This window comes from Streptantibioticus rubrisoli (genome assembly GCF_024436055.1).
GTDB classification, from domain to species: Bacteria; Actinomycetota; Actinomycetes; order Streptomycetales; family Streptomycetaceae; genus Streptantibioticus_A; species Streptantibioticus_A rubrisoli.
The window spans coordinates 169642-226037 of sequence record NZ_JANFNH010000004.1 but is presented as its reverse complement, the minus strand read 5'-3'; the positions used below and the strand labels follow the sequence as shown (position 1 = coordinate 226037).

Annotated in this window: 57 protein-coding genes, 1 pseudogene and 1 riboswitch (2 of these 59 only partly in view); of the genes and pseudogenes, 23 read left to right on the top strand and 35 right to left on the bottom strand. The window is 69.7% G+C overall.

The features are described 5' to 3' along the window. On the top strand, positions 1–38 hold the final stretch of the coding sequence (locus NON19_RS07575) for a trans-sulfuration enzyme family protein (protein WP_255925879.1). It extends 1138 nt beyond the left edge of the window; 38 of the gene's 1176 nt are visible here — the last part of the coding sequence; its start codon lies beyond the left edge, outside the window; its stop codon occupies positions 36–38. 68 nt (positions 39–106) lie between these two features. On the opposite strand, the gene NON19_RS07570 is transcribed toward NON19_RS07575, so the two are convergent. The 4 genes from NON19_RS07570 to NON19_RS07555 form a co-directional block, all read right to left on the bottom strand. Beyond that, the gene (locus NON19_RS07570; RefSeq protein ID WP_255925878.1) at positions 107–1069 is read right to left on the bottom strand and encodes an electron transfer flavoprotein subunit alpha/FixB family protein; all 963 of its coding nucleotides are present in this window, start codon (positions 1067–1069) and stop codon (positions 107–109) included. Positions 1070–1124: 55 nt separating this feature from the next. Further along, on the bottom strand, positions 1125–1910 hold the full coding sequence (locus NON19_RS07565; protein WP_255925877.1) for an electron transfer flavoprotein subunit beta/FixA family protein: 786 nt from the start codon (positions 1908–1910) through the stop codon (positions 1125–1127). 248 nt (positions 1911–2158) lie between these two features. Next, complete coding sequence (locus NON19_RS07560; RefSeq protein ID WP_255925876.1) at positions 2159–2662, bottom strand: flavin reductase family protein; 504 nt, start codon at positions 2660–2662, stop codon at positions 2159–2161. 223 nt (positions 2663–2885) lie between these two features. After that, positions 2886–3218: a TlpA family protein disulfide reductase gene (locus tag NON19_RS07555; RefSeq protein WP_255925875.1), complete on the bottom strand. Its 333-nt coding sequence runs from the start codon at positions 3216–3218 to the stop codon at positions 2886–2888. Between the two features lie 305 nt (positions 3219–3523). Between NON19_RS07555 and NON19_RS07550 the strand changes: the two genes are divergently transcribed. Further along, the gene (locus NON19_RS07550; protein ID WP_255925874.1) at positions 3524–4258 is read left to right on the top strand and encodes a lysophospholipid acyltransferase family protein; all 735 of its coding nucleotides are present in this window, start codon (positions 3524–3526) and stop codon (positions 4256–4258) included. Between the two features lie 77 nt (positions 4259–4335). On the opposite strand, the gene NON19_RS07545 is transcribed toward NON19_RS07550, so the two are convergent. The 3 genes from NON19_RS07545 to NON19_RS07535 are packed head-to-tail and all read right to left on the bottom strand — an operon-like array spanning position 4336 to position 7588. Then, positions 4336–5436 (bottom strand): threonine aldolase family protein, encoded by a 1101-nt coding sequence (locus NON19_RS07545; RefSeq protein WP_255925873.1) that lies wholly within the window; start codon positions 5434–5436, stop codon positions 4336–4338. Continuing rightward, on the bottom strand, positions 5415–6173 hold the full coding sequence (locus tag NON19_RS07540) for an SDR family NAD(P)-dependent oxidoreductase (RefSeq protein ID WP_255925974.1): 759 nt from the start codon (positions 6171–6173) through the stop codon (positions 5415–5417). Before NON19_RS07540 ends, NON19_RS07545 begins: the two co-directional genes overlap by 22 nt. Positions 6174–6202: 29 nt before the next feature. Next, the gene (locus NON19_RS07535) at positions 6203–7588 is read right to left on the bottom strand and encodes a DUF6421 family protein (protein WP_255925872.1); all 1386 of its coding nucleotides are present in this window, start codon (positions 7586–7588) and stop codon (positions 6203–6205) included. Positions 7589–7868: 280 nt separating this feature from the next. Here NON19_RS07535 and NON19_RS07530 point away from each other — a divergent pair, with 280 nt between their 5' ends. Together NON19_RS07530 and NON19_RS07525 are read left to right on the top strand one after the other, a co-directional pair. Continuing rightward, positions 7869–8555, top strand: a complete 687-nt coding sequence (locus tag NON19_RS07530) for a glycerophosphodiester phosphodiesterase (RefSeq protein ID WP_255925871.1) — start codon at positions 7869–7871, stop codon at positions 8553–8555. A gap of 516 nt (positions 8556–9071) precedes the next feature. Beyond that, positions 9072–9548, top strand: coding sequence for a hypothetical protein (locus NON19_RS07525; protein ID WP_255925870.1), 477 nt, complete (start codon positions 9072–9074; stop codon positions 9546–9548). A 217-nt stretch (positions 9549–9765) separates the two neighbouring features. Here NON19_RS07525 and NON19_RS07520 read toward each other — a convergent pair whose 3' ends face one another. Then, on the bottom strand, positions 9766–10299 hold the full coding sequence (locus NON19_RS07520; RefSeq protein ID WP_255925869.1) for a GNAT family N-acetyltransferase: 534 nt from the start codon (positions 10297–10299) through the stop codon (positions 9766–9768). A 73-nt stretch (positions 10300–10372) separates the two neighbouring features. Between NON19_RS07520 and NON19_RS07515 the strand changes: the two genes are divergently transcribed. The 7 genes from NON19_RS07515 (at position 10373) to NON19_RS07485 (ending at position 15134) form a co-directional block, all read left to right on the top strand. Further along, positions 10373–10765 carry a VOC family protein gene (locus NON19_RS07515; protein WP_255925868.1) on the top strand — a complete coding sequence of 131 codons (393 nt, stop codon included), beginning with the start codon at positions 10373–10375 and terminating at the stop codon, positions 10763–10765. A 115-nt stretch (positions 10766–10880) separates the two neighbouring features. After that, positions 10881–11456, top strand: coding sequence for a DUF5134 domain-containing protein (locus tag NON19_RS07510; protein ID WP_255925867.1), 576 nt, complete (start codon positions 10881–10883; stop codon positions 11454–11456). Between the two features lie 205 nt (positions 11457–11661). Further along, positions 11662–12600, top strand: a complete 939-nt coding sequence (locus NON19_RS07505; RefSeq protein WP_255925866.1) for a M56 family metallopeptidase — start codon at positions 11662–11664, stop codon at positions 12598–12600. 38 nt (positions 12601–12638) lie between these two features. Continuing rightward, positions 12639–13295 carry a phosphatase PAP2 family protein gene (locus NON19_RS07500; protein WP_255925865.1) on the top strand — a complete coding sequence of 219 codons (657 nt, stop codon included), beginning with the start codon at positions 12639–12641 and terminating at the stop codon, positions 13293–13295. Between the two features lie 44 nt (positions 13296–13339). Continuing rightward, positions 13340–13789 carry a VOC family protein gene (locus NON19_RS07495; RefSeq protein WP_255925864.1) on the top strand — a complete coding sequence of 150 codons (450 nt, stop codon included), beginning with the start codon at positions 13340–13342 and terminating at the stop codon, positions 13787–13789. 56 nt (positions 13790–13845) lie between these two features. Beyond that, entirely contained in the window at positions 13846–14553 is a 708-nt protein-coding gene (locus NON19_RS07490; RefSeq protein ID WP_255925863.1) for an HAD family hydrolase, read from the top strand. Between the two features lie 158 nt (positions 14554–14711). Continuing rightward, the gene (locus NON19_RS07485) at positions 14712–15134 is read left to right on the top strand and encodes a secondary thiamine-phosphate synthase enzyme YjbQ (protein ID WP_255925862.1); all 423 of its coding nucleotides are present in this window, start codon (positions 14712–14714) and stop codon (positions 15132–15134) included. Between the two features lie 56 nt (positions 15135–15190). Here the strand turns inward: NON19_RS07485 and NON19_RS07480 are convergent, their stop codons facing one another. From NON19_RS07480 to NON19_RS07450, 8 genes are all read right to left on the bottom strand, one after another. Further along, positions 15191–16408 (bottom strand): acyl-CoA dehydrogenase family protein, encoded by a 1218-nt coding sequence (locus NON19_RS07480; RefSeq protein WP_255925861.1) that lies wholly within the window; start codon positions 16406–16408, stop codon positions 15191–15193. Positions 16409–16594: 186 nt separating this feature from the next. Further along, positions 16595–17053, bottom strand: coding sequence for an RrF2 family transcriptional regulator (locus tag NON19_RS07475; protein WP_255925860.1), 459 nt, complete (start codon positions 17051–17053; stop codon positions 16595–16597). 172 nt (positions 17054–17225) lie between these two features. Continuing rightward, positions 17226–18125: a TauD/TfdA dioxygenase family protein gene (locus NON19_RS07470; RefSeq protein WP_255925859.1), complete on the bottom strand. Its 900-nt coding sequence runs from the start codon at positions 18123–18125 to the stop codon at positions 17226–17228. A gap of 193 nt (positions 18126–18318) precedes the next feature. Then, positions 18319–19248, bottom strand: a complete 930-nt coding sequence (locus tag NON19_RS07465; protein WP_255925858.1) for an ABC transporter permease — start codon at positions 19246–19248, stop codon at positions 18319–18321. Next, entirely contained in the window at positions 19245–20099 is an 855-nt protein-coding gene (locus NON19_RS07460; protein ID WP_255925857.1) for an ABC transporter ATP-binding protein, read from the bottom strand. The genes NON19_RS07465 and NON19_RS07460 overlap by 4 nt, the downstream gene beginning before the upstream one ends. Before the next feature lie 6 nt (positions 20100–20105). Beyond that, positions 20106–21191: an ABC transporter substrate-binding protein gene (locus NON19_RS07455; protein ID WP_255925856.1), complete on the bottom strand. Its 1086-nt coding sequence runs from the start codon at positions 21189–21191 to the stop codon at positions 20106–20108. Between the two features lie 294 nt (positions 21192–21485). Beyond that, the gene (locus NON19_RS33605; RefSeq protein WP_372514032.1) at positions 21486–21641 is read right to left on the bottom strand and encodes a putative leader peptide; all 156 of its coding nucleotides are present in this window, start codon (positions 21639–21641) and stop codon (positions 21486–21488) included. Positions 21642–21774: 133 nt separating this feature from the next. Continuing rightward, the gene (locus NON19_RS07450; RefSeq protein WP_255925855.1) at positions 21775–24864 is read right to left on the bottom strand and encodes a non-ribosomal peptide synthetase; all 3090 of its coding nucleotides are present in this window, start codon (positions 24862–24864) and stop codon (positions 21775–21777) included. A 313-nt stretch (positions 24865–25177) separates the two neighbouring features. Here NON19_RS07450 and NON19_RS07445 point away from each other — a divergent pair, with 313 nt between their 5' ends. Continuing rightward, positions 25178–26374, top strand: a complete 1197-nt coding sequence (locus NON19_RS07445) for an MFS transporter (RefSeq protein WP_255925854.1) — start codon at positions 25178–25180, stop codon at positions 26372–26374. Positions 26375–26398: 24 nt separating this feature from the next. Here NON19_RS07445 and NON19_RS07440 read toward each other — a convergent pair whose 3' ends face one another. Genes NON19_RS07440 through NON19_RS07410 form a run of 7 tightly spaced genes read right to left on the bottom strand, consistent with a single transcriptional unit; the run spans position 26399 to position 31393 of the window. Continuing rightward, positions 26399–27331, bottom strand: a complete 933-nt coding sequence (locus tag NON19_RS07440) for an NAD(P)-dependent oxidoreductase (protein WP_255925853.1) — start codon at positions 27329–27331, stop codon at positions 26399–26401. Continuing rightward, complete coding sequence (locus tag NON19_RS07435) at positions 27331–28173, bottom strand: isocitrate lyase/phosphoenolpyruvate mutase family protein (RefSeq protein ID WP_255925852.1); 843 nt, start codon at positions 28171–28173, stop codon at positions 27331–27333. The genes NON19_RS07440 and NON19_RS07435 overlap by 1 nt, the downstream gene beginning before the upstream one ends. Continuing rightward, on the bottom strand, positions 28170–28703 hold the full coding sequence (locus NON19_RS07430; protein ID WP_255925851.1) for a hypothetical protein: 534 nt from the start codon (positions 28701–28703) through the stop codon (positions 28170–28172). The genes NON19_RS07435 and NON19_RS07430 overlap by 4 nt, the downstream gene beginning before the upstream one ends. Positions 28704–28762: 59 nt before the next feature. Continuing rightward, entirely contained in the window at positions 28763–29533 is a 771-nt protein-coding gene (locus NON19_RS07425) for a type 1 periplasmic-binding domain-containing protein (RefSeq protein WP_255925850.1), read from the bottom strand. Further along, positions 29526–29897 (bottom strand): hypothetical protein, encoded by a 372-nt coding sequence (locus NON19_RS07420; protein WP_255925849.1) that lies wholly within the window; start codon positions 29895–29897, stop codon positions 29526–29528. Before NON19_RS07420 ends, NON19_RS07425 begins: the two co-directional genes overlap by 8 nt. Further along, positions 29894–30736: an NAD(P)-dependent oxidoreductase gene (locus NON19_RS07415; RefSeq protein ID WP_255925848.1), complete on the bottom strand. Its 843-nt coding sequence runs from the start codon at positions 30734–30736 to the stop codon at positions 29894–29896. The genes NON19_RS07420 and NON19_RS07415 overlap by 4 nt, the downstream gene beginning before the upstream one ends. Before the next feature lie 3 nt (positions 30737–30739). Continuing rightward, positions 30740–31393 (bottom strand): hypothetical protein, encoded by a 654-nt coding sequence (locus tag NON19_RS07410; RefSeq protein ID WP_255925847.1) that lies wholly within the window; start codon positions 31391–31393, stop codon positions 30740–30742. 565 nt (positions 31394–31958) lie between these two features. Between NON19_RS07410 and NON19_RS07405 the strand changes: the two genes are divergently transcribed. Together NON19_RS07405 and NON19_RS07400 are read left to right on the top strand one after the other, a co-directional pair. Further along, positions 31959–33041: a thioesterase domain-containing protein gene (locus tag NON19_RS07405; RefSeq protein WP_255925846.1), complete on the top strand. Its 1083-nt coding sequence runs from the start codon at positions 31959–31961 to the stop codon at positions 33039–33041. Then, positions 33038–34570 carry an amino acid adenylation domain-containing protein gene (locus NON19_RS07400; RefSeq protein ID WP_255925845.1) on the top strand — a complete coding sequence of 511 codons (1533 nt, stop codon included), beginning with the start codon at positions 33038–33040 and terminating at the stop codon, positions 34568–34570. Before NON19_RS07405 ends, NON19_RS07400 begins: the two co-directional genes overlap by 4 nt. A 39-nt stretch (positions 34571–34609) precedes the next feature. On the opposite strand, the gene NON19_RS07395 is transcribed toward NON19_RS07400, so the two are convergent. From NON19_RS07395 to NON19_RS07380, 4 genes are all read right to left on the bottom strand, one after another. After that, complete coding sequence (locus tag NON19_RS07395; RefSeq protein ID WP_255925844.1) at positions 34610–35806, bottom strand: MFS transporter; 1197 nt, start codon at positions 35804–35806, stop codon at positions 34610–34612. Positions 35807–35908: 102 nt separating this feature from the next. Then, positions 35909–36388, bottom strand: a complete 480-nt coding sequence (gene ribC, locus NON19_RS07390; RefSeq protein ID WP_255925843.1) for a riboflavin synthase — start codon at positions 36386–36388, stop codon at positions 35909–35911. A gap of 40 nt (positions 36389–36428) precedes the next feature. Further along, positions 36429–38024 (bottom strand): gamma-glutamyltransferase, encoded by a 1596-nt coding sequence (locus NON19_RS07385; protein ID WP_255925842.1) that lies wholly within the window; start codon positions 38022–38024, stop codon positions 36429–36431. Between the two features lie 74 nt (positions 38025–38098). Further along, positions 38099–39394 carry an ATP-binding protein gene (locus tag NON19_RS07380; RefSeq protein WP_255925841.1) on the bottom strand — a complete coding sequence of 432 codons (1296 nt, stop codon included), beginning with the start codon at positions 39392–39394 and terminating at the stop codon, positions 38099–38101. Between the two features lie 409 nt (positions 39395–39803). Here NON19_RS07380 and ribA point away from each other — a divergent pair, with 409 nt between their 5' ends. The 4 genes from ribA to NON19_RS07360 all read left to right on the top strand — a co-directional run bounded on the left by ribA (position 39804) and on the right by NON19_RS07360 (position 42660). Further along, complete coding sequence (gene ribA, locus NON19_RS07375) at positions 39804–40433, top strand: GTP cyclohydrolase II RibA (protein ID WP_255925840.1); 630 nt, start codon at positions 39804–39806, stop codon at positions 40431–40433. Position 40434: 1 nt separating this feature from the next. Then, positions 40435–40905 (top strand): hypothetical protein, encoded by a 471-nt coding sequence (locus tag NON19_RS07370; RefSeq protein ID WP_255925839.1) that lies wholly within the window; start codon positions 40435–40437, stop codon positions 40903–40905. A gap of 62 nt (positions 40906–40967) precedes the next feature. Then, positions 40968–41822: a beta-keto acid cleavage family enzyme gene (locus tag NON19_RS07365; protein WP_255925838.1), complete on the top strand. Its 855-nt coding sequence runs from the start codon at positions 40968–40970 to the stop codon at positions 41820–41822. Between the two features lie 22 nt (positions 41823–41844). Beyond that, positions 41845–42660 carry a class I SAM-dependent methyltransferase gene (locus tag NON19_RS07360; protein ID WP_255925837.1) on the top strand — a complete coding sequence of 272 codons (816 nt, stop codon included), beginning with the start codon at positions 41845–41847 and terminating at the stop codon, positions 42658–42660. A gap of 32 nt (positions 42661–42692) precedes the next feature. On the opposite strand, the gene NON19_RS07355 is transcribed toward NON19_RS07360, so the two are convergent. Further along, a complete protein-coding gene (locus NON19_RS07355) occupies positions 42693–43913 on the bottom strand; it encodes an ATP-grasp domain-containing protein (RefSeq protein ID WP_255925836.1) in 1221 nt (406 codons plus the stop codon). A 5-nt stretch (positions 43914–43918) separates the two neighbouring features. Then, entirely contained in the window at positions 43919–45067 is a 1149-nt protein-coding gene (locus NON19_RS07350; RefSeq protein ID WP_255925835.1) for a GNAT family N-acetyltransferase, read from the bottom strand. 183 nt (positions 45068–45250) lie between these two features. Here NON19_RS07350 and NON19_RS07345 point away from each other — a divergent pair, with 183 nt between their 5' ends. The 5 genes from NON19_RS07345 to NON19_RS07325 all read left to right on the top strand — a co-directional run bounded on the left by NON19_RS07345 (position 45251) and on the right by NON19_RS07325 (position 50594). Continuing rightward, positions 45251–46546 carry an MFS transporter gene (locus NON19_RS07345; RefSeq protein ID WP_308213661.1) on the top strand — a complete coding sequence of 432 codons (1296 nt, stop codon included), beginning with the start codon at positions 45251–45253 and terminating at the stop codon, positions 46544–46546. A 261-nt stretch (positions 46547–46807) separates the two neighbouring features. After that, a complete protein-coding gene (locus NON19_RS07340; protein WP_255925833.1) occupies positions 46808–47827 on the top strand; it encodes a zinc-dependent alcohol dehydrogenase in 1020 nt (339 codons plus the stop codon). A gap of 60 nt (positions 47828–47887) precedes the next feature. Then, a complete protein-coding gene (locus tag NON19_RS07335) occupies positions 47888–48694 on the top strand; it encodes an LLM class F420-dependent oxidoreductase (protein WP_255925832.1) in 807 nt (268 codons plus the stop codon). A gap of 239 nt (positions 48695–48933) precedes the next feature. Continuing rightward, positions 48934–49494: an ABC transporter permease gene (locus NON19_RS07330; RefSeq protein WP_255925973.1), complete on the top strand. Its 561-nt coding sequence runs from the start codon at positions 48934–48936 to the stop codon at positions 49492–49494. A gap of 62 nt (positions 49495–49556) precedes the next feature. Next, complete coding sequence (locus tag NON19_RS07325) at positions 49557–50594, top strand: ABC transporter substrate-binding protein (protein ID WP_255925831.1); 1038 nt, start codon at positions 49557–49559, stop codon at positions 50592–50594. A 123-nt stretch (positions 50595–50717) separates the two neighbouring features. On the opposite strand, the pseudogene ribB reads toward NON19_RS07325, so the two are convergent. The 6 genes and pseudogenes from ribB to NON19_RS07295 all read right to left on the bottom strand — a co-directional run. Beyond that, positions 50718–51332, bottom strand: a pseudogene (ribB, locus tag NON19_RS07320) (3,4-dihydroxy-2-butanone-4-phosphate synthase); the annotation flags it as partial. Positions 51333–51641: 309 nt separating this feature from the next. Continuing rightward, positions 51642–51772: riboswitch (FMN riboswitch) on the bottom strand. 149 nt (positions 51773–51921) lie between these two features. Then, positions 51922–52755 carry an enoyl-CoA hydratase/isomerase family protein gene (locus NON19_RS07315; protein WP_255925830.1) on the bottom strand — a complete coding sequence of 278 codons (834 nt, stop codon included), beginning with the start codon at positions 52753–52755 and terminating at the stop codon, positions 51922–51924. Between the two features lie 102 nt (positions 52756–52857). After that, positions 52858–53301 carry a PaaI family thioesterase gene (locus NON19_RS07310; protein WP_255925829.1) on the bottom strand — a complete coding sequence of 148 codons (444 nt, stop codon included), beginning with the start codon at positions 53299–53301 and terminating at the stop codon, positions 52858–52860. Positions 53302–53332: 31 nt separating this feature from the next. Then, on the bottom strand, positions 53333–54586 hold the full coding sequence (locus NON19_RS07305; RefSeq protein WP_255925828.1) for a beta-ketoacyl-[acyl-carrier-protein] synthase family protein: 1254 nt from the start codon (positions 54584–54586) through the stop codon (positions 53333–53335). A gap of 28 nt (positions 54587–54614) precedes the next feature. Beyond that, positions 54615–54899, bottom strand: a complete 285-nt coding sequence (locus NON19_RS07300; RefSeq protein WP_255925827.1) for an acyl carrier protein — start codon at positions 54897–54899, stop codon at positions 54615–54617. 5 nt (positions 54900–54904) lie between these two features. Continuing rightward, positions 54905–56396: the 3' portion of an AMP-binding protein gene (locus NON19_RS07295; RefSeq protein ID WP_255925826.1), read on the bottom strand. 218 nt of this gene lie beyond the right edge of the window; 1492 of the gene's 1710 nt are visible here — the last part of the coding sequence; the start codon falls outside the window, past its right edge; the stop codon is at positions 54905–54907.

Genomic DNA, 56396 nt, shown 5'->3' with positions numbered 1-56396 from the left:
TCTACGAGGATCTGGACCAGGCCATGCGCCAGGCCTGAACAGCGCAAACCGGAACAGCACGAAGGGGCCACGCGGAGCGTTCCGCGTGGCCCCTCGGCACGGACGGTCAGCCCTTGCGGGCCTTGACCTCCTCGGTCAGCTGCGGGACGACCTCGAAGAGGTCGCCGACCACGCCGTAGTCGACCAACTCGAAGATCGGGGCCTCGGGGTCCTTGTTGATGGCCACGATGGTCTTCGAGGTCTGCATGCCCGCCCGGTGCTGGATCGCGCCGGAGATACCGGAGGCGATGTACAGCTGCGGCGAGACGGACTTGCCGGTCTGGCCGACCTGGTTGCTGTGCGGGTACCAACCGGCGTCCACCGCGGCACGGGAGGCACCGACGGCCGCGCCGAGCGAGTCGGCGAGGTCCTCGATGACCTTGAAGTTCTCGGCGCCGTTGACACCGCGACCGCCGGAGACCACGATCGCGGCCTCGGTCAGCTCGGGGCGGCCGGTGGACTCGCGCGGGGTGCGCGAGACGACCTTGGTGCCGGTGGACTTCTCGCCCACGGTCACCGCCAGCTGCTCCACGGTGCCCGCGGCCGGGGCGACCTCCGGGGCGGCCGAGTTGGGCTTGACGGTGATCACCGGAACGCCCTTGGTGACCCGGGACTTGGTGGTGAACGCCGCGGCGAACACCGACTGCGTGGCGACCGGACCGTCCTCGCCGGCCTCCAGGTCCACCGCGTCGGTGATGATGCCGGAGCCGAGGCGCACCGCGAGGCGGGCGGCGATCTCCTTGCCCTCGGCGGAGGACGGTACGAGGACGGCGATCGGCGAGACGGCGGCGACGGCCTGCTCCAGGGCGTCCACCTTGGGTACCACCAGGTACTCGGCGAACACCGGGAGGTCGGCGGCGAGCACCTTGGCGGCGCCGTGCTCGGCCAGGGTGGCCGCGGCGGTGTCGGCACCCGCGCCGAGGTGCACGGCGACGGGCTCGCCGATCCGGCGGGCCAGGGTCAGCAGTTCGAGGGTCGGCTTGCGGACGGCGCCGTCCACGTGGTCGACGTAGACGAGGACTTCACCCATGGGATTGCTCTCCTGCACGTGAAAGAAAGGGGCGTTGGGAAGGCGGCTCGGCGGCTCAGATGAACTTCTGCTCCGCGAGGAACGCGGCAAGCTGCTTGCCGCCCTCGCCCTCGTCCGTGATGATCGTGCCCTTGGTGCGGGCCGGGCGCTCGGCCGCGCTGTCGACCTTGGTCCAGGCACCGGCGAGGCCGACCTCGTCCTCCTCGATGCCGAGGTCCGACAGGTCGAGCGACTCGACCTTCTTCTTCTTAGCGGCCATGATGCCCTTGAATGACGGGTAGCGGGCCTCGCCCGACTGGTCGGTCACGGACACCACTGCGGGCAGCGACGCCTCGAGCTGCTCGCTGGCGGCGTCGCCGTCACGGCGGCCGGTGACCTTGCCGTCCTCGACCTTGACCTCGGACAGCAGCGTGACCTGCGGGACGCCGAGGCGCTCGGCGAGCATCGCGGGGACGACGCCCATGGTGCCGTCGGTGGAGGCCATGCCGCACACCACCAGGTCGTAGCCGACGTGCTCGATGGCCTTGGCCAGCACCAGCGAGGTGCCAAGCGCGTCGGTGCCGTGCAGGGCGTCGTCCTCCACGTGCACGGCCTGGTCGGCGCCCATGGACAGCGCCTTGCGCAGGGCGTCCTTGGCGTCCTCGGGGCCGACGGTCAGCACGGTGATCTCGGCGTCGTCGGCTTCCTCGGCGATCTGCAGCGCCTGCTCGACCGCGTACTCGTCCAGCTCCGACAGCAGGCCGTCCACGGCGTCGCGGTCGGTGGTCAGGTCCTCGGCGAAGTGACGGTCGCCCGTGGCGTCGGGCACGTACTTCACAGCGACTACGATCCTCAAGCTCACGCCTGCTCTCCTACTGCATCGGTTCGGCGGTCCGGGCCGCGACACCAGCACCGGCGTCGTGGGCCGTGGAACCCAGTAACTGCCCTGTGAAGGCAGCATAGGCGCCTTCGACGGCGTCTTTCGGCCGGGGACTGCTAGGCGCTCCAACCGAAATATTACTCGCCAGTACACTCGGCCGATTCCCACTCCGCAAGGCCGTTGAACTGTGACCTTGCCGACGCCCGGCAGTGGGTCGCAGCGGGGAGGTTTCAGTGCCGCAGGGCGTTGAAGCGCCCCTGGTGGTACAGCAGCGGGCGGCCGGGACCGTGCGGATCGCCGTGCACGGCCTCGGCCACCACTATCCGGTGGTCACCGGCTGGGACGCGGCCCACCACCCGGCACACCAGCCATGCGCAGACACCGTCCAGCAGCGGCACACCGTGCGGGCCGCCGCGCCAGACGGTGGGCGGCCCGAACCGGTCCGCGCCGCTGCGGGCGAACGTCGCGGCCAACTCCTCCTGGTGTTCACCGAGGACATGCACACCGACGTACTCGGCCGCGGACACCGTCGGCCAACTCGACGAGCCGACGCTGATGCCGAAGGAGAGCAGCGGGGGTTCCGCGGCGACGGAGGTGAGCGAGGTGGCGGTGAAGCCGACCGGCCGGGCACCGGCCGCCGTGATCACCGCGACCCCGGCGGCGTGCCGTCGGAAGACCGAGCGGAAGACATCGGTCGCGGAGGCGGCGGAACCGAGATCGGTCGAGGCAGTCATGGAGTTGTCCTTCTGACGCGGTCGAGCCGGAACTGAATGGCCGTCAGAGGTGCTCAACGGCCCGGACAACGCGCATCGGCGTGCCGACCGGAGTCGACGTCGGCTCGCTCATGGAGAAGGACACCCTTCGACATAACGTCAGGCTGTCGATTCAGGAGGCGCTGCGTCAAGGGCGGTTCCGTATATGGGATGTGGATCACGGCGGGCTCCGGCATCGGTCGGTTCACGCCTCCACCACCGCACCGAGCGCCGCGATCACATCCGCCTTGCGCGGCTGGCCGGTGGCGCGCCGCGTGATCACACCTCGGGCGTCGAGCACGAAGACGGTCGGCGTCCTCGCCACCGACAGTCTGCGTACCAGGTCGAGATGGGCTTCGGCGTCGATCTCCACATGCGCCACCCCGTCGACCATGGCGGCCACTTCGGTCAGCGTGCGACGGGTGGCCCGGCAGGGCGCGCAGAAGGCACTGGAGAACTGGACCAGCGTGGCCCGCGCGCCGAGCGGCTCACCGATCTCGGCCGCCGTCAGCCACCGCGCCCCGTCCTTCTCCCGCATCCGCGTCCCTTCCGTCCCGCCACCGGCACCATCTTCCCCTCTCGCACGAGTGCAGCGTTCACCGGACCCGCGATGATTCCCGGCCCCGGCAGCGGGCACACCGGGCCGCCGCGTTCCGCGACGCGACGTTCGGCCACCGCGATGGCCGCGAAGTGCGCGTACGGCCGCGTCGGGCCGCCACGTGAGAAGAATCTCCCCGGATTGCGGGCACTGCGGATGACAACGCACGCGTTGACGGGGCACCATCCTGCGACGGCCCTGATACCTACGGCCGCGTAACCGCCGACCCGAGAGGTGTCCCCGACGTGGCTGAACTCGTGTACCCGCCGGTCATCGGCTTCGCCCGCACCATGTTCCAGGTGCAGGGCCTGCGCTTCGACATAGCGGGTACCGAGCATGTGCCGCGGCGCGGCGGCGCGGTGCTGGTCAGCAACCACATCAGCTATCTGGACTTCGTCTTCTGCGGGTTGGCCGCCCGCCCCGCGAAGCGTCTGGTGCGTTTCATGGCCAAGGAGTCGGTCTTCCGGCACAAGGTCTCCGGGCCGCTGATGCGGGCGATGAAGCACATTCCGGTGGACCGGGAGCGCGGGGTGCACGCGTACGAGAACGCGCTGCGGGCGCTGCGGTCCGGCGAGATCATCGGGGTCTTCCCCGAGGCGACGATCTCCCGTTCGTTCACGCTCAAGAGCTTCAAGTCCGGTGCCGCACGGCTGGCTCAGGAGGCGGGCGTTCCGCTGCTGCCGATGGCGTTGTGGGGCACCCAGCGGATGTGGACGAAGGGCCGCCCGCGGCGGCTCGGCAGGCACCGCTTCCCGATCACGCTACGGGTCGGTGCGCCGCTGACCGCGGCGCCCGAGGAGAACGCCGAGTCGCTCACCGAGCGACTGCGCTGCCGCGTACAGGAGTTGCTGGAGTCGGCCCAACAGGCGTACCCGGTCCGCCCGAAGGACGCCCACGGCGCCTGGTGGCTCCCCGCCCACCTGGGCGGCACGGCGCCTACCGCCGAGGATGCGGCCGCTTCGACAGCGGGCCGGGCATAGGGCGTTGCCTGAGCCGCGACGGCGAGCGGCCACGCCAGAGCCCGGCCGCGCCGAACCGGCCACATCCCCGCGCCGGACTACGCCGCCGCCATCTCCTCGGCGACCGCCGCCGCGAAGGCGTCCACATCCGCCTCGGTGGTGTCGAACGAGCACATCCACCGCACTTCGCCGGTCGCCTGGTTCCAGGTGTAGAAGCGGAAGCGCTTCTGCAGCCGCTCGGTGACCTCTAGGGGCATGGTCGCGAAGACCGCGTTGGACTGCACCGGCCGCACCACCGTCACCCCGTCGATGCCGGAGACGGCCGCCGCGAGCCGGGTCGCCATGGCGTTGGCGTGCCGGGCGCTGCGCAGCCACAGGTCGCCGGCGAGCAGCGCCTCGAACTGTACCGAGACGAAGCGCATCTTGGACGCCAACTGCATGGACAGCTTGCGCAGGTACTTCATCGTCGCGGTCGGCACCCGGTCGTGGTTGAGCACGACGACGCACTCACCGAACAGCAGGCCGTTCTTGGTGCCGCCGAAGCTGAGGATGTCCACGCCCACGTCGCTGGTGAACTCCGCGAACGGAACGCCCAGTGTGGCCGCGGCGTTTGACAGCCGGGCGCCGTCGAGATGCACCAACATCCCACGTTCATGGGCCCGTTCGGCTATCGCCCGGATCTCCTGCGGGGTGTAGCAGGTGCCCAGCTCGGTGGTCTGGGCGATCGAGACGACCTGCGGCTGGGCGCGGTGCTCGTCGTCGAAGCCCCAGGCCTCGGTGTCGATCAGTTCGGGGGTGAGCTTGCCGTCCTCGGTGGCCACCGGCAGCAGTTTCAGCCCGCCGACGCGCTCCGGCGCGCCGCACTCGTCCACGTTGATGTGGGAGGTGGCGGCGCAGATCACCGCGCCCCAGCGGTTGGTGACCGCCTGTAGCGCGGTGACGTTGGCTCCGGTGCCGTTGAAGACCGGGAACGCTTCGGCGCGCGGGCCGAAGTGGCGGCGGAAGACCTCCTGCAGATGCGCGGTGTACTCGTCCTCGCCGTAGGCGATCTGATGGCCGCCGTTGGCGAGGGCGAGTGCGGCCAGCACCTCAGGGTGCGCGCCCGCGTAGTTGTCACTGGCGAAGGCGCGCGCGTGCGGGTCGTGCCGCCGGACGGCGTCGGTGGCGTGCTGTTCTGTCACGGTTGGGGCGTCAGCCACAGGCGGGTTCCGTTCACTTCTGCTGCGGGCCGGGTCCAGACGTCCGCGATGGCCTTGGCCAGCTCGTTGACATCGGTGAATCCGGCGAATTTGGCGTCGGGCTTCTGGGCTCGCATCTCATCGTGCACCAGCGCCTTGATCACGATGATCGAGGCCGCGGCGACCGGACCGCTGTCGCCGCCCGCCTTGCGGAAGGAGTCGGCGAGGGCGAGCGTCCACGCCTCGGCGGCGGCCTTGGCGGCGGCGTAGGCGGCGTTGCCCGCGGTGGGCTTGGCCGCGCCGGACTGGCTGATCAGCACATAGCGGCCGGTGGGGCTGCGCACCAGGGCGTCGTGGAAGGCGAGCGAGGTGTGCTGGACGGTACGGACCAGCAGGTCGTTCAGGACCGTCCAGTCCTCCAGCTTGGTCTCCGGGAAGGTCGCGGAGCCGCGCCAGCCGCCCACCAGGTGGACCAGGCCGTCGATGCGGCGGTACTGCTTCTCGGTGCGGTCCGCCCAGTCGCGGGCGGCGGCCGGGTCGAGCAGGTCGACCGTCTCGCCGGTGACGTAGGCGCCGCCCGCGGCGTAGCGGGCCGCGTCGACCGCCTCCGCCAGCCGTTCCGGGTCGGCGTCCGCGGCCACCACCTGCGCGCCCTGCTCCGCCAGGTGCCGCAGTGTCGCCTTGCCGGCGGGTCCGCCCGCCCCGGCCACCGCGATCACCGCACCGCTCAGCGGTCCGTTGTTGTTGCCCACTGCCATCGCCTCCGCCTCCTTGGCCGCCACCGGGGTCACGCGGCCACCCGAACCGCGCTGTCCGCCGTGATCCCCTTGGTCGAGGCGATCACATCACGCAGCTTCTTCGCCAGTGCCTCATAGAACATGCTGAGCGGGAATTCGTCCGGAAGCACGTCGTCCACGAGTTTGCGCGGCGGCTGAGTGAGGTCCAGGGCGTCCGCGCCCTTGGCCCAACGGGACGCCGGGTGCGGGGCCAGATGGCTGGATACCAGCTGGTAGGCGGCGAGCCAGTGGACCAGCTTGGGCCGGTCGATGCCGTCCCGGTAGAGCTTCTCGATCTCGGCGCACAGCCGCTTGGTGGCCTCGGTGGCCCGTGGCCAGTCGATGCGCAGGGTGTTGTCGGTCCAGCGGACCGCGTCGTGCTTGTGCAGGTACGCGAAGAGCAGCTGCCCGCCGAGACCGTCGTAGTTGCGCACCCGGTCACCGGTGACCGGGAACCGGAAGAGACGGTCGAAGAGGATCGCGTACTGCACGTAGCGGCCGTGCTCGTAGCCCTCGGCCTCCAGCTTCACGGCTTCCTTGAAGGCGGTCAGGTCGCAGCGCAGCTCTTCGAGCCCGTACATCCAGAACGGGGCGCGCTGCTTGATCATGAAGGGGTCGAAGGGCAGGTCGCCGTGGCTGTGCGTGCGGTCGTGGATCAGGTCCCACAGCACGAACGTCTGCTGGGCGAGCTCCTGGTCGGCGATGAGCCGGGCGGCGTCCTCGGGCAGTTCGAGGCCGAGCGTGCGCACCGCGGCGTCGGTGACCTTGCGGAATCGGGCGGCTTCGCGGTCGCAGAAGATGCCGCCCCAGGAGAACCGTTCCGGCACCTCGCGTACCGCGACCGTCTCCGGGAACAGCACGGCCGAGTTGGTGTCGTAGCCGCTGGTGAAGTCCTGGAAGGTGATGGGCACGAACATGGGGTTGTCGTAGCGGGTGCGCTCCAGCTCGCCGAGCCACTCGGGCCACACCACGCGCAGCGCGACCGCTTCGAGGTTGCGGTTCGGGTTGCCGTTCTGGGTGTACATCGCGAAGACGACCAGGTGCTCCAGGCCGTCCCGGCGGTCGGCGGCGGGCTGGAAGGCCAGCAGGGAGTCAAGGAAGTCCGGCACCCCGAAGCCGCTCTCGGCCCAGCGGCGCAGGTCCGCCACGAGCGCGGCGTGGTACGCGGCGTCGTGCGGCAGCAGTGGCGCGAGGTCCTCCACGGCGGCGATCACGCGCGCCACCTCGGCTTCCACCGCCGAGCGGTCCGGCGCGTCGTCGGCGGAGAGGTCGATGGAACCGTCCTTCTCCTGCCACGGCCGAATGGTCTCGACCGCCGTCTTCAGCACTGCCCACGACGGGTGCTGCACGACGCCGTCGGCACCACCCGTCGCGACAGACAGAAGATTTTCCCTCATGACCCCTCCTCCACAGGAGAACCTTGCGTTAAGACACCGTATCCGTCTGAAGTTCTTTCCCTCAAGAGGCTTCTCACACAATTATCCTGCGAGGCCGCCACCTGACCGATGTTTTTCCTGTGTTGCCGCAGGCTGACAGAAGTTTGTGAAGAAGTTCGTCCGGGTAGCGGCCGGTACACCCGTTGATCGCCGGGCATTCTCCCCACCGACACCGCTGCCCACTAGGCTCGCCACACGCAACCGCGCACCACGACAAGCCGGACCCAAGGGCAGTAGCACCGTGTCTTTCTTCACCATCGGCCACCGCGGCGTCATGGGCGTCGAGCCGGAGAACACCCTGCGCTCGTTCGTCCGCGCCCACCGCGAGGGCCTGGACGGCATCGAACTCGACCTGCACCTGAGCAAGGACGGCGCACTGGTTGTGATGCACGACGAGACGGTCGACCGGACCACCGACGGCAGCGGCGCCATCAAGGACTTCACCCTCGCCGAACTGCGCCAGCTCGACGCCGGTCAGGGCGAGCGGGTGCCCGTGTTCGAGGAGGTGCTGGACGCGGTGCCCCGGTTGCCCGTGCAGGCCGAGATCAAGGACGTGGCGGCGGCCCGGGTGCTCGCCGAGCTGCTGCGCGAACGGGCGCTGCTGGGGCGGGTCTCGGTGCTCTCCTTCCACGACGAGGCGCTGTGGGAGGTACGGCAGCTGCTGCCCGAGGCGCGCACCGTACTGGTCGCCGGACGCACCGGCCCGGACCTGGTCTCCCGGGCGCAGGCGGTGGGCGCCCGACTCGTCAGCCTTGAGCTGCGCAAGCTCAGCCTGGACGTGGTGGAGCGCTGCCACGCCGCGGACATCCAGGTGATGGCCTGGACCGTCAACACCCCGAACGATCTCGCCCTGGCCCGCGCGCTGGGCCTGGACGGCGCGGCGACCGACGTACCCGACATCAAGCGGGCGGTAGCCGCTGGCCGCTGAGGCCCTTCTCGCGGCAAGTCCCCCCGAGTCCCCCAAGCACGCCCAGCACCCCAAGCACGCCCAGCACCCCAAGCACGCCAAGCGCCCGGAAGCCGAAGCGCGGCGTTCACGAACGTCCGACATACGATCAACGACCGTGCTGACGTGGGCAGTTGACGCTTGCCGGTGCCAGCCTCCCGGAGACGCCCAGTCAACCCGTGCTGGAGGAGCCCCGCGGGTAGGGCGCACACGGCCATTACGCCCGGACGAGAACGCGCCCCGTCACGCCGCCTGGCTCGGCTCCCACCCGCTGATGTCCGGCGGCGTGTCCACCGGCCGCCCGTACAGCCGGGTCGGCCACATCCGCGGCGACACACCCCGCGCCCCGCCGTAAACCAGCGCGTTACACCCCGCCGCGGACCAACCCCTGGTTTACCCAGAGCTCCACCCGCGGCACGACGACGAGGCCACCAACCCGGTCCTAGGGTCAGCTCCACTGAAACGGTCACCAGGACCGAACCGGGAGGGAACGCAGCCATGAACCTCCGCAAGCGCATGACCGCGCTCGCAGCCACCACGACCCTCGCAGGCCTGGCCACCCTGGGCATGACAGCGCCCGCTCAGGCGACGGCCGCCGGTCCGGCAGCCGCGGCATCTGCGTCGGCACACAGCGCGGCGTCAACCCGCCCGGCCAGCGCTGCCGGCGCCAGCTGGCGGGAGAACAACTACCGGATCGCCTTCTACGACGCTCGGCACATCACGTCGCACGTCTGCATCGGCGGCGTCAACCAGCGTGAGACCTGGACTGGACACTGCTGGGACACGCCAGGGGCGAACACCTACTTCAACGGCTGGTATTGGCATGGCTGCATCCACCTCATCGGCTACAACGCGAACTGGTCCCAAAAGCGCTGGGACGCCTGGTTCGACGTTGACCGGTACGCGGGGGCCCAAAGCGCAGGCAACGGCGAGTTCGTCTGGTACACCAACGATGGCCAAGCCGACGGCTGCTGACCGCACGTGAGCCGCCGGACCCGGCGCCCGCGAGAGCGATCTTCACGCAGATGGCTGGCATCCCGCTCATTCCTGTGAAGACGGCCTGACGGCGGGGTGGTGCTGGAACGCGGCGCGCCGCAGCAGGTGTTCGGCGCGCCGCGCGAGGAGCGGACGCGGCACTTCCTGCGCCGGATCGTCGAGGTTGGGCGGCTGCAGGCCCGGCTGCCGCGGCGCGCTAGCCCAACTTCTTGACCAGCAGCTCGAATTGCAGGTCGTCGCGGCGCGGCACCCCGAACCGCTCGTCGCCGTAGGGGAACGGGGTCATCTCACCGGTGCGCCGGTAGCCACGCCGCTCGTACCAGGCGATCAGGTCGTCCCGCACCGAGATCACCGTCATCCGCATCTCATCCACGCCCCACTCCTCCAGGGCGAAACGCTCCGCCTCGGCGATGATCAGCTTGCCGAGGCCGTCGCCCTGCCGGGACGGCCGGACCGCGAACATCCCGAAGTAGGCGTGCCCGTCGCGGCGTTCGAGCTGGCAGCAGGCGATCGGCTCGCCGTCGTCCTCGACCACCACCATCCGGCTGTCGGCGCCGTTGACCACCTGGGCGACACCTTCCGGATCGGTGCGCTGCCCGTCCAGCAGGTCAGCCTCCGTCGTCCATCCGGCACGGCTGGAGTCACCGCGGTACGCGGATTCGATGAGCTCCACCAGAGCCGGTACGTCGGTCGGCGTCGCGGTACGGAAGACGGGGGCAGGCATGGTCATGGTGGCGCGAATCCTCTCCGACGCGCGGGTGGCGAACGGTTCCGAGGGTAACCCGGCGCGTATCGTCCGCCCCATGGTCAACGTACTGAGCAGCCGCGTCCTGCTGCGGCCCACCGATCTGGAGCGGTCCCGCGCGTTCTACCGCGATGACCTGGGTCTGGCCATCTACCGCGAGTTCGGCGAGGGCCCGCAACGCGGCACGGTGTTCTTCCTGGGCGGCGGTTATCTGGAGGTCTCCGGCCACGCCGACGCGCCCCCTGCCCCGGGGGTGGAGCTGTGGCTTCAGGTGCCGGACGCCGAGGCGGCCCGCGAGCGCCTGGCGGGGCGCGGTGTGCGGGTGCTGCGCGAGCCGAAGCGTGAGCCGTGGGGGCTGATCGAGATGTGGATCGCCGATCCGGACGGTGTGCGGATCTGTGTGGTGGAGGTGCCGGAGGACCATCCGATCCGGTACCGGCCGGGCACGTAGCGGCGCGCGGTGCGCGCCCCTTCCACGCGCCTGCCGTACCACCGTGCGCCAGGGTGTGCGCCCACCCTCGCGGGCAGCCTCTTTGAGGGGGCGGCGCGAACCGGGGAGGGGCACCATGCACGGACCGCCGTTGGTGGGCTGGCTGCTGGTGGTGATCGGTTCGGCCACGGGGGTCTCGTGCCTGCTGCGTACGAGAGCGGGGTGCGCCGCCGCGCCGGGCGAGCGGCGCACCGCGCGGGACGAGGGCGTCATGGGCCTCGGCATGGCCGTGATGGCCGTCCCCAGTGCCGCCCTGCGCGAACCGGCCTGGGGGCCACCGCTGTTCGCCGCGGCCTTCGGCCTGATCGCCATACGCTCCGTCATACTCGTCCGCCGTGAACCCCATCGCGCGCACCACGCCCTGGAGGCGGCGGCCATGGTCTACACGGCCCTGCTCATGGCCGTGCCGTCGCACGCCTCCGACGGCATGGCGGACATGTCCCACGGCACGCCGGGCATCCCCGCGCTGACCGCGCTGCTCCTGTGCTACTTCGCGGCCTACGCCCTGTGGACGGCGGCCCGCATGCTCCCCGCAGCGGCTCCCGAGACGCAGGCAGCACCGACTACCGCGCTGCTGGCCGCTCCCGGGTTGGCCACGGCCTGCCGGATCTCACTGAGCATCGGCATGCTCGCCATGCTCCTGACGATGTGAGGCGCCGACGGCGAAGCCGAGGGTGGGATCCGTCGCCCCGGGACCCCCACCCCCCTAAGACATGGGGCGAAGGCCCCGGAAACCACCCAACCCGGTCCCTGCCCGGCGGGACCTCCGAAGATGCCGGACCACCCGCCGTGAGGCGTAGCTCACCTTCCCGCCATGACCGTACCCATCGGTAGCTCGGCGCCTTAGTGTGTGCGCCATGACGGTCCCGTTCGTGCTGCTGGTTCTCGGCGCACTTGCGGCGGCAGTGGCACCACGCCTGCTGTGCAGGGCCGACTGGCCGGACCGGGAACCAGTGCTGGCCCTGTGGGTGTGGCAGTGCGTGGTCGCCTCCGTGCTGCTGTGCTGCGTCCTGGCCATGGCGTTGTGCGCTTCCGCGGCGTCACCCACGGTGCGCTGGCACCTGTTCGCGCTCGCGCCGCACGGCGTGGTGGACGCCTACGAGCTCTCCGCGTACGGCCCGTGGGCGGGAACCCTCGCGGCGCTGCTGGCCTGCGGCGGGGCGTGGTCGGCGGCCATGCTCACCCGCGAGGTGCGCGGCGCCCGCGCACGGCGCCGCCAGCGGCGCGGAGAACTCCTCGTACGCTCCCCGAGGCTGCCCGGCGAACTCCCCTCCGACGGCGAACGCCTGGTGGTGCTGGAGGGCGGCCGACCCGACGCCTGGTGGCTGTCCGGTCCGCAGCCGCAGTTGGTGATCACCACCGCGGCTCTGCGGCGCCTCAAGGGGCGGCAGTTGGACGCCGTACTCGCACATGAACAGGGGCACGCGCGGGCCCGGCACGACTGGCTGCTGCACTGCGCGTACGCGCTCGCCGCGGGCTTCCCGCAGGTGCCGGTGTTCGAAGGTTTCTGCCAGCAGGTGCACCGACTGGTCGAGTTGGCCGCGGACGATGTCGCCTCGCGCCGCTTCGGGCGGCTGACCACCGCCCTGGCGCTGGTCGAACTCAACGAGCACCGCGGGGTATTCGGCCCCTGCCCGACGCCGCTGGCCCAACTCCCGGGCCGGGTACACCGGTTGCTGGACCCGGCCCCACGGCTGCCCCTCAGCCGCCGGATGCGGATGTCGGCGCTGGCGCTGCTGCTACCGGCCGTACCGCTGTTGGTGACCTTCGGCCCGGGGCTCGGCGCCCTGTCGTAGCGTCCGCCTCCACAGCACGGTCTCGTACGATCCTGGCCGTGCCGACCACCCCCCGCTCCCCCAGCACCCGCTGCCTGGCCTGGACCGCCGCGCTGACCGCGGGCTTCACCGTACCGCTGGCGTTCGTCCTGGTCAGCGGCGCGCTGCCGCTCGATCGACGCATCGATTCCGCACTGCACGGCATCGCCCTGGCCCACCCGGGATGGACCCGGCTCGCGCTCGACCTCACCAACTGGGTGTGGGGGCCGACCACGATGCGGCTGCTCACCGCCGCGGCGGCGGCCGTGCTGCTGTGGCTGCGCGAACGCCGCCAGGCGCTGTGGGCGCTGGCCGCCTGCGGCCTCGGCTGGGCGCTGGAGGTGACGGTGAAGGCCGCCGTCGGCCGCGGCCGCCCGCACTGGCCGCACCCGCTGGACACCGCGACGGACGGGTCGTTCCCCTCCGGCCACGCGATGGCGGCGACGGTCGCCTGTGTGACGCTGGTGTGGCTGCTGCGACTGCACGGGGTGCGCGGCGGCTGGTGGACCTCTGTCGTGGCCCTGGGAGCGGTGTCGGTACTCGGCGTAGGCTTCACCCGGTTGTACCTGGGGGTGCACTGGCCGTCCGACGTGCTCGCCGGATGGCTGCTGGGCGCCGCCGTCGTCACCGCGACCGCTGCCGCCCTCGCCCCGTGGCGGGCGTCCCGCGCCGCGTGACGCGCGGTGGCCACCGCCGGACGGGGCCGACGCAGGAGGAGACGATGACACCGTTCCAACTCACCTTCGACTGCGCGGACCCGGCCGTCATGGTCCGCTTCTGGGCCGAAGCGCTGGGCTACGAGGCGGAACCCGCACCGGTCGGCTTCGCCGACTGGAACGCGTACTGGCGCAGCGCGGGCGTGCCGGAGGGGGAGTTGGACCCGGCGGGCGGCGGCTGCGGATCCATCGTGGACCCGCGCGGCAGTGGGCCGCGGATCTGGTTCCAGCCGGTGCCCGAGGGCAAGACCGTCAAGAACCGCCTCCACCTGGACATCCGCGCCAGCGGCGGCCGCGAGGTGCCGCTGGAGATCCGCAGGGAGCGCATCGAGGCCGAGGCGGCACGGCTGGAGAAGGCCGGGGCGACCAGGCTGCGCGTACTGGAGTCGGACGGTCACGACAACTACGCGGTGGTGATGCAGGATCCGGAGGGCAACGAGTTCTGTCTGGCCTGAACAGGTGTCCCGTTCGCGGCAACCCGCGGTTCAGTCCGGCACACTAACCTGGCGCCATGACGATCAAGGGCTGTCTCTTCGACTTCTCCGGCACCCTGTTCAGGATCGAGTCGACCGAGCGCTGGCTGCGCGGGGCGCTGGCGCAGGTGGGCATCGCGGCGGCGGACCAGGACATCGCGTACCACGCCGAGCGGTTGGAGCACGTCGGCGCACTGCCCGGTGGCGCCCCGCCGCACACCGTTCCCGAGCGTCTGCGGCGGCTGTGGGACGAACGTGATCTGGACCCGGAACGGCACCGGGCGGCGTACACGGGTCTCGCCCGGCAAGCCGCGCTCCCCTGGCCCGAGTTGTATGACGTGCTCTACGAGCGCCATATGTCGCCGGACGCCTGGACGCCCTACCCGGACGCGGTTGACGTGCTGGCCGAACTGCGTGAGCGCGGCATCCGTGTCGCGCTGCTGAGCAACATCGGCTGGGACCTGCGCCCGGTACTGCGCCGGTACGGCATCGACCGCTACCTGGACGGGCAGGTGCTCAGCTTCGAGCACGGCGTTCAGAAGCCGGACCCACGGATCTTCCGCATCGCCTGTGACGGGATCGCACTGGCGCCGGAGGATGTCCTGATGATCGGCGACAGCGAGGAGGCCGACGGCGGCGCGACGGCTCTGGGCTGCGCGTTCCTCCACGTACCACCACTGCCGGTGGAACAGCGCCCGCACGGTCTGCGACCGGTGCTGGAGCTCGTCCGCCACTCCACCGGTTGACTGGTGAGGCCCTGCGGACGGGGGGAGACCGCAGGGCCTCGACCTGTCCAACGCACGGCTTTCGCCATGGGTTCCGCGGCGTCGCGGAATATCCTCCGCGCCCTCACACATCCCCCATGATCCGGCGGATCGCCTCCGCGGTCGGGAATCATGGAGCCATGTCCGACGACTTCACCAGCGAGATCTTCGACCTGACCACCGGTTCCCAGGAGGCCGCGATCGACATCACCGACCGCTGCGCGGCGTTCCTGACCAGGGCGGCACGCGGCCGGGACGGGCTGCTGAACGTGTTCGTCCCGCACGCCACCGCGGGCATCGCGGTGATCGAGACCGGCGCGGGCAGCGACACCGACCTCCTCGCACAGCTACGGGAGTTGCTCCCCGCTGACGACCGCTGGCACCACCGCCACGGCACCCCCGGCCACGGCCGCGACCACGTCCTCCCCGCCTTCGTCGCCCCCCACGCGACCCTCCCGGTGCTCGGCGGCCAACTGGCCCTCGGCACGTGGCAGTCGGTGGTGTTCGTCGACACCAACGTCGACAACCCGCAGCGGCAGGTGCGGTTGAGCTTCCTGGGCTAGCGACAGTGGCTGGCGCCGCGATCCAACCGCCCACTCGTCGCCCCGTGGGGCATACGTCAACTCCACGGTGCCGAGAGGCTGCCCGCGGCGTGCAGGAAGTGGTCGCCGATGGAGCGCAGTGTGGGAGCGGATGGACTGGAGCCCACCAGGGTCCGGATGTTGCGCCAGTATCGGTCGAGCCCTTCCGCATCGGTGAGTTCCAGGACTCGCTCGCCTGTGAGCAGAGCCGCCTCGACCGTGACGGCTTCGGCGGCCGCCACATGTGCGGCCGTGTCCGTGAACTGCCGGTGATCCAGCCCCCGACCCGCGCCGAGCGCTCCGGCCATGGCTGCCGTCGCGCGGTCGATGACCGCCGATGCGGTGGTGGTGGTAAGGGCGAGTCGGCCGAAGGACAGCAGGAGATCGCCCATGGCGGTTTCCGAACCGCTGACGATCGGCCGGGTACGGAACGCGACATGGCTGAGGTCCCTTGCCTCCGCCAGCGCGCCTTCCGCGATGCCAAGCGCGACGTGGGCGAGCATGAGCCGCATCGCCATGGGCGCGAGCGCGGCGAAGGGTGGTACCACGTCCTCGTCGCGGACGGCCGCTCCGACCACCTCGTCCAAGCCGACGACGACGTCGTCGAAGTGGACGGTGCCCGCACCCGCGAGCCGCTGGCCGAACCGGTCGTGCCGAAGACTCCGGCTGACGCCCGGTCGGTGCGGATCGACGAGCACGACTAACGTCGCGTCCGTGGCGGTACAGGTGGCGTGCAGAACGAGCCGGTCGGCGACGGTGATCGCCGTGGCCAGGGCTCGGTGCCCGCTGAGCAGGTAGCCGCCGGTGGCGGGGACGAGGGTGAGGGAAGCGCCTTCGTCGTTGTGGCATGGGTCGCCGTACGGGTCCGGCGAGCCGATCTCGCCCGCCCACAGCCACTGTTCTCGTACGGCGAGGGCTTCCAGCGCGGCAGTGCGTTGTGCGGCGCCGAAGAACCGGGGGCTCCAGGACAACACGTAGTGCCGGCCGAGGAGTTCGGCCATCGAGCCGTCGGCGGCGGCGATCCGGCGAATGACGGCACAGGCGCCCTGCCAGGCCATGCCCCCACCCGCCGCGCCGGGCGGAACGAGCGCGGCTGGCAAGCCGGATTCGCGCAGCCGCGCCACCTCGTCGTCCGGCGGCTTGCCAGCCCTGTCCCGGTCGAGGGCGTCGACCGCCAGGTCGTCCCCGACTTCGTCGGCGACGCGCTGCCAGAAGTCCTCGCTCGCGACGACGGCATCGGTCGCGGTGCCGCTCATCGCCGCCCCCGGGGGTCGTACGGAACCAGCGCCCTCACGGCCAGCCTCCCCCTTGCCTACTTTCCCTATTGGTTTAGTAGGGATTAGCTTGCGTGTGCGAGGCGGTGTGAGCAAGGGGGGATCCATCAGGTGGACACGCCTGTATCGACAGGCGGGACAGTGGTCATGGATGCGGCCCGCTGGTCGCTAAGGGTTCGTCCAGGCGGCCGGGTCGTCTGCGAGTGCCATGACGTGGGAGGGCAACTGTCCGGAGACGACATCCGCGAGGGAGACGCCTTCCAAAATCTGGCGGACATTGGCCCGCAGGGCGATCCACAGCGGTAGCAGCGACGTGGCCGGGCCGGAGTACGTCAGGTCGGGCGGGCGCACCCCCTGCACCGACACCAACGGTCCGTCGACGACGCGGATGACGTCCGCGACGCTGATGGACTCGGGCGGCTTAGCGAGACGGTAGCCGCCGCGCAGACCTCGTTGGCTCGCCACGAGCCCACCTCGGCGCATGTCGTTGAGGATGCCCTCCAAGAACTTGTGCGGGATCTGCTGGGCCTCGGCGATCGCCTCCGCCTTGAGCGGGGCGGTCTGCGAAGCCGCAGCGAGTTGCACGGCAGCCCGCACCGCATAGTCCGCCCTGGCCGAGATCCGCATGACCGCATTATCCGGCACGGGCACGCCGCGTCCGCTCCCGCCGTCCACACCTCGCCCCCGAGGAAGACCCGTCCCCTCCCAGGAGCTGACGACGAGCCGCCCGCACCGTGCTCCTGGCCCCGAGGGGCGGGACCCGGTCTGACCGGTTCCCGCCCCTGTCCGCATCGGTTCGTCAGGCCGCAGCGGGTGTGTAGTGGGACGCCTCGTCGCCGTCGATGACACGGCTTTGGGTGCCGTCGACGCCTACCGGGGCGTCCCCCGCGACGGTCACCCGGTGCAGCAGGCGCGGCAGGTCGCCGTAGTCGTCGGGGGCGTAGTGCTGGGTGATGCGATTGTCGAACAGCACGAGGTCACCCGGTGTCCAGGCCACCCGGACGATGTTCTCCGGGCGCGTCACGTACGACTGGAAGATGCGCAGCAGATCGCGGGACTCGGAGGGGCCGAGGCCCACGATGGTCTGGGCGAAGCCGCCGATGAACAATCCGCGCTCCCCTGTCTCGGGGTGCACCCGCACCACCGGATGAGCGGTGCGGTACTTGCGGGAGACGAACTGCTTGCGGTGCTCGGCGGCCCTCTCGCTCTTCGGCGCGGCGTAGTCGTAGTCGTTGGTGTGCACCGCCCACAGCTTGTCCGCCAGCTCGCGCAGCGGCTCCGGCAGGTCGCGGTAGGCCGCGGCCGAGTTGGCGATCAGCGTGTTGCCGCCGTAGGGCGGCACGACGATGCCGCGCAGGGTCGACACCTTCGGGGGTGTGCGGACGAAGGTGACGTCCGTGTGCCAGTGGTTGGCGCGGATGCCTTCGTCCCCGTCGACGGGCAGGATGTTGGGCTGGCCGTCCACTGAGGGGACGGTGGGGTGGGCGGTGGTCAGTTCACCGAAGAGTGCGGCGAAGCGCAACTGCGCGGCGTCGTCCAGGCTCTGGCCACGGAAGACAAGTGCCTTGTGTTGCAGCAGAGCCGCGTTGATCTCGGTGACGAGCACCGGGTCGAGGTCGGCGGAGAGGTCAACGCCGAGGATCTCGGCGCCGATGCGTCCGCCGATCCGGCGGATGTCGAAGCCTGTACTGGTACTCATGGACGGGTTCCTTTCGGGAGTTCGATGTGTGTCAGGAGGTAAAGGGCATGGAAGTCGCCTTGGCGCCGAGCGGGAGTTGAGGCGCGGTCCCGAGCCTCACGCTCGACGTGGTCCACGAAGTCCTCCAGTGCCGCCAGGCGGCATCGTGGTGCCCGCCGTCCATAGGGGGCGGGGCGGCAAGGCCTTTCGGCCGTCAGCCGACGGGCACGCGCCAGGAGCTGAGGCGTCGTTCCACGGCCACCAGCAGTTGGTTGAAGGCCACGCCGATGGCGGAGATGGTGATGATCCCCGCGTACATCTGCGGGATCGCGAAGTTGTACTGCGAGGAGTTGATCAGGTAGCCGAGACCCGCCTTGGCGCCGATCATCTCGGCGGCGACCAGGACGAGGATGGAGACCGCCCCGGCGAGCCGGATCCCGGTGAAGATCGTCGGCACGGAGGACGGCAGGATCACCTTCTGGAACAGCCGCGGGGCGGACAGGTCCATGGACCTCGCCAGCCTCAGCAGCGTGGGATCGACGTTGCGCACCGCGCTGATCGTGTTGAGCAGGATCGGCCAGGTGCAGGCATACACCACGATGGAGATCTTCGACGTCTCACCGATGCCCAGCAGCAGCACGAACACCGGCAGCAGGGCCAGCGCCGCGGTGTTGCGGAAGACCTCCAGCAACGGGCCCAGCAGATCGGCCACCGGCCGGTACCAGCCGATCAGCAGGCCCAGCGGGACGGCAACGGCCACGGCGAGCCCGAAGCCGCTGAACGAACGCACCAGGCTGGCCTGCGCGTTGGTGGCGAGCTGACCGTCGGTGACCAGCCCCCACCAGGCGCGGGCGACCTCGCTGAACGGCGGCAGGAAGGTACGGTCCACCAGGCTGAGACGAGGTGCCAGCTCCCACAGAAGCAGGAGGGCGAGGATCGCAACGGACTTGGTGACGCCTGTCAGCACGGCACGCAGCAAACGCGGCGCGACAGTACCGCCGCGCCGCGAAGGCGTAGCGGACAGGTCGGCGGGTGGCCCTTCGGCGTCCGGTACGGGGGGCGGGGGCGCTTCGGCGTCCCGCGCCGGGGCTGCCACCGCCGTTGGCGGTGCGAGCCGCGCGGTCGAATCGCTTGCCGTGCTCATACCGCGACCTCTTCCTTCTCCAGTAGCTGGGCCTTGGTCACCTCGTCGTGCAGGAGCGTCCAGATCTCGTGCCGGTACCGTGCGAACTCCGGGCTGGAACGCAGGTCGTCCGTCGCCGTGCGGGAGCCGAACGCGATCGGCACAACCTGCTTGATGCGACCGGGCCTTGAGGTCATGACGGCCACCCGCTGGCCCAGGTAGACGGCTTCCTCGATGCCGTGGGTGATGAAGACGACGGTCTTGCCGGTGCGCTGCCAGATACGCAGCAACTCGTCCTGGAGGGACTCCCTGGTCTGGGCGTCCAGCGCGGCGAACGGCTCGTCCATCAGCAGGACGTCGGGGTCGTAGGCGAGCGAGCGGGCGATCGCGACCCGCTGGCGCATGCCCCCGGACAGCTCGTGCGGGTGGCGGCTCTCGAACCCGGCGAGCCCGACCAGATCCAGGTACTCCCGGGCGCGGGAGGCGCGCTCGCGCCGCGGCACCCCGGTCGCCTCCAACCCGAACTCGACGTTGCCCAGGGCGGTGCGCCAGGGCAGCAGGGCGTACTGCTGAAAGACGATGCCGCGGTCCAGGCCCGGCCGGGTCACCGGCTGACCGTCCAGAAGGATCCGTCCGCCCGTCGGCCGGGCGAGCCCGCCCAGCAGATCCAGCAATGTCGACTTGCCGCAACCGGAGGGACCGACCACGACGACGAACTCACCCGCGTTCATACGCAGGTTGACGCCATCGAGTGCGGTGAACTCGCCATCCGCGCCACGGTCCCGCGTGCGGCGCCCGGCCGAGCCGGTCCGGGCGGGGAACGTCTTGCGGACCTGCTCGAACTCGATCTTCGGCGTGGCAGTGTGTGTCATGGGGTATCAGCTCCCGCTCCGGCTGGCGGTGGTGGACGGGGAGGTCACGGAGGACGGCGAGGCTGGCGGTACGCGGTACGCGTTGAACACGTTCGTGTACAGGTCGGACGCCCTGACCTGGCCCTTGGGAATGTCACCGCGCCCGCTGAGCCAGTCGATCCACAACTGGAACTCCTTGTCGGTGATGCGGCCGCCGGTCTCGGCGACGCCGAAGGACTTCCAGTACCGCAGCGGTGCGGTGTCCTCGTTGCGGCCCCGCTTCTTGACGATCTCGGTCATCCGGGCGATGACCTGCTCGCGCGGGGTGTTGCGGGCCCATTCGATGGCACGGGCGACGCCCGTGACGAACGTGCGCGAGGTGTCGGGGTTCTGCTTCAGAAACCGGTCGGTCATCACGTACGTCCCGGCCGAGAAGGCACCCAGAAGTTGGTAGTCGGTGAACAGCGCCCGCACTCCCCCGGTCGCGAGGGCCTTGTCGCGCAGGATGCCGCCGAGGACGGCGACGTCGATGTTCTTCTGGCGCAGCGCCTGCTCGGTGTTGACCGGAGGCAGCACCAGAGGTTCGACCTTCTTGATGTCTTCCTGCGACAGACCATGGCGTTGCAGGTAGATGTCGAGCATCGCCTCGTCGTGTGCGCCGAGGGTGTTCATCCCGACCTTCTTGCCGATCAGGTCGCGCGCCGTGCGGATCGGGCTGTCCCGCAACGTGTAGAAGCCGTTGTACTCCAGCAGGTCGACGCCGTAGTAGCTGATGACGGCCTTGATGGGCGCCTGGTGCGAGGCGAGCTTGACGACGGCGCCGTTGAACGCGCCGCCGAAGTCCACCTGGCCGGTGGCGGCCGACTGGATGTCCTGCGGCCCACTGGTCGTGTTGCCGATCCACCGCAGCTTCACCTCTCCCAGGAAGCCAAGGTCCTCGGCCAGTTCCGGCGGGGTGACCTGACCGGCCCAGCCCTGGTAGCGCAGTGTCTTGGTCTGTCCGGTGCCCAAGGAGCCCTCCCCGGCCGACGTGCCGCAGCCGACCGCGACCGCCGAGAGGCCCAGCAGGGTGAGGAACTGCCGTCGGTTCGACGGGGACGTCAACTGACTCATGGAGAAGTCCTGTTCGAGTTGGGTTTGCAAAGGTGCTGTCGAGCGGGAAGCAGCCCGGGACGACATGGCGCGCGCGATGGCAAGAACAGATGTCACGGCTGACTCCAGGGCAGCAGGAAGCACCTTGGGTCGAACAAGCCACCTGAGGTGCGAAAACTGGAAAGGGAAACACGCGCGTGGCGGTGAAAGCAGCGCACGGGAACGCAACGTCAACTCGCCCTAAAACAGGGCGCGTACGTTCACCGTGATGTGATGTCGCTCAGGAACAGCGCGGCAGCCGCGCGAAAGGCAGCTCTAATGGCCGGTGGCACAGATGGCGCTCGCCTGGCGTCGCAGATCGACGTGCAGGCGTGCGGCGAAGTCATCCGAGGGGCTCACACCCGAAACGGTGACAGCGAAAATCAGCCACGTCAATGAGGCCAAGGCCCTTGTCTCACATTCTGGTGCCATCGCCATCTGCGCACAGTATTCCGTTCACAATCGGCACGGCCCGAGCGCGGGCGAGGGGTCCGATCGTCCGCCGACGCCGCGTGCCGGAGCATCCGGGTGCGGCACCGGCGGACTACCTCTGGCCTGATCGTCGTTATGGCCGTCCTTCCGCCAGCGTGATCAGTTCCTCGGTAAACGCCTCGCGCAGACTCAACGCCTGTTGTGGCGTCAGGAAGGCGGTGGAGTATTCCAGCGCTCCCTCGATGTGCTGGGCACCGTGGCGCAGCGAGAGCGAGGCGTCGAACTTGGCGCGCGGCCAGGAGACCGGAACCGCGGTCGCGGTGGGAGTGCCGAGGTCGAGTTCGTAGTCCTCGTCCAGGCTGAGGTAGAGCTGGGGGAACACCGTTGGCAGGCGTCGTCCGTCCTGGCGCAATTGGTGGACGACAGACGGAAGCGGGAGACCCTCTTGGGCAGTTGCCGCGCGCTCGAAGGCACGAGCCGCCGCACGCAGCCGGTCCTTGGCTGACGAACCGTCAATTCTTCGGCACGGCACGAGGACGGTGTCGACAAGGAACCCGGCCACCTTCTCTGACCCCGGCTCGGAGCGGCCGGAGACGGCACATCCAAGGATGAACCGTTCCACGCCCACCGCGCTGGCGAACGCGTGCTGGTACGCGGCGAGCACCATGGTGAACGGGGTGACGCGCAGGGACCGCGCTTTGGCGGTCAGCGGGCCGATGAGTCCCCGGTCCACATGGAAGGGAAGAGCGGCTGCCGGGTGCGGGACGGTGGCATCGGACTGCTGGCCGTGGGAGCTGGTTTCGATGTGGACAGGGGTGTCGGCGAGCATTTCGGAGACATCCCGCAACCGGGACCGGTGGGCGGCCGCCCGCAGCCGCTCGGCGCGTTCGTGGTTGAGGTCGACGATGGTGGTCGGGGAGGTGTCCAGAACCGCCGCCGGGTCCCGGTAGCAGCGCGCCACATCCGACAGGAAGAGCCGGGTGGACCAACCGTCCGTGACGAGGTGGTGCCAGACGAGGAGCAGGAGGTGGTGGTCGGGTCGCCTGCGTAGCAACAGACAGCGCAACAGGGGGCCCGACGACAGGTCCATGGGCTTTCGCGCTTCCGTGACGAGGAGGTCGGGTATCTCCTCGTCGTCCAAGCCGGGGGCGAGGTCCCGGACTTCCAGCCGGACCGGGTTGCGGCCCAGGACGAGGCGCCGGGTGCGACCGTCGCGTTCGACCACCGCGCCGAAGGCCGGATGGGCGTCCCCGGCAGCGGCGACGGCGTGCGCCAGACGGTCCTCGTCGAGTGCTCCCCGGAGTTCGAAACAGAGGGGTTCGAGGTAGGTCGCGTCGCCGGGACGGAGTTCGTCGTGCATCCACAGGCCCAACTGGCTGGGGCTGAGCGGTCCGGCCATCCGGCCGCGCGTCCCGTTCGCCGGTGGCCGGGCGTCTGCCGTTCCCTCGGCGGTCGCCAGCCGTACCGCCAGTTCATGGGCGGAGGCGGCACTGAGGACGTCGGCGGCGGAGGTCGCCGTGCCGGTGAGCGTTCTGAGTTCCGCGGCGGCCCGGGCCGCGGAGAGCGAGGTCCCGCCCAGTTCGACGAAGGCGGCACCATCAGTGGGCGGCTCGGGGAGCAGGGCTGCCCAGACCCTCAGCACGTCATCGAGACGGCTCGGCCTGACCGCGCTGTCCGCCTCGGCGGTTGACGGCTCGGGATCGGCGGCGGGAAGCGGCAGTTGGGCAAGGGCGGCGTGGTCGGTCTTCCCGTTGCTGGTCTGCGGGAGGGCTGACAGGAGCCAGATGACGGACGGGATCGCGTAGTCCGGGAGCACGGCGCGCAGATGGCGCCGGATCTCCCCGGTGTCCGCCCGTTCGCTCCGTTCGGGGACGAGGTAGGCGACGACCGCGGAACCGGAGCCGGGTATCTCTCGCTGGGCGACCACGGCCTCGCGCAACCGGGTCACCGACCGCAGTGCCGTCTCGACCTCACCCGGCTCGATGCGGTAGCCCCGGACCTTGAGTTGGCGATCGGCGCGGCCGAGGAACACCAGGTTGCCGTCCGGGCGGATGCGGACCAGGTCTCCGGTCCGATAGGCCCGCGTGCCGGGCGGGCCGTCAGGGGCCGGACGGAAGCCGTGCGCTCGGCTGCCAGCCGACTCCAGGTAGCCGCGGGCGACCCCGGCCCCGGCGACGAGCAGTTCGCCGGTGTCACCTGTGGCGAGGCGCCCCTCGCCGTCCAGGAGGTAGAGGCGGTTTCCCCTGACCGCCGTGCCGATCGGGGTGCGTTCCTCGGGTGAGCCACCGTGCCGGGGCACGGTGAACAGCGTGCAGCAGATGGTGGTTTCCGCGGGGCCGTATCCGTTGACGACGGTCAGGTTGGGGCGGGCTCGCGCGATGTCCTGCAGCAGACCGAGCGGGATCGGTTCCACCCCCACCAGCAGGCGTGTCAACAGCGTGCAGTGGCCTGGCTGGGAACGGAGGAACTCGCGCAGGTCCGGCAGGAACGCGGGCGGGACGTAAGCACTGTGCGCGCGGGAGGTGTGCAGGAACTCCAGGAATCGGGAGGCGTCGAGCCGGTCGTCCGCGGGCACGACTGTGACGCTGCCCCCGCGGCTGAGTGGTCCCCATGTCTCCCAGACCGAGACGTCGAAGCTGGGGCTCGTCCACCAGGTGCCGCGGTGGCCCTGGCACACCGGGGCTCTGCGGTCCACATCGGCGAGCAGGTTGAGCAGGCCGCGGTGTTCGACCTGAACGCCCTTCGGCGTGCCGGTGGTTCCCGAAGTGTGCATCACGTAGGCGACGTCGTCGGGGCGCGGTCGGTCATAGCGGAGATCCGCGGGCGGCTTCACGTCGCGCCAAGCCCGGTCCCCGGAAGCGACGTTGAGGGTCCGGCTGTCGTCGGGGAGCAGCCCCGGTGAGGTGATCCTGGCGGCGGGCGAACAGGCTTCCGCCATGGCCTGGATGCGTGAGGTGGGCTGGGCCGGATCGATCGGCACGTATGCGGCGCGCGACATGAAGCACGCCAGCGCGCCCGCGACGGCGTCCCGCCCCGGAGGTACGGCGAGGACCACCCGATCCCCCGGGCCGACACCGAGCGCTCGCAACTCATCGGCGAGGGCATGCGCACGGCCGACCAGCCGCCCGTACTCCACGCGTCCGTCACGGTCGATGACGGCGGGCAGGTCCGGACTCTCCGCCGCCGTGTCCACCACCGCCTCAAGGAGGTTGGAACACTCCACCAGTTCGGCCCCTTCTCCAATAGAACCGGGAAAACCAGCCAATGCCGCCGCGCGGTCGGCCGACCCGTGCCACATCCCCGCAACGCACCAAGAAAAGCACCGGGAAGATTTTCGCAAATTCCTCCGGCAGGCCCGACGATATCCCCTGTGACGTATTTCACATCACCGGGCCCGGTAATCTCCGGTTTTTTCTGAGCCGGACCGCCATGCTCCCGACATAGCGTACTGGCCGTCATTTTCCCAGGAGGATGCCATGCGGAACCGAAAACTCCGGAACTTGCTGCCCGAGACCAGAGTCGCACGCCTTCTGGCAGTGGGCACGCTGATCGACTCCGTCGGCTTCGGCCTGTATGTGACCGGAAGCGTGGTGTTCTTCACCCGGTCGGTGGGGCTGAGCGCCGGGCAGGTGGGCATCGGGCTTTCCGTCGCCGGTGTCACCGGGCTGTTGGCGGCCGTACCGCTGGGGCACCTGGCCGACCGAAAGGGCCCGCGCGAGGTGGCGATCGGGCTGGCCCTCGCGCAGACCGCGTTGATGGCTTGCTATGCGTTGGTCCACTCCTTTCCCGGGTTCCTGGTGGTCGCCAGTCTTTTCTCGGCCGCCGAGCGGGGCAGCCAGGCGGTGCGCGCCGCCCTACTCGCCGGCGTGGTCGACAGCGCGTCGCGGGTGAAGGTCCAGGCGTATCTGCGCAGCGTTTTCAACGTCGGGATATCCGCGGGAACACTGGCGGCGAGCACCGCCCTCCAGGCGGATAGCCGCAGCCTCTACCTGGCCCTTATATTCGGAAACTCACTGTCCTTTCTCCTGCTCGCGTCAACCACCGCCATGCTGCCCCGCACCACGACCGCTCCCAAGACCGCGGCAAAGCGTGGCCCCGGTGTACTGAGCGACTGGCCCTATCTCAGCCTCGGAATTCTGAACGGCCTTCTGGGCGTGAACTCCACCGTGCTCATGGTCGGGATCCCGGTATGGATATCCCTGCACACCGGCGCCCCCCGGGCACTTATCTCGCTGCTTTTCTTCGCGAACACCGTTCTGACGGTTCTCCTCCAGGTGCGGGTGAGCCGCGGTTCCGAGGACGTCGCCACAGCGGCCCGCGCCCTGGCGATCTCCGGCGTCGCCACCGGTGCCGCCTGTCTGCTGCTGGCTCCGGCCGCCTGGCTTACCCCGGTGTGGGCGACCGCCGTACTGATCGCGGCGACACTCGCCCTCACCTACGGTGAACTGCTCTCGTCCGCCGGGGGGTGGGGGATCTCCTTCGGTCTGGCGCGCGCCGATGCGCAGGGCAGCTATCAGGGTGGGTTCACCGTCGGATTCGCGGGTCGGGACATCATCGGGCCGTTCCTGGTCGTCTCTGTCGCGGTGGGCCATGGGACGCTCGGCTGGTCGGAGTTGTGCGTGCTCTTCCTGGCACTCGGCGCGACCGTCCCCGTCACCACCCGGTGGGCGCTGCGCCGCGCCGCCCAGGTACCGGCGGAGGCCTTGCCGGAAGGTCCCGCGACCAAGCTCTGAGTCCCCCGGTGATGTGCCGCCGCATCAGGTGTCCCGGGTGAGCGCCGCGTGTACCCGGGAGACCGCCCAGTGGTTCAGTTCGGCCCTGATGTCGGAGCGCTGGGCCCCTTGATGCTGCGAGACCAGTACGTTTCGGTCGCCGACTCGTTCGAGCAACCGCCGTACCTGTTCGGCGTGTTCAGCGTCCACGGGATCGAGGAAGAACCCCCGCAGTGCTCCGGCGCTCAGCGCCTCCTCCACCGCGCTCAGCACGCAGATACCGAAGCGGCTGACATCGACCAGGTAAGGGCGCCGGTCCGCTGCCTGCCGCAACCACGCGGCATCGACCACACCGACCGTGGAGTCGCGCAGCGGCAGCGCGATCACATGCGCATCGCACTCCCGAAGGGCTACCGCGCGCTCGGCCTGGGGCAGGTCGGCCGGAACCGAGGGGTGCGCCACGAACCTGGTCTCCAGGCCCATGGAGACGGCGCGCCTGGCCACCGCCCGTCCGACCGGTCCGGCCCCCCACACCGTCAGGTTCAGCGCGGTGACCGGCTCTCCCATCAGGCGGTGCTTGTCGTGGACACCGGACCGTAGCAGGGCGTGGCCGAGCGGCACTTGACGGCACAGCAACGTCAGTGCCGCGAGGGCGAGTTCGGCCACCGACCCCGCGCTGGCGTCCGGGTTGCAGTGCAGGCTGATCCCCCGGCGGCGAAGCTCCACCAGGTCGATGTTGTCCGTGCCACTACCGGGACGGACGACATCGGTCAGCCGCGGAAGCAGGTCCAGGGAGGGGAGCCGCAACGAGCACTCGGAACGCAGCACCACCACCCGGCACCGGTCCCGAGCGGCGGCCGGGGCAGCCTCCACGCTCGCCGCCAGCACGACATCGGCCACGGACCGCACCGGATCGAACAGCCGCGGATCCATCCTGGTCAGTACCAGCACGACCGGCCGAGTTGGGTCGGTGCCCATCAGGAGGCGTAGCTCGACGCGAGTTTGAACAAGTCCCCCATCGGCACGCACCCCTCCTCGATGCGGTCGGCGTCACGGACCCTTTGCAGCAGGTCCTGGATGGCCTTCACAGAGGCCCGCAGCACCTGGTTCGCGTAGATCACCAGCGAGAAGCCGTGCCGGTGCAGCTCGGCCGGGGTCAGTTCCGGGAAGGCCGTGGGAACGGTGACCAGCGGGACGTCCGACTGCCATGCCGCGGCCGCGGCCAGCGCCTGCTCGCCGCCTGCCTCCCGGCTGTGCAACAGGATCAGGTCCGCTCCGGCTTCCACATAGGCCTGCCCCCGGCGGATCGCCTCGTCGATGCCGCGACCACGGATCATCGCCTCGGTCCGTGCGATCACCAGGAAGTCCGGGTCGCGCTGCGCCGACTTGGCGGCTTCGATACGACGTTGGTGTTCCGCCACGTCCAGCAGGTCGCTGTCGCCGTCGCGGAAGCTGTTGACCTTCGGGAAGGTCGAGTCCTCCAGGCAGACGGCCGAGGCTCCCGCCGCCTCGAACTCGCGGACCGCGCGCCTGGTCGTCTCCACGGAGCCGTAGCCGTTGTCCGCGTCGACCACCAGCGGCAGCTCACCGGCCTGGCGCATGTAGTGGATGCTGTCGGCCACCTCGCGAACGCCGAGCAGGTTGCGATCCTCCACCCCGTGGACGAGCGACATCTCAAGGCTGCTGATCCATCCCCCGTCGAATCCCGCGGTCTCGATGAGGGAGGCGCTGACCGGGTTGTGCGCGCCGACGATGACGGCGGGGCGCTCTGCGGAGGCGATGGCGGCGCGCAGCCGCGCCGCGGGACTGAGCTGGTTCACTGAACATCCTTAACTGTGCCGAAGGCGCCGCACCCCGCGCCCGCATGGCCCTGGAGAAGTTCTCGGGTACGAGGAAGGAGGACGGCATCGAGGTCCTCGCCCGCGGCCATGCGGCGCCGTACCTCGGTACCGGAGACAACAGGCAGGCCCGCGACATCCACACGCAGTACCCGTTGCCCCAGCGAGCGCCAGGCGGCGGCCTTCGCGTCCTCGAAGTCGTCCCGGCTGGGGACGGCGAACACCCTGTCCGGCGGCAGGAGTTGGTCGTACAGCTCCCAGTCGAGGTCGAGCCGGTGCCCCGCCAGTACGGTCAGCGGCGCGTCCGGATAGGCGGCGGCCAAGGTCTCCACGACCATCAGCCGCCTGAGCCACAAGGGCCACGGGTTCTTCTCCCCCACGTGGTGCTGGTCGACCACGGCGGAGAAGTCGGGCACCGGGGACACCCCGGCGACCTCGGTGGATGTCTCGTTGGCCACCACCACGACCGTCAGGCTGTCGCAGCGGCCCAACAGCTCGCCGACGTAGGCCACATGACCCCGATGTATCGGCTGGAAGCGGCCTTCCCACACCAGGTGACGTCCCGGGGCGCTCATGCGTGGGCCAGCCCGGGCTCGCGGTCGGCGTCGAGAAAGCCGGTGTAGGAGCGCTGTTGGCCGATCCCGGGTCGCTTGCGCCGCCGATCAGCGGGGTGGCAGACGACAACGGGGATCCTCCTGCGGTGGCCGCGGGCGAACTCGGCGGCGACCGCGCAGCGCATGGCCTCGTAGAGGTTGAGCCCGGCGCTCGCGCCGATGGGCGTGGCACCGATGGTGAGCGTCCCGATGAGCGGGGTTCGGGTGTCCAGGCCGGTGTCCGTATCGGAGATCACGCAGTCCACCTCACGGCCGAGCCGCTCCCGCACCGCCGAGGCGAGTTCGGCGCAGCGCAGGTTGGGGTCGTCCGTGCCCAGCGTGCAGCGCTGCTCGGGGTACTCGTCCGCGAGGAGCAGGTGCTGCACACTGACCGGGAAGCCGAGCCGTGAAGTCCAGTGCTCGGCCACGCTGCCGAGTTCCGCGGCGGGCACGGTCTTCGGATCCGGCTCGGCCAGCACGGCACCGGGTCCGACGCGGCCCAGTGCCGCGGCCACCACCTTGTCCGCCACGACGAGAACGTCACCGTCCTGCAGGTACGGCGCGGCCAGGTCGACCATCCGCTCGACCGCGGCCGGCCAGCCCTCTTCGACCGGCACCTCACCCTGGGCGGCGTCGGTGCGGGCGCAGATGTGGCCGGATTCCCCCATGCTGCCCAGCAGCCCCTTGAAGGCGGCGTTGACCGCCACCGCCAACTCCCAGAACCACTCGGGGCGATCCGTGTCACCCATCGCGCAGACTCCTGCGCAGCGCGAGGAGGAACTCCTCCTCGTCGAGGATCTCCTGCTCCACGTCGTCGAAGCCGGGGTGGCGTGCGATGTCGTCGGGTTCCATCAGTTCGACCTTCGGCAGCGCGGCGCGGTCGCCGTCAAGGGCGTTCTCCAGGTGGTGCACGGCGGCCGCCAGGTCGAAGACGCGCCGTTCACCGCCGTCGTCGTCCAGCAGATGCTCCATTCCGTACCAGCGCAGGATCTCCCGTGCCGAGGAGTCGGCGGCGAGTTCGTCGAACCGGCTTTGCAGCCGTTCGCGTATGTCCAGTTCCGGAGCGGTGAGGGCCGCGGCCACAGCGCCGCGGTCGAGGTCGGATGTCGTCATGAAGGTCCTTGGTCTCCATCGGCGGACACAGCGGATGCCCGAGCCAGGTGTACGGCCAGGGCGGCGGTGTAGGGGCGGTCGTCTTCAGCGGAGAAGACTCGGTCGAACTGATCCATCACGGCCGCGCCCGCGTCCCGTACCACGGGGGCTGAGACGCGCAGTTCGCGCAGGTCCTTGGCGACCAGGCGGCTGAGATAGGTGGAGGCGGGCTGGTCGGCGTCCCAGTCCCGGACCGTCGACCACTCGGGTACGGGCCGTCCCGCCGTCCCGGACGCGAGGACGTCGACCAGGCCGGTGAGCCCCTGCGCGTCCGCTTCCGCGAGCGCGGTGGCAACGGCCCACTGCTGGACGATCAGCACCCAGTTGTGCAGCAGCTTGGCCAACGCGCCTTGCTCGGCTGAGCCGAACGTCAGCACGGTGCCGAGTACCTGACAGGTCGTCAGCACACCTTCGGTGGGCTCCGGCCCGACCAGCAGGACAGCGGTTCCCTCACCCACCTGACGGGCTCCGCCGGTGAGTCCGCCGCCGTGATAGCGGATGCCGCGGGCCTCGGCGGTCTGGCGGCACCGTGCCGCGCTGTGCGGGGAGTGAGTTGTGAGGTCCAGCATCTCGGCGCAGCGCACGCCGCCGCCTGCCAGGACGGCATGGGTCTGTGTGCCGTGGGTCAGGGCGGTGACTAACAGCCCGTCGGCGGCGTCCAGCACCCGGGATTCGTCTTCCTGGTCACCGGCCACCACGGGAAAGCCCGACGCGGTGAGTCTCGCCGCCACGGCACGGCCGACCGCCCCCATCCCCAGGACACCGACGGTCCGCCCTTTCGGCGGCTTGGTCTGCGACACGCGTCAGCTGCCCAAGTAGCCGCTGGCGAGCATGTGTTGGCTGTGCGCCCGAACCATCGCCACATGCGCCTCGCGGATCTCCGCGGCGGCACGGCGGGCCCGGTCCTGAGCCGCGGTCGTGCGCGCGAACACCTGCAGTCCCAGGTAGCCGAGGCGGGCGTGGAACCGCTCGTCAGGGTTGATGTGCTTGGCGAACATCGAGGCCGTCTCAGGGTCGAAGCGCGCCAGCGCCTTCTCGTTGCGCTTGATGCTCTGGGTCTCGACGGTGAGCTGCTGCGCCGAGAAGAACTCCTCCGGGTAGGCGTAGGAGTCGAGCAGGTCACCGAAGCGCAACTGCTCCTTGGACGGTTGGTAGTCCAGGACACTGCTCCCCAAGGCCTCGATGCGGCGGCGGCAGTGCCGCGCGTGCTTCGCCTCGTCGCCCACCTGGCGACCCACCAGCGCCTTGAGGCTGTTGTCCGGAACGCGCCCGATGAACCGTCCGATGATTTCCACACCGCGGATCTCGTTGAACCAACGGGGCTTGAGCGCCTCAGCCGCGGCAGCCGCGTCCATCTGCTCGGGCCAGTAGGTGGTGTCCGAGTCCGGGAGGTCGGTGAAGTAGGCCTCGTTCTCTTCCTCTAGTTCGTGGATGAAGTCCTCAACATCCATTGCCATAGCTGATCACTCCTTGGGACATGGGCGATGCCGCCAGGCCTTGTGGCTGGCCAGTGATGATGGGGCGATGGTCCGCTGCGGACAGAACCCGCAAGCCTCAGCCGCCTTCTCGGCCGGCCGCCTGGGCGCACGCCGCGACAGAAGGTATGGCATCGAGGCAAGACGACACCCGACTGTTGCGATGGTGTTGCTTGCGCTGCACTTTGAGTTTATATCCAGTCATCTGGCCGCACGCCAGGCCTATTTCGAGGGACCTTCATCGCCACCCCACTATGGGAGCAAAGTCCGTTTCCCTCGCGTCATCACAACTGAGTTATTGGCATTCCGCTTTTCCGGGGCTACGCTGACCGGGATTTTGACACGGGCAGCCGAGGGGGACCGCGCTGCCCTTGGGGCCGCGGCGCGGCGCCAACCCTGGGGACGGGTTCGCGTGGCCTTTGTCAGCGGCACGGAGCGCGGGCACACCGACCCCATGGGCCGGGCATCCAAGTCCGCTGACCTCTGAAGGATCCCTCGCTTTCCCCTCGGTGCGCTGTCACGCCTGTCGGAAGGAAACATCTCAGCCATGGCACCAGAGCTCCGCCCGGAACAACTCCCCGCTCCTCGTGCGTCCCGCATGCGCGACCCCGTCGAAGTCCAGGTGACAGCGGTGTTCCGGGAACTGCTGGGGCTGAAGGAGATACCGAACGACCGCTCCTTCATGGATCTCGGCGGCCACTCGCTCCTCGCGCTGCAACTTCAGGACGCGATTCGGGAAGAGTTGGGCCGAGAGGTTCCGCTGGCGGCGCTGTTCCCCGACGGAACCGTCGCGGGAATCACCGACGCACTGCACCGGATTCCGGCCGAAGGGCGTCCGCAACGGCTGGCCGAACTGACCACGGGTGGCAGCCCCACCGTGGTCTGCGTCCATTCCATCCTGGGTACGGCGATGCGCTACCAAACCCTTGCCCAGGCACTTTCCCCGGGGACAACGGTAAAAGCCTTCCAGGCGCCTGGCCTGTTGGCCGGAGAAGAGCCGTGCGATTCCATCGCACTTCTGACTGACCAGTACGCGGCCGAACTTCAAGCCCGTGCGGAGGAAATCGTTCTGGTCGGCTATTCCATGGGCGCCACGATCGCCTACGAGATGACCAGGCTGCTGGAAGCGCGGTCGGTGCCGGTGCGCTCCCTGGTCCTCGTGGACAGTCTGCTGCCCGTCCCCGAGCACCTGCGGCGCCTGGGCGGGGAGGAGCTGACGCCGCTGCAGATGCTGGCCGCCTCCCTCGGAGGCGGCTGGGACCTGCGGACGTTCCTGGGGTACGACCGTCAGCAGGGGCTGGAGCGGCTCTACCAGGAGTCGAAGGCGAGGGCCCTGCTGCCCGCGACGTTCCGGGTGACCGATCTGGAACGGCTGCTACGGGTGATCGAGGCCCACGTACGGGCGCTGGCGGCGTACGTCCCCGACCCCGGACCGATCGAGGCGGACGTCACCGTGTGCTCGATCGACCGCACGGGCGTACCCGACGATCTGTGGTGGCGCGAGGTGACCGGAAAGGCAGTGACACGGATATCGGTTCCCGGCCCGCATCGCGAACTCATGGACCCGCCGAATGTGGGCATCATCGCCGCTGCCATCCAGAAGGCCAGCACGATCGGGGCGGCCTCGTGAACAAGCTCAGCGGTACCACGACTCTCTTTCGGGAGTTTCTCGCGCGAGTTCAGGAGAATCCGGCCGCCGTCGCCGTGACGGATCGCGGGGAGGACATCACCTACGCGGCCCTGCTGGACCACTCCGACAGGATCGGCGAGCAACTCTCGGCCGCCGGGGTGAAACCGGGTGACCGGGTGGGAATCTGCCTGGAGAAGGGCTGGAGGGTCATTGCCTCGATAGTGGCGGTGCTCTCCCGGGGCTGCACGTACGTACCGCTCGACCCCGAATACCCGGCGGCCCGGCTTGAGTTCATGGTGTCGGACAGCGGCGTGAACACGGTCATCGGCGGCCAGGACGTGGCGGGGCTGCCGGAAACGGTGCACAGAGTGCTCCCGGACGACTGTCCGCCGCAGCGGCACCACGGGTCACGCGCCACACTCGCGGCGAAAACCGCCGCCTACATCATCTACACTTCCGGCTCCACCGGCACGCCGAAGGGTGTGTGCGTGGCGGAGAGCAGCGTCCTGGAACTGTTCCGGTCGGTCCAGGAACACATGGAGATCGGCAGTGATGACGTGTGGGCCTGGTCGCACAGTTACAGTTTTGACTTCTCCGTATGGGAGATCTGGGGCGCCCTGCTTTTCGGCGGACGTGTGGTCGTGGTGCCCAAGGACGCCACCCGGCGGCCGGCCGAGCTGCTGGAAACAGTCGCGGCACAGCGGGTCACCATCCTGAGCCAGGTGCCAAGCAGCTTCAAATACCTGGTGAAGGCCTATCCGCGCAGCCGCGTCGACCTGTCACTGCGTTACGTGGTCTTCGGCGGAGAGGCACTGGACCACGCGTCGGTACGCGACTGGTTCCGGTTGAGCGACGGCCGTGAGCGGCTGGTCAACATGTACGGCATCACGGAGACCACCGTCCACGTCACCTTCCATGAGGTGACCCCTGACGACGTCGCCGCCGACAGCGGTGGCACGAGGATCGGCGCCCCGCTGCGGCATCTGGCCATCGCTCTGCTGGACCCCGACGGGCAACCCGTTCCCCGCGGGGAGGTCGGCGAGATCCACGTCAGCGGTTCCAGTCTCGCCCTTGGATACCACAATCGGCCCGACCTCACCGCCGAGCGGTTCCCCATCCGCACGGTGGGCGGCGTCGCCCAACGGTGGTACCGCAGCGGTGACTTGGGGCGGCAACTGCCCGACGGCGGCTTCGAGTACCTCGGCCGGGTTGACCGGCAGGTGAACCTGCGCGGGTTCCGGATAGAACTCGGCGAGGTGGAAGCCGCGGTGCGCGGTCAGGCCGACGTGGTGGACGCCGTGGCCTGTGTCGAGGCGGTGGGGCGCGGGGAGCACCTGCTGGTCGTCTTCGTCGTTCTCAGCGACGGTTCCACCGGCGGTGCCGCGTCCGAGGTGTCCGCCCGGCTCCGGGACGCCTGCGCCCTGGTGCTTCCCGCGCACATGGTGCCCAACCGGTTCACCGTCGTGCCGGAGATCCCGCTCACTCCCTCCGGGAAGCTGGACCGCGGACGTCTCGCCAACGCCATGTGATCCCAACCCGCGTCGCAGTCAGGGGAGTTGGGCTGCGGCTCATTCGGCGGTGGATGAGAAATGCACGAGCGCGGGCGGCAGGCAGGCGAGTACGGACCCGGCGACGAGGAGCAGCCAACCCGCCACCGCGCCGTGGCCCCCGATGAGCGCCAGCCCCAGCGGAGGACCGGTCGCGGTGCCCGCGCTCCACCCCAAGGAGGCCAGCGCACCAGCTCTGCCCAGGGCCGACTCGCCCGCGAAGCGCACCAGCAGCGGAAAGAAGGCGGACGAGTAGCAGACCTCCCCCAAAGCGAAGGCCACCGCGAACCCTGCCAGCGCGACCTGCCGGTACGGGGTTTCGCACAGCGCCGCCACGGCACCGAACCCGAAGGCGAGGCACCACAGGGCAGGCGCGGCCACCAGGGCGACCGACTCCGGCAGCCGTTCGCACAACGCCCCCACCGGCCGTTGCAGCACCAGCAAGGCGAACGCGTTACAGGCGATGAGCGCGCTCACTCCGGGGAGCCCGATGGACATCCAGTGGTTCAACAACCACGGTACGGAGGACTCCAGTTGAGTGAATCCGGCACCGGCCAGCACCGCCTGGCTCAGCAGTAGGAAGACGAGCCGTCGGTCGCTCAGCAGACCTCGGTAGCTGACCGGGTCCGCACGCCGCCCGCGGCGTTCGCCGCTGGTCCGTCCGCGCCGCCGAAGCGCCCAGAAGGCGACGGCCAGCGGCACGGACGCGGCCGCACTGCCCTCGTACAGCAGCCGCAGCGTGCCACTGTCGCGCTCGCCGGTGAGTAGCAGCAGGCCGCCGAGCGCGCCGCCAAGTCCCATACCGACGTTGGTCATCACATGCCGGACGGTGAAGGCGCGGCGGTTCAGCGATTCGGGCACCAGGCCGTTGACCACCTCGGTGATGGCGGCGTACTGCAACCCGAAGCCGATACCGGCGAAGGCACCGGCGGCCGCCACCGCCACCGTCCCGTGGGCAGCGCCCAGCACCGCGTACCCCGTCACCAGCGACCCGCAGCCCACCGCGCCGACGGCCGCCCCCCGGCGGTCCGCGCGCGGGCCGCCGGAGATCGCGGCGGTGCAGCTCGCGACGGCCATGGCGATGAAGTACCGCCCGGCACCGGCCGGGCCCAACCCGAGAACGTCGCTGACGTAGATGCTGGTCAGCGGGAACACCATCCCGATTCCCAGGCTCGACAGGAACAGGCACGACATCAGTGCGTGAAACCGGCCGCTCATCCGTTCCACCGCCCGGGCGGTGTCAGGCGACGAAGTGCTGATGCCGCGGCGCCCAGGCGGGGTCCGCCGTTCCTTCCGGCCGCTGGTGTGCTCCGCCACGGCTCAGCGCACGGCCAACGGCCCCACATCCTCGCCGCCCTGCCGGATGCCCTGGCCCGCTCGCTTGCGCAGTTCCTCGGGGGCGTACAGCATCCGGTAGGCGTTGAGGGCGTGGTCCGCCACGCGGTTGTGGCACAACGTGGCGAACTTGTCCGGGTCCGACTCCTCGCGCATGTGGACGAACACCTCAAGGATGTGCGTGCCCGTCAGCACCTGCGCCATCATGATGCCCTGGGACGCCTCGTGGGCGCACATCTCGTCCAGGTCCGCGCCGCCCGGCATACCGCAGGCGACCACGATGGCACAGCCGTCGCGTTCGATCAGGCGGCGGGCGGCGACCGCCAGGTCCTTGAAGCCCGGTACGGTGCGCCGCACCACCTCGAAGCGTTCGCCGTAGCCCTCCAGCTCCGACAGCCTGCGTTCGGCGATCGACCCCATGTCGATGCAGGCGAACATGGTGTCGACGACACCGATCCGGTCCACTGCTCCTCCTCGTTTCCTAAGCCCGGCCTCGCAAGCCGGGTCAGCAGGCGGCGGTCAGGCCCTCCTGCCGTCCGTCGTCCAGTCCGTACAGGGCGCCGGAACCCGCTTCCAGCAGTCTGTTGGCGCCGCCGACGCTCGCCTTGCGCACCATCTCGTGTCCACGGCGCTCCAGTTCGGCGACCGTGGACTCCTCCAGCGTCTCATCGGCATGGAGCTGCTCCCGTCGTCCGGCCTCGATCTTGTCGCTGCCGGGGAAGTAGGTCCAGCGCGGCAGGGACAAGGCGCGCAGCGGCGTGGCGCGGTCGAAGAGCAGTCCGGCGGCCACCTGCGTGTTCCACTGGCACTGGCCGTCACCGCCGGGCGTTCCGCCCAGGCGGAGCGCCGTCCGCCCGTCACTGATCGTCCAGGGGAAGATCGTGTTGACCGGCCGGGCCCCGGGACGCACCCGGTTGGCGTGTCCGGCGCTGAGCGTGGCGCTGCGGCCGAGGCGGTTGCACAACAGCAGTCCCAGCTTGGGGACCCCGACGCCCGCGCCGAAGCCCAGCCCCAGGCTCTGCACCCAGGTGACGGCGTTGCCGAACCGGTCGGCGAGCACGAAATGGGTCGTGTCGCCGTGCGAGTAGTGACCGGCGTAGCGGCAGGGGCTGCGCTTGTCCGGATCGATGCCCCGGCTCAACTCGGCCAGCGTCTGCGGGGCGAGCGGGTCGGGAGCGGCGGTGCCGGCCTCTGGGTCGCGCAGGTGCTTCAGCCGCCAGCCGAAGGTCTGGTTGAAGACCTCGGCCAGTAGGTGTATCCCCGCCGCGCGGTGGCTGCCCTCCTCCGGAGCCAGCGGGGCGTACAGAGCCAGGTTCTGCAACATCAGCGGCCCCTGCGTGGGAGCGGGGGGAACGGCGATCTGGTGCCCGGCGATCTCCAGGGTCCGCGCGGAGTCGATCCGCGCGTGGGACCGGGTCATGTCCCCCGACGCCAGCAGGCCGCCGAACTGCGCGCTGACGGCGTCGAGTTCGGTGCCGACCTCCTGGCGTAAGTCCTCCGCGCCGAGCCGCCCGACCATGGTGTACAGCCGCGCGAGCCCCGGCTGGCGCAGTCTCGTCCCCACCGCGTCGGGCTGTGCCGCGGCGGTGTAGGTCCGCTGGAACTCCGGCTGCTCCAGCACTGCGAGATTCGCCTGTGCCCAGCGCTGGAGTTGGCCGGTCACGGGGGCGCCCTCGGCGGCGGCACGTACCGCGGGGCGCAGCAGGTGCTCCAACGGCCTGGTGCCGAGGCTCTCGTGCACGGCGTACCAGGCGTCGACGAGAGCCGGGGTGGTCGCGGAGAGAATGCCCGTGCGCGGTACGGTCGTCAGCCCGCGGGTGCGGAACGCCTCCGGGTCGGCCGCACGGGGCGCGCGTCCTAAGCTGGTCAACGCCAGCGGCTCGGTCTTTCCGCTGACGTGGAGCACCGCGGCGGCGTCGCCTCCCGGGCCGGATGCCATCGGCATGCACACGGTGAGCAAGGCCGAGGCGGTGATCGCCGCGTCGAAGGCGGTGCCGCCCTCTTCCATGACGGTGAGCGCGGCGAAGGTGGCGAGCGAGGAACCGGTCGACGCCAGCGCCCGGTTGCCCCACTGCTGACGTTCCCTCAGGATCACTCGCACGGTAAGCGGCCTTCCGCTGTGCCGGGCCGTCGCGTCAACCGCTGGTTCACAGCGCCCCCCTTGGTGATCAAGCCTCAGTGATCTCCGTGATCCGGAGAATAGGCGGAGGCATTCCCGGCGGCAAGCGATCGCTGGAACCCGTCGAGCGCGGCGGTCAGCCGCCGCGCGGTGGCCCGCCGTCCCTCCAGCGGCTCGGCCAGGTCGATACCGGTGAGTCGGGCCAACTGCCGTACCCCGCGGTCGACTTGCCCCTCTCCCGCGACACCGCCCAGCAGGACGCGCGGCTGGAAGGCGTCGGTGACCGGATGCACCCATGCCACCCCGGGGGCGGCGGCGAGCCCGGCCAGCACGTCCGGGGGCAGGCTGGCGGGGAGGACCCGTTCCGCCGTCTCCAGCCGTGCCGGTTCCGGCAGGCCGTCGGCGCCGTACAACGCCGATCGCACCGCCAGTTCGGTCGACGACGTGCCGTTGGCCGCGGCGAACGTGCGGGAGATGGCGCTGACCCGCGGATTGCACTCCAGCACCCGGGCTTCGCCGTCGTCCCCGACGACGAACTCGACCTCCGCCATTCCCTGGTAACCCGCCGCCGCGCACAGGCGCATGGCCTCGGTGCCCAGCACGGCGGGCACCGGCCCGGCGGGGGCCAGACGCAACCGGTGCAAGGGGTGCCCGCCTTCGTCAGTGCCGCCCTTGAGCGCCCAGCCCAGCACCATTCCCGCACCGCCGCCCAGGCAGAGGACCTCGACGCTGACCTCCTCCCCCGAGACGAACGCCTCCGCCACCACGGGCCTGTCGCCCATGGCGTCCAGGGCGCGGGCCAACTCCTGCGGACGGCGGACCACGCTCTGCCCCCGGCCCGCCCAGCCCACGGGGTCCTTGAGGACGATCCGCCCGCTGTTCTCCAGCAGCGTCGCCGCGCGGCGCCGCAGCAGCGGCTCACCAGCCGGGCCCCACCCGCCCTCCGGGATGCCGATACCGATCCGCTCGCACAGATCCCGGGAGCGGCCCTTGTGCAGAAGGGTGTCGAACCCGGCGGCGTCCCGGTCGGCGTCGGCTCCCTCGCCGCGCAGGTGCCGATGGCGGCGGGCCGCCTCGACGTCCCGCCGTACCAGCGCGTCCGGGTCGGCGCAGTGCACGATCCGGGCCGGATCGTGTTCGGCCAGCAGGGCGGCGACCTCGTCCGGTTCGGCCGCCTCCGGAACCAGGGTGAGCAGCCCTGGGGGCAGGTCCTCCTCCGGGCCGCCGGGCGGATCAGGCGGCGTGCTGAGCACCGGAACACCCGCGTCCGCACACAGTCGCAAGGTGTCGCGCCACACGGGCTCGGTCAGGCGTCGCGGATTGCCGCTGCGCAGCAGAAGTACCTCGGTCACCACTGCCTCTGCCTCCTGGGTGTAGGTAACGACGGTGTAGTAACGACGCTGACATGACGGTGCCACGACCGTGAGGACGTCCACCGCGCCAACGGCGAGGGGCCCATCGGGCTCAGTCGACAATGGCCGAAGCAACTCCCCAGCGGGGCCTGGTAAATGCCACTGTCAAGCGAATTGCACCAGATCCTAAGCATAAGGATCCATATGCCAACGACATGTTCGGGTCATGCTTCTCATCGGTGTTCAGCGGAGCGCGTGTCTTTTGTAGCGTGAATCAACGGTGTTGTCCGTACGACGAGTTTTCACGCGGCCACGAGCCGATGTCGGCTGACGATCCGGGAGTCAGGCCCCGCCAACAGACGCAACAGCCCTTGCCTGGCCGCGACCTCTTCACACCCATGGGGGAACCGTGCCGATCACGCTTCAGGCTCACTGCACCCTGCCCGTGAGAGGCGGTGAAGTAGGACTGCACGTGTTCGGCGACGGGGCGTCAGGACCTGAGCGGGTCATGGCGGCGGTGCACCGGACCGCCGTCGCCGACGAGGCCGACCCGTTGGTGCGCCTGCACAGCGCCTGCGCCACCGGGGACATTCTCGGCTCGCTGCGCTGCGACTGCGGGGCGCAACTGTCCGCCGCGTTGGACGCGGTGCTCGCCAGCGACCATGGAATCCTGCTGTATCTGCTGGACCACGAGGGCAGGGGAATCGGCCTGGCGAACAAGATCCGTGCCTACGCCCTGCAGGAGCAAGGGCTCGATACCGTGCAGGCCAATCGCGCCCTCGGACTCCCGGTGGACAGCCGCGACTACACCAGCGCCGCCGAGACTCTGCGCGCGCTCGGCGTCTCCCGGCTTCGGCTGGCCACCAACAACCCTTTGAAGATCGCCGCGTTGGAGCAGGCCGGTTTCGCGGTGGAACGGGTGCCGCACGGCGGCTTCGTCACGCCGAGCAACATCGACTATCTGAAGACCAAGGACAACGTCCTCGGGCACCTGGGGAGCCTGGGTCCCCTCACCGACTCCGCCCACAAGGCGGGCTGAGGTGGCCACCGCTGTTCTGGGGTTCCAACGGGCCCTTGACGCGCGCAGCGGTGATCAGCTCGCCCGGCTCAACTCCCGGCTGGCGCGGGCGATTTCGCTGCGGCCGCCTGCCGGACTCCTCGACTACCGGGTCCTGCGCAGCCGTGCGGCACCGGAGCGGTTCTGCGCGTACTGGCTGTGGCGCGACTGGTCGTGGCGCGAGCGCCTGTTCGCCGATCCTCCGCCGAGCTTGCGGCGGTTCGCCGACGAGGCCCGTGGCCTGTGGGCGCACGACCCCGATGTCGGCCGCTACACCTGGCGCGGCCGCCCACCGCGCAGTGCCTGCCAGCGAGGAGACGTGGTCTTGCTGTCACCGGGGGACGGCCCTGGCAACGTCCTGGTGGAACAGCACGGGGAACGACGTTTCCGCTGGTCCGTGCAGGTCGGCACAGTGCGCCCCGGTGACGGGGCCGACGCCTGGTGCGCACTGTGAGCCGACGCGAGCCCACTGCGGCACCAACGCCAACTCCTAGTCCGGAAGCAGGTGTTACGCCCGTGAACCCCGCCGACAAGCTCATCGTCAACCTCTGTCCGACCGGCATGGTCCCACGCCGCTCCAAGGTACCGGCCGTGCCGCTCACGCCCGAGGAGATAGCGGCCGACGTACGCCGCTGCCGTGAGGCGGGAGCCTCCATGGTGCATCTGCACGCCCGCGACGACGACGAGGAGCCCACCTGGCGTCCGGAGCGGTTCCAGCAGATCTGCCAGGCGGTCGTCGCCGAGGTACCGGACATCGTGGTGGTGGTCACCACGAGCGGGCGGAACTGGTCAGAACTGGACAAGCGCGCGGCGTCGCTGACCGTGAGCGGCCCCGGCAGGCCGGAGATGGCCTCGCTCACCCTGGGCTCGATGAACTTTCCGACCGGGCCGTCCATCAACTCACCCCAGACCATCGAGGGACTCGCTGAGGCGATGCGGGAGCGGGAGATCGTCCCCGAACTGGAGGTCTTCGACGTGGGCATGGCCAACTACGCTTGTTTCCTGGCCGACAAGGGCATTCTGCGTCCCCCCTTCTACGCCAACGTCCTGCTCGGCTCGCGCGGCACCGCCGACCTCAGTGCGGCCAACGTGGCCGCTGTGCTGGCCGGACTGCCGGAGGGTACGACGTGGTCGCTGGCTGGCATCGGCCGCTTCCAGACCCGCGCCAACACCCTGGCCGCCGCGTTGGGCGGCCACATCAGGGTGGGCTTGGAGGACAACCCGTACTACGACTGGCGGGACAAGTCGGACGCCACCAATCCGCGTCTGGTGGAGCGGGCGGTGCGCATAGCGCGCGAAATGGGCCGCGAACCCAGCACGCCCGCCCAGACACGCGCGATCATCGGTTTGAAACCCGTGGACCGGGCCTGACGGGTCAGGCTGGACGCCCGCCATGACCGACCACCGCTGGCACACCCCGGAGGCGTACGACAAGGCCACCACGCGGCTGCAGCAGCGCAACGCGAGCATGGTGGCACGGCTCCACCCGCGCCCTGACACGGTACGCCGCGCCTACGAACTCGGCTGTGGGACCGGCGCGTTGACCGAGGAACTGCTAGGCGTCCTTCCGCAGGCCCGGATCACCGCCCTGGACGTCTCCGCGGAGATGTTGCGACGCGCCCGCGACCGGGGCCTGCCGCAGGACCGGGTGGAGTTCAGACTCGGCTCCTTCCTTGACGAAGGCGGCGCCGACGGCCACGACCGCGACGCGGGGTCCCCGGCCGGTGCGGTAGAAGGCCGCTACGACGCGGTGTTCAGCAACGCCGCCCTGCACTGGCTCTACCCCGAGTACTCCCGCTGCTTCACCCGCATCCGCCGTCTCCTGGCGCCCGGGGGCGTGCTCTGCGCCGCCATGGCCGGACGGACGGCCGCGGCTGACGCGTTCGACCGCAGGATCGAGGAGGCGACGCGCGCGGTGCTGCCCCCTGGTGACCGCGCTGACTTCAACCGGCGGCGGACGACCGACGCGCAGGTGGCCGAACTGGCCGGTGCCAGCGGCTTCAGCGTGGAGGACGTCTTCCTCGTGGAACGCCACCACACCATGTCCGCACCCGCCTATGCGACATGGTGGGTGGCGAGCGGCGGGCCCTGGTCGACGGACCGGCCGGAAGAACACGAGGCGGTCGCGACGCTCACCGAGGCGCTCGGCGGTGTCGGCGCGGAAGTCGAGTTGGTGCATGCGAGCACGTTCATGGTGCTGCGCGCGTAGGGGCAGGCAACGGAAGGTCCGGGCCGGGTCGTTCATCCATCTGACAGCCCGGCAAGGGAGAGTTGGCGGTCGCAGGCGATCGCCAACTCCTTCTCCACAATCGAACGGTCCGCACCCCACCCCAGCACATAGCCGACCCTGTCCCAGTTGCCCGCTGGCTCGCCGTACCACCGCCCCACCTGGCCGGACTGCACCGCGATGCGTACCGTCTCCAGACCTCGCAGGACATCGGCGGGCCGGGCGTAACCGGTGACCCGGCCCCGGCCGACGCAGAAGCGCACCCCCGCGACCGAGGCGTCCGCGTCGGTCGGCAGGTCGGGCGGCGCCGGTCGGCCCAGCGCCAACGCGGCCAAGTGGCCGTAGAGGTCCCGGCCGTGGGTGCGTTCGACCAGTTCGGGGATGCAGTCCCCGGCCGGGCGCACCGCCATCTCCACCGGAACGGGTCCCTGGCCGGTGAGTTTGGCTTCCAGGTGGATGACGGCGTCGGCAACACCGAAGGCACGGACCAGGCCACCGGCCAGGGCGTGGACGCCGCGATGTGCTTCCGGCTCGTCCAGCGGTCCGGGGGCGGTGACCAGGTGCTGGCGCTCCAGGAAGCAGCCGTCCGACACCACTTCCTTCTCCGTGACCGAGGCCCGCACCAGACGTCCGGCACGTACCACGCCCTCGTAGCTGATCTCGGGCCCGATGAGGAAGTCCTCGGCCAGGAAGAGCCGGTGGCCGCGCTGGAGCATCACCTCGCACGCGACGAGCGCCTGCTCGCCGCCCACCACTTTGGCCACCGACGCGGAGCCGCCCGCGCCCACTGGCTTGACCACGCAGGGGCCCCCGCGCCCCTCGACGAATTCGGCCACCGCGCGCGGGTCGCCGGCCGCGTGGTGTGCCACGGTCGGCAGTCCGTGCTCGGCCGCGACCAGGCGTTGCCTGCTCTTGTCCCGGGCCAGCCGTGCGGCTGGCACCCCGGCGGACGGCCACCCCAGCCGTTCCGCGACGAGCGCGGTGGTGATCTGGCAGTCGTCGGAGAGTGTGGTGACCCCCTGGTGTTCAGCGGCGAGCGCGGCCAGAGCGTCCAGGTCCGGTACCGCGCTGTCGCGGACGTCCCACGGAACCGCGCGCTCCACCACGTGGTCGTAGCGCGAGTGGGAGAAGCCGTCCACGAGGGTCACCCGTAGCCCGTCGGCGGCCCAGCGGTGGAAGGACCGCTCGCGCTGGTTCCCCGCCCCGAGCACCAGCAGTCTGGCGCCGTTCGCCAAGGTGATCAGCCTCCTCGCGGCCGGAACAGGCCCGCCGGGTCCGGGACTTGGTCCTCCCACGTACGCACGCGCTGCCACGCCATGGCGCGCAACCGGTCCGGGTCCGGGACCGACCCCGCCGCGAAGACGGTCACCAGCGGTTCGAGTTCGGCGCGCCGCAGCAGCTTGCCACGGTAGCTCTCCATGCCGAGGTGGATCTCGCGCAGTCCGTTGCGGTAGGCGTAGTCGATCGGCAGATACGTGGTGAGGTTGAAGTATTCGAAGGCGCCCACCAGCCGCGGGTAGTCGAACCCCGCCATGCGCACGTAGAGCGCGTCATGCCATGGGTAGGCCAGCGCGAAGGCCACCAGATTCCGGCCGAGCCGACAGGTGAAGACCACGCCGTCAAGGTGGTTCGCCTGGGACGCCAGCAGCCGCTCGGTCGCCTCCACCGAGGCGCTCTGCCCGTGTCGGTGCTGCAACTGCACCGCCAGCGGCGCCAGTTCGCGATGGCAGTCCCATAACGACTCCTGCCCCAGCTGGTATCCGGCCTCGGCGAACACGCGGCGCTCATGTCTTATCTGCCCGCGCCGGGACTTACGGGCCCCGAATCCGTTGAGGTAGTCGTCGAAGTTCCCACCGGTCAACCTGATCACCGCGTTGAGCGCTACCGGCACCACGGTCACCGCCCCGCCACCGAGCAGCGTGACGACCTCGTCGACCTCCTCCTCGCGGAGGTACTGGGCCACCACTGACCGGCCGGTCTCCCGCGCCAGCCGGTCCGACTCGGCCGCGAGCGCGACCGTCACGGCGGTACGCTCCCCGCCCTGGGCGCCGGTCATCAGCACGCGGTTGTAGTAGCCCCGGCCGACACCGAGGTGGAGCAGGCCGCTCGCCGCCGGGGCGCCGTCACCCCACAGCGCGCGGGGCTCGTAGTACTGGTTGAACTCGTGGTCAGGAGCCGAGTACGGCATCACGGCCACCACTTCGTCGTTCTCGACGGCGACCAGCATGTGCTGCGGTCGGCCGCTGAACTCCTCCTGCGCGGCCAGCCACTTCGGGCTGGCGTAGAAGTCCCTGTCGGCTAACGCCAACCGGCGCCATTGCGCGTCATCCAGTGATCTCACACCGGAAACCCGGCGGATCGCCAGGTCCGGGGTCGCCGAGACACCCATGGCCCTCCCCCTCCTCGCTGGCCGACATCACTGTGTTGGTCGGCACCGTCGGCACCGTGCTGGTCGGCCGGGCGCCGACTGGCCGGCAGACGGGTGTGCGAAGCTTGGCCCCAAGCCTAGCCCGGTACGACGTGTTCAGACGTCCAGTCACGCCGCTGGCCGTCGTCTGCTCAGGAGGAGCGTGTGCGCGTCCTGCTCGTGTCTTTCGGATTATCCAGCTTCGGCAACGGAGCCGTGCTCCCCCTCACCGCGGTGTACGTCTCCGAACAGCTCGGGCTGGGACTCCCCTGGGCCGGGCGGTACTTCGGCGCCATCGCCCTGACCAGCTTCGTCCTCACCCCGCTCGGGGGCCGGTTGGCGGATCTGCGGCGCCCCGGAGCGGCTGCGGCGACGGGCGTGCTGCTCACGGCGAGCGGCTACCTGTTGCTGGCCGCTGCGGACGGTTGGGCCGTGGTGCTGGTCTGCGCCGCCCTGGTGGGGGCCGGGAACGCCCTCTTCTACCCCGCGTTGGCGCCGACCATCGGGGCCGTGACAGTGGAGAGCGAGCGGCAGAGGGCGTTCTCACTGCGCTACACGGCGATGAACGTCGGGGCCGGACTCGGAGCTGGCGCGGGTGCCCTCTTCGTCGCCGGGGGACACGGCGTCCACGGATACCGGCTGCTGTACGTGCTGGACGCCCTGACGTTCGTCCCGTTGGCGCTGACGCTGCTGCGCACGGGCCAACGGCGCGCGGCGGAAGGCGACTTGCCACCCAACGCGCCCCCAGCGTCCAGGGTGCCTGCGACGCCCGGGGCACCCGCGGCGCCCGCCCCGGCAGCCTCCGGCTACCTTGCCGTCCTGGGTTCGCGGGCGGTGCTCGGCATGGCGGCCGTGCAGTGCGGAGCCATGCTCTTCGGCTACGCCCAGTTCGAGAGTTCGGTGCCGTTGCTGGTGCGCCGGTCCGCTCCCGGAAGCCTGTACCTCCTCAGCGGGATCGTGGTGGTCAACACGGTGGCGGTGGTGGTGCTGCAACGCCTGCTGGTGCCCCGGCTGAGGCGGTGGCCACAGGCCACAGCGCTGCTGCTCGCCCCGTCGTGCTGGGTGGCGGCCTACTGCTGCGGGGCGCTCTCGGTGCTGCTGAGCGGGACGGCCCTGGCGGCGGCACTGGCCGTCTTCGCGGCGCTCTTCGCGGCGGGGGAGACCGCCTACGCCTGTTCGTTCTACCCACTGCTGATGAAGGCCGTACCCCGCCATCTGCTCGGCCGCGCCTCCGCGATCACCTCGCTGGCCTCCAACGTGGGCTCGACGGCGGGACCCGCTGTCGGTGTCGCCTTGCTCACCCACACCTCGCCCGGCTGGACCTGGTCGCTGCTGGCTGCCTCCGCGACGGCCACGGCCGCCGCGTGCCTGATGGTACGTTCAGCTCGGCTGGAGTCGGCCGAGGCGCCCGCCGTGGCCCGGTCGGTCCCCGACTTCCAAAGCCCGGAAGGGCCCCGCTGAACCGATTCCGGAATTAAGAATTCCACTTACCTGGCGTCACCACTTTTCCTCATTGCGCGGCTACGAGCAGTGGTTTACGTTGCAGGACGTACTTCGCGCAACGCCGATTCACCAGCCGCACCGAATACCAACTCCGCTGGTGGCCAGTGGAGTTGAGCTGATACGACAACAAGGGGGAACTTCAGTGCGCACGGCCCTTCTGTTAACGCCGCCGGTTGCTGCGACCGCTGTCCGACTGCCGAAGCTGTGAAGGAATCGTCAATGCGAATAGCGGTTGTCACCTCTCCCGGAGAGGTCGAGTTGCGAGACACCCCTGTTCCCCCGTGCGGAGACGACGACGTGCTCATCCGCGTCGAGGCCTGTGGGCTGTGCACGATGGAGGCCAAGCTCTTCGCCGGTGCCATGCCGGTCTATCCGGTAGCGGCCGGACACGAGGTCTCCGGCCGGGTCGAACGCGTCGGTGAGCACGCCGCCGCACTCGAAGACGCCCCCGAGGTCGGGGACTTGGTCACCGCCGACCTGCTCACCCGCTGTGGCGCCTGTCGCAGCTGCCGCCGTGGTGACAGCGCCGTCTGCGAGTCTCCGCAGGGCGGCAGCCTCCCGGACGGGACCATCACCATGGGGGCCGGACTGGCCGAGTACGTACGCGTGCCAGCCTCGCAGGTATGGCCGGTCGGGGACGCCTCCCCGGTGCACGCCGCGATGGCGGAGCCGCTGGCGTGCGTCGTCCACTCACTGCGCCGTGCGGCGTTCCGCACCGGCGACCGGGTCACCATCATCGGTGCCGGATACATGGGGCGGCTCCACCTCGCCCTGGCACTCCACCTCCAGGCGCGTTCGGTGGCCGTGGTGGAAACCGACGAGCGCCGCCGGGAGCTGGCCCGGGCAGCGGGCGCCAGCGGGGCCGTCGCCCCCGAGGCGGTGAAGGAACTACCGCGTGCCGACACGGTTTTCGTCACCATCGCCTCAAGCGCCGCCATCACCACTGCGCTGAGCGCCGTCGCGGACGGCGGCCGGATCGTGCTCTTCGGTGGTTCACCCGACGCGCTGCCCGCGACGCTTCCCGGATACGAGATCCACCGCCGTCAGCTCACCATCACCGGCTCCTACAGCCAGGAACCCGAGGACTGGCGCGTCGCGGCCCAACTCCTGCGCGGCAAAGCGCTGGCGAACCAGCTCGACCAACTGGTCAGCGGACGCTACCCGCTGGCGGACGCCCACCAGGCACTGGAAGAGGTGTGCGGCGGCCAGGCCTTCCGGGTATACGTGGGCGCTCACTGAGTTCGCACCCCGCTCCTCCCTCCGCCCCGCCCCGGCTGCTCATTCAGGAGATTCGCGTCCATGCCCGTACCGCACTCCCGTCGCCGTCTGCGCGTCGGCGTCCAACTCCATCCCCAGCACTGCGAACTCGACGAGCTGCGCGACGCCTGGCGCGCGGTCGATACCGTCGGCGTCGATTCGCTATGGACCTGGGACCACTTCCTCCCCCACCACGGCGACCCGCAGGGGCCGCACTTCGAATGCTGGTCGCTGCTGGCCGCCATGGCGGTGGAGACCGAGCACGCCCTGATCGGGCCGCTCGTATCCTGCACCGCCTTCCGCAATCCCCATCTGCTCGCCGACATGGCCCGTACCGTCGACCGGCTCAGCGGCGGTCGGCTGGTGCTCGGCCTCGGGGCCGGCTGGTTCGAGGCGGAGCACCGTGAGTACGGCTTCCCGTTCCCGTCCGCCACAGGCCGCCTCGACGCGTTCGAAGAGGCGGTCACCGCGGTACGCGACCGGCTGGCACGACTCAACCCGCCACCGCGCGGCCCGCTGCCGCTGCTGATCGGCGGCGGTGGTGAGAAGCGCACGCTGAGTGTGGTGGCCCGGCACGCCGACATCTGGAACTGGTACGGCTGGAACTCCCCGGACCCGGTGGCCGAGTTCCGCCACCGCAGCGGCCTGCTGGACGACTGGTGCGAGCGCGTGGGGCGTGACCCCGGCGCGGTGGAGCGGACCGTGATGATCGACGTTCCGCAACTCGACCAGTTGCCGTCATTCGCCGCGGCTGGCGCCACGCACATCATCCTGTCCCTGCCAGCGCCCTATGAGCTGGCGCCGGTGCGCCGACTGGTGGACCTGCGAGAGTCGCTGGGCTCCGGATGACCGCCGAGCCCCTGCCCCGCGCAACGTCCCCGCGAGCCGCACCGGCGGGTGGGCTGACCCGGCGGCTCAAGGCACTGCTACCGCCCACCGTGTTGGGCGCGTTCCTCCTGTTGGCCTGGGAGGTCGCGTCCAGCACCGGTGCCGTCTCGGCCTTCTTCCTGCCGCCCCCCGGCTCCGTGGTGAAGGCCTTCGGCAACGCGCTGTGGCACGGTTCGCTGCTCGACTACACCTGGCAGACGGTGCTGGAGAGTGCGGCGGGCAGCGGCCTCGGCATCGCGGTCGCACTGCCCGTCGGGTACTTCGTGGCCCGCGGCGAATGGGCGGCCAGAGCCCTCCAGCCCTACATCGCCGCCTCCCAGGCGGTGCCCGCCGTGGCGCTCGCGCCGCTGCTGGCCCTGTGGCTCGGCTACGGCCTGCTGCCCATCGCCGTCCTGTGCGCCCTGCTGGTCTTCTTCCCGATGCTGGTCAACACCGTTCTGGGGTTGCGGTCGCTGGACGTGGACGTGCTGAACGCCGCGCGGGTCGACGGTGTCACCCGGTGGGGCATGATCCGCTACATCGAGATCCCGCTCGCCCTGCCCAGCATCCTGACCGGTGTCCGAGCCGGATTCACCCTGTCGATCACCGGTGCCGTCGTCGGTGAATTCGTCATGGGCGGGGACGGGTTGGGGCAGTTGCTCGCCGTGCAGCGCAACGAGGCGGATTCCGTCGGGCTGTTCGTCACGCTGTTCACGCTCGCCCTGCTGGCCGTCTGCGCGTACGGGCTGATGCGCCTGATGGAGGAGCGCGCACAGCGTTAGCCGATGCCCGTCGGACACCCGGCGTGCCGAAGCCGAAGAAGTCAACGAAACGGATTACGAAGATGCTACGCAACGGTTCGCGAAGACTGCGCGCCATCACGGGACTGGCGGTTGCCGCGCTGCTCGCCGGTTCAGCACTGACCGGATGCGCCAAGGACCCGACCGCAGGCGGTTCGGGCGGCAAGAACAGCCAGCAGTTGACGGTCGGGCTCACCTACATCCCCAACATCCAGTTCGCCCCGTTCTACGTGGCGGAGGAGAAGGGCTACTACCAGCAAGCCGGGCTGAAGGTGGACCTGCGCCACCACAGTGCCTCGGAGGACCTCTTCGGCGCGCTCAACTCCGGCCGTGAGGACGTGGTCTACGCGGGCGGCGACGAGATGATGCAGGCCCAGGCGCAGTCCAAGCCGATCGTGGATGTCGCCACCCTCTACCAGAAGTACCCCGTCGCCCTCCTCGTTCCCACGGACTCCGCCATCCACTCCGCCAATGACCTGCGCGGCCACGTCCTGGGCACCCCGGGTCCCTACGGTGAGACGTACTTCGGGCTGCTCGCGCTGCTGCGGTCGGCCAATCTGAGCACCAAGGACGTCAAGGTGAAGTACATCGGGTTCACCCAACAGGCCGCTCTGGCGGGCAAGAAGGTGGACGGCGTGATGGGCTTCGTCAACAACGACGCGGTCCAGTTCGACCAGGCGCACATCCCGGTCCGTGCTGTCACGGCGACCGACGGCGGCCAACAGCCGCCGCTCGTCGGCTCCGGGCTCGGTGCGACGCGAACCACGTTGCAGAACCGCGGCGCACAGATCAAGAAGTTCCTGGCAGCCACCATGCGCGGTGTCCAGGAGACCATCGACAACCCGCAGGAAGCCGTTCAACTCAGCGAGAAGTACGTGCCGGACCTACAGGATCCCGAGCAACAGGCTGCGGCCTTGAGCGTGTTGAAGGCGACCATTCCGCTGGTACGCACCGGGAGTGGGAAGCTCGGATACAACGATCCCGCGACATGGGCCCGGATGGCCGAGTTCATGAAGCAGCAGGGACTGCTGAGCCACCCGGTCTCGACTGACCAGGCCTTCAGCGACAGCTACCTGCCCTGAGCCTGACCGACCAGCGCTTTGTGGCCGCCGTCCGCGCGGGGACGACGGCCACAACGGCGCGTGGCGTCAGTGCACGGCCCCCGAGGATGCCAGTGCGAGGCCACGGGCCTCCAGATGGTTGCTCAGGTCGTCGATGCTGATGAGCTTGAGCCCGTGCTCGCGGGCGAAGGCGCGGCAGTGCGGCAGCCGCATCATCGTCCCGTCGTCGTTGGTGAGTTCGCACAGCACCCCGACCGGCGGCAGACCGGCGAGCCGCGCGAGGTCGACCGCCGCCTCGGTGTGTCCCCGGCGGTCCAGCACGCCGCCCTCGACCGCCCGCAGCGGGAACAGATGGCCTGGGCGCGCGAGATCCTGCGGCCCGGTGGCGGGATCGGCCAGCAGCTGAATGGTGCGTGTCCGGTCCGCCGCCGAGATTCCGGTGGAGACCCCGGTCCGCGCGTCGACCGAGACGGCGAACGCCGTGCCGAGTCGGCACTCGTTGACCTCCGTCATCGGAGGCAGTTTGAGCCGGTCCAGGTCATCGCCCAGCATGGGCACGCAGATGACGCCACTGGTGTGGCGGATCATGAACGCCAACAGTTCCGATGTCGCCTTGCTGGCCGCGAAAACAAGGTCCCCCTCGTTCTCCCGGTCCTCGTCGTCCACCACGATGACCGGGCGGCCTGCCGCGATGTCAGCGACGGCCTCCTCGATGGGGTCGAGCTCAATGTCCTGCGTGTCGGTCCTTACGACCGTCATGCCGTAACCTCCACTGCCTTGGCCTGAGTAGTCGGCGGAGAACTCCTCGAAGCGTCACCGAATGACGGTCCGAATTGGCTGTGCCAAAGGAGGGCGCCGCTGTCCTAACGCCGCTGTCCAGAGACTCCGCACACCGCATCACCGAGGAAACCGACCGGCCGGAAAGGGTGACCAAAGCACCGGAATCCCGCTGCCCAGCTCGGGCATCAACCCGCCTCCTCGCGCGTACATTCGCGGCTCCGGGCGGGACGAGGCACACGCAGAGAGAAATGCGTACCTCCCGTTCGCACTTCAGATGTGCGAACGGCGCGACGTGCTGCCTCCCATCCGGACTTTCACCGTCGGTCCTGGAATTCCACCAGGTCAACCAGTCGATGGCTTCGACTGGGTCGCGGACTGTCACCGCCGGTTCGGACTTTCACCGACCCCGGAGCACGCGTTGACGTTTTCACTGAATCATACCGCCGACAGGCCCGAAACGATCCCCGGACGCCACTTGTGATGTGTTTCACCGCACCCGCGTTGCACAGTGACGCACGCGCCCGTATCCCGCCGCGATGGCGAGCAACCCCGGTGAAGCGGACGGCGGTCACGCACCGCCGCGACTCACAACCGAGGACCCTTCGTTCGGGCTCTGACCCCGGCGCAGGGACGCGAGGTAGTCACGCAGGGTGTGGCTGGTGCGTTCGGAGCTCCAGAGCTCCAGTACCTGGCCGTCATCCAGGGGACGGGCGACACCGATGCGCTCGCACGCGGGCCGATGGAGCTGGCGCTTGGCGAGGGCGTACACCTCCGGTGCCGCGGCACACAGTCCCTCCGCTCGTCGCAGCGCCGCGTCGAGCAGTTGGTCAGGCTCAACCAGCTCGTGCACCAAGCCGATTGAGGCGGCCTGGCCGGGAGCCAGTCTGCTGGCCTGAAGTACCATCGCGTCCAGCGCGGGGCCGACGGCATGGCGCATGATCTCCAGGGGCACCGTCGGAAACGGCACACCCGCTGCCAGCTCGGTAAGCCCAATGGTGCCGCTCGACATCAGCCGAACGTCACAGGCCGCCGCCAGCACGCATCCACCGGCCAGGGCGTGACCGTTCACCGCGGCGACGACCGGCTTCGGATGCTCGAACAAGGTGAGCATGGCGAGGCTCAGCGCTGGCAGGAACTTCTCGACATACCGCGGGCCGCCGTCGACTATCCGCTTCAGATCCACACCTGCCGAGAAGGACCGCCCACTGCCGGTCAGCACGACGGCGCGGGCGTCGGCGACGGCGGCCAGGGTCTCGGGAATGGCGGTGAGCAGCTCAAGGTCCAGCGCGTTCACCGGTCCGTGGTGCACAGTCAGGATGGCGACGCCGTCCTGGTCGGCTGTCTCGATCATCCAGCAATGTTTGCCGGTGCTCGGGCGAGCCGCCAGGGGGAATCCGGCCACGTGGAATCCCCAGGCGGGACGCGTCCCGTATTCGCGCTGGCAACAGGCGGGTTGGCGCCGCCGCCATGGCTCGCCGTCCTCGACCGCTTCCGTCGTGACCGGTCAGTCGTTGTATCCGTCGAGTTCGGCGAGCGGAATCCTGGACACGGTGTACGTGCCCTGACCGGCCGCCACAAGTCTGCCGCTGTCGGTGTACACATCGCTCCGCGCGACGTAAAGGGTCTTCCCCGCGGTCACCACCTCACCGGTCGCGTAGATCCCCTCTTTCTGCACCGGTCGGATCAGGTTGATGTGATAGTCGACCGTCAGCACACTGTAGGTTTCCTCCATCGAGTTGGCCGCCATGAATCCGGCGGTGTCCGCGACCTCGAACAGCATGGCAGCGTGCAGGAAGTCCGAGTTCTGGGTGAGATCAGGATGGAACGGAATGGCCACCCGCGCGACTCCGGCCTTCTCGATCGTGATCGTCTTGTCGAGGAACCGGGAGATCTTGCATTTCATGCAACAGCGGGTGAGCCTCTCGATGTGCGTCGACGAAGTCCCCATGGCAGTGCTCCTTCTGAATGCGGTGGCATGGCTACGCACGCGACACGACCAGGCTGGCGTTGATACCGCCGAAGCCGAACGCGTTGATCAGGCAATGGCGCACCTCGGTCACCCGAGCTTCGCGGGCGATGTCCACGTCGGCGAACGACGGGTCCGCTTCTTCGAGTTTCGAGGTCGGCGGCACGACTTGGTGACGAAGCGCCATGAGCGCGCTGGCGAGGTTCATCGGCCCGTTCGCGGCGAACGCGTACCCCGTGTGCCCCTTGATCGAGGTGACGACAGGCTTTCGGCGGCCACCGGCCGACACGTACCGCACTGCCTCGATTTCGGCGGCGTCACCCTGGACCATGCCAGAGGCCTGCGCGAACACGCAGTCAGTCGCGTCCGGTTCCACCTCGGCGTCGGCGAGTGCGCTGGACATGCAACGGGCGGCATGGCGGGGTGAGATACCGGTGAGGTCATCGCAACCGCTGTTCGTTGCGAAGCCGGTCAGTTCGCCGTGCACCACCGCGCCGCGTGCTTCGGCGTGGGCGCGGTCCTCCAGCACGAACACCGCTGCCGCCTCGCCGACGATCATGCCGTCTCGCGCACGATCGAACGGGCGGGGGGTGGTCGACGGATCGTCGCATCGGCTCAGCGCGTTCATCGCCTCGAAGCCGGAGTAGGTGATCGGGGTGGTCACCGCCTCGGCTCCTCCGGCGAGGGCCCATGAGCGGGCGCCGGACTGGATCGCGCGCATGGCGTGGCCCAATGCCTGGCAGCCGCTGGCGCAGGCGCCCGCGATCGTCATCTGTTCTCCGTCGATCCTGTGACGCAACGCGATCGTACTGGCCGCCATGTTGGGGATGAGGGAGGGAATCAGGAACGGGCTGGTCTTCCGTGGCCCCTTCCGCTCCTGCCTGAGCACACCAGCCTCAATGCTGGGCAAGCCGCCCATCGCCACGCCAAGGAAGACAGCCCCGCTCGACGGGTGATCCGGCGGCAACTCTTCGGCGCGCCGGTCGTCCTCCGTGGCCAAGGGCAGGCCGCTGTCCTCCAGTGCTCGATCGGCGGCGAACAGCGCGTAGCGCACGAACGCGCTCATTCGCTTGATCTCGAACTGGAAAGGCCCTGGCGGGAACGTCACAAGGGTGTCGTCGATCTGAGCGGCATACCGGCTACGGAAACGGCAAGTGTCGAAGCGCGTCAGTGGACCGATCCCCGAACGTCCGGCGAGGAGGCCCTGCCACAGATCATTGGCGGTCGCACCGAGAGAGCAGACCACACCCATACCGGTGACCACCACACCGCGTCGACGCACTGTGCGGACCGCGTCACGCCAGTTGTTGCCCCGCGTTCTGCAGGTCTCGTATGTAGTCCACGAGATCCTGGACCCTCTCAAGCCCTCCCACAACGGATTCCTCGAACTCCAACCCGAAGCAGTCCTCCAGGTAAAGAAGCAGTTCGACCATCTTGAGCGAACTCATCCCCTCGATGGACGTGCCGAGATGCGCATCCGGAGTGAGATAGGAAACGTCGGCTTCCATGAACTCACCGATATGCTTCACCAGCTTGTCGAACAGCTCCTGATCGCGGTCCTGATCCTGGATCATGTGCATGCCTCTCAGTCACCCGTAGTCGCCAGCTCGGTTGTCCGGCGGCGTTCTTCGATCATCTTCCGGCACAGATGGCGCTGGATCTTGCCGCTTGTGGTTCGCGGAAGCTCGGCTCGGCTGACCCAGTGGAAGGTGACACCGCCGATGCCGAACACCTCCGCGAGTGCGTCGCGCACCTGGTTGGTGATGACCCGTCGGTCACGGCCGTCCGCGAGCCGCGTGTCGAGCAGGAGATGGAGCTGCTCGGTCCGCAGCGTTGGATCGGGAACACCGACCGCGACGACCGCTGGTGTCCGCGGACTGTCGGTAACGGCCTCCACGAACGACTCAAGTTGGTTGGGCACGTAGTTGCGGCCCGCGACGATCACGATGTCCTTGCGCCGTCCGGTGACATACAGCTCGCCGTCGACCTGATAACCGAGGTCGCCCGTGCGCAGATACCCGTCCGCACGCTTGAGCTGGTCATCGGCTGTGCTGGCCAACTCCTCGTCAGGCTCTGGGAGATAGCCGTCGATCACGCTGGGGCCGGACACCTCTATCTCACCGATCGTGCGATCGGGTAGTGGCGCCCCGTCAACGTCGACCACCCGCAGACTGTGGCCGGGCAGCACCCGTCCCACGCACATCACGCTGGTGGTGCGCGGGTCCGCGGCCGAGCGGGGCTCGGCTCGTCCCCTCGCCGCGGCTTCCGCGTCGACCCGGTCGACCGAGTAGGGCCGCCCGACATCGGAGATGGTGGCCGCGAGCGTGGCCTCCGCCAGCCCGTACACGGGCCGGAGAGTTGTCTCGGGCAGGCCGAAGCGGCCGAACATCGTCTGGAAGGCCCGCATGGTGCTCTCGTGCACCGGCTCCGCACCACACAGTGCGACGCGCCAGGCCGACAGGTCGAGATCGCCAGGCGGGCGCCGCTGCGCGACTCGCACGCACATGTGGAAGGCCGAACTCGGTGCGGGCGACAAGGTGCCCCGGTAGCGGCTGATCCACTGCAGCCACGAGACCGGGTTGCGCAGGAAGTTCACCGGATCCGACAACACCATCGGAATACGGGCGTGGAGCGCGTAGGAGATGCCGATGAGTCCCATGTCGTGAAAGAGGGGCAGCCAGCTCACCAGCACGTCGTCGGGCTTTCCCTGAATGGCTTCGCGGATCGCGTGAACGTTGGCGGTGATGTTGCGGTGCCGGACCACGGCCAGCTTCGGTGCGCCGGTCGAGCCGGAGGTCGCCTGGAGATGGGCGAGCGAATCCGGCGTCGGGAGCGGCGAGTTCAGTCGCGGTGGTACGCCGCGCAGGACGCTCGGCGTTGTGACCGGGATCGGCAGCAACGGCGTGAGCGAGTCCGCCAGTTCCGCGGGGACGATGATCCGCCTGGCCTTGGCGTGTTCGGCGAGTCTTCGCAGGTTTGCCGCGTAGTGCGCGGTACGTCCGTCCATCGGTTCCGCCACGACGATCGGCACGATCCCGGCGTACAGGCAGCCAAGATAGACGGAGAGGAAGTCGCGC

Coding starts and splice junctions, on each gene's coding strand:
- NON19_RS07570 (WP_255925878.1), bottom strand. CDS start 1,069: ATGGGTGAAGTCCTCGTCTACGTCGACCACGTGGACGGCGCCGTCCGC.
- NON19_RS07560 (WP_255925876.1), bottom strand. CDS start 2,662: ATGACTGCCTCGACCGATCTCGGTTCCGCCGCCTCCGCGACCGATGTC.
- NON19_RS07555 (WP_255925875.1), bottom strand. CDS start 3,218: ATGCGGGAGAAGGACGGGGCGCGGTGGCTGACGGCGGCCGAGATCGGT.
- NON19_RS07540 (WP_255925974.1), bottom strand. CDS start 6,173: ATGGCAGTGGGCAACAACAACGGACCGCTGAGCGGTGCGGTGATCGCG.
- NON19_RS07535 (WP_255925872.1), bottom strand. CDS start 7,588: ATGAGGGAAAATCTTCTGTCTGTCGCGACGGGTGGTGCCGACGGCGTC.
- NON19_RS07525 (WP_255925870.1), top strand. CDS start 9,072: ATGAACCTCCGCAAGCGCATGACCGCGCTCGCAGCCACCACGACCCTC.
- NON19_RS07520 (WP_255925869.1), bottom strand. CDS start 10,299: ATGACCATGCCTGCCCCCGTCTTCCGTACCGCGACGCCGACCGACGTA.
- NON19_RS07515 (WP_255925868.1), top strand. CDS start 10,373: ATGGTCAACGTACTGAGCAGCCGCGTCCTGCTGCGGCCCACCGATCTG.
- NON19_RS07510 (WP_255925867.1), top strand. CDS start 10,881: ATGCACGGACCGCCGTTGGTGGGCTGGCTGCTGGTGGTGATCGGTTCG.
- NON19_RS07505 (WP_255925866.1), top strand. CDS start 11,662: ATGACGGTCCCGTTCGTGCTGCTGGTTCTCGGCGCACTTGCGGCGGCA.
- NON19_RS07495 (WP_255925864.1), top strand. CDS start 13,340: ATGACACCGTTCCAACTCACCTTCGACTGCGCGGACCCGGCCGTCATG.
- NON19_RS07490 (WP_255925863.1), top strand. CDS start 13,846: ATGACGATCAAGGGCTGTCTCTTCGACTTCTCCGGCACCCTGTTCAGG.
- NON19_RS07485 (WP_255925862.1), top strand. CDS start 14,712: ATGTCCGACGACTTCACCAGCGAGATCTTCGACCTGACCACCGGTTCC.
- NON19_RS07480 (WP_255925861.1), bottom strand. CDS start 16,408: ATGAGCGGCACCGCGACCGATGCCGTCGTCGCGAGCGAGGACTTCTGG.
- NON19_RS07475 (WP_255925860.1), bottom strand. CDS start 17,053: ATGCGGATCTCGGCCAGGGCGGACTATGCGGTGCGGGCTGCCGTGCAA.
- NON19_RS07470 (WP_255925859.1), bottom strand. CDS start 18,125: ATGAGTACCAGTACAGGCTTCGACATCCGCCGGATCGGCGGACGCATC.
- NON19_RS07465 (WP_255925858.1), bottom strand. CDS start 19,248: ATGAGCACGGCAAGCGATTCGACCGCGCGGCTCGCACCGCCAACGGCG.
- NON19_RS07460 (WP_255925857.1), bottom strand. CDS start 20,099: ATGACACACACTGCCACGCCGAAGATCGAGTTCGAGCAGGTCCGCAAG.
- NON19_RS07455 (WP_255925856.1), bottom strand. CDS start 21,191: ATGAGTCAGTTGACGTCCCCGTCGAACCGACGGCAGTTCCTCACCCTG.
- NON19_RS33605 (WP_372514032.1), bottom strand. CDS start 21,641: ATGGCACCAGAATGTGAGACAAGGGCCTTGGCCTCATTGACGTGGCTG.
- NON19_RS07440 (WP_255925853.1), bottom strand. CDS start 27,331: ATGGGCACCGACCCAACTCGGCCGGTCGTGCTGGTACTGACCAGGATG.
- NON19_RS07425 (WP_255925850.1), bottom strand. CDS start 29,533: ATGGGTGACACGGATCGCCCCGAGTGGTTCTGGGAGTTGGCGGTGGCG.
- NON19_RS07420 (WP_255925849.1), bottom strand. CDS start 29,897: ATGACGACATCCGACCTCGACCGCGGCGCTGTGGCCGCGGCCCTCACC.
- NON19_RS07410 (WP_255925847.1), bottom strand. CDS start 31,393: ATGGCAATGGATGTTGAGGACTTCATCCACGAACTAGAGGAAGAGAAC.
- NON19_RS07405 (WP_255925846.1), top strand. CDS start 31,959: ATGGCACCAGAGCTCCGCCCGGAACAACTCCCCGCTCCTCGTGCGTCC.
- NON19_RS07395 (WP_255925844.1), bottom strand. CDS start 35,806: ATGAGCGGCCGGTTTCACGCACTGATGTCGTGCCTGTTCCTGTCGAGC.
- NON19_RS07360 (WP_255925837.1), top strand. CDS start 41,845: ATGACCGACCACCGCTGGCACACCCCGGAGGCGTACGACAAGGCCACC.
- NON19_RS07350 (WP_255925835.1), bottom strand. CDS start 45,067: ATGGGTGTCTCGGCGACCCCGGACCTGGCGATCCGCCGGGTTTCCGGT.
- NON19_RS07340 (WP_255925833.1), top strand. CDS start 46,808: ATGCGAATAGCGGTTGTCACCTCTCCCGGAGAGGTCGAGTTGCGAGAC.
- NON19_RS07335 (WP_255925832.1), top strand. CDS start 47,888: ATGCCCGTACCGCACTCCCGTCGCCGTCTGCGCGTCGGCGTCCAACTC.
- NON19_RS07325 (WP_255925831.1), top strand. CDS start 49,557: ATGCTACGCAACGGTTCGCGAAGACTGCGCGCCATCACGGGACTGGCG.
- NON19_RS07310 (WP_255925829.1), bottom strand. CDS start 53,301: ATGGGGACTTCGTCGACGCACATCGAGAGGCTCACCCGCTGTTGCATG.
- NON19_RS07300 (WP_255925827.1), bottom strand. CDS start 54,899: ATGCACATGATCCAGGATCAGGACCGCGATCAGGAGCTGTTCGACAAG.